The 57,671-nt window shown below is 66.5% G+C and carries 48 protein-coding genes, 1 tRNA gene and 2 pseudogenes; 18 read left to right on the top strand and 33 right to left on the bottom strand.

The window, feature by feature from the left end; all coding sequences use genetic code 11:
- The first annotated feature begins 153 nt into the window (after positions 1 to 153).
- Genes AC1D14_RS00255 through zapE form a run of 4 tightly spaced genes read left to right on the top strand, consistent with a single transcriptional unit; the run spans position 154 to position 2,687 of the window.
- A complete protein-coding gene (locus AC1D14_RS00255; protein ID WP_230118650.1) occupies positions 154 to 714 on the top strand; it encodes an Lrp/AsnC family transcriptional regulator in 561 nt (186 codons plus the stop codon).
- Between the two features lie 9 nt (positions 715 to 723).
- Entirely contained in the window at positions 724 to 1,149 is a 426-nt protein-coding gene (locus tag AC1D14_RS00250) for a DUF1761 domain-containing protein (RefSeq protein WP_476967916.1), read from the top strand.
- Between the two features lie 25 nt (positions 1,150 to 1,174).
- A complete protein-coding gene (corA, locus tag AC1D14_RS00245; RefSeq protein ID WP_230118648.1) occupies positions 1,175 to 2,170 on the top strand; it encodes a magnesium/cobalt transporter CorA in 996 nt (331 codons plus the stop codon).
- A gap of 4 nt (positions 2,171 to 2,174) precedes the next feature.
- Positions 2,175 to 2,687, top strand: coding sequence for an AFG1/ZapE family ATPase (zapE, locus tag AC1D14_RS00240; RefSeq protein ID WP_230118647.1), 513 nt, complete (start codon positions 2,175 to 2,177; stop codon positions 2,685 to 2,687).
- A gap of 66 nt (positions 2,688 to 2,753) precedes the next feature.
- On the opposite strand, the gene AC1D14_RS00235 is transcribed toward zapE, so the two are convergent.
- Positions 2,754 to 4,745: a glycogen debranching N-terminal domain-containing protein gene (locus AC1D14_RS00235; protein ID WP_476880730.1), complete on the bottom strand. Its 1,992-nt coding sequence runs from the start codon at positions 4,743 to 4,745 to the stop codon at positions 2,754 to 2,756.
- A gap of 163 nt (positions 4,746 to 4,908) precedes the next feature.
- Here AC1D14_RS00235 and AC1D14_RS00230 point away from each other — a divergent pair, with 163 nt between their 5' ends.
- Positions 4,909 to 5,982, top strand: a complete 1,074-nt coding sequence (locus tag AC1D14_RS00230) for a LacI family DNA-binding transcriptional regulator (RefSeq protein WP_230118645.1) — start codon at positions 4,909 to 4,911, stop codon at positions 5,980 to 5,982.
- Positions 5,983 to 6,056: 74 nt separating this feature from the next.
- Here AC1D14_RS00230 and AC1D14_RS00225 read toward each other — a convergent pair.
- The 5 genes from AC1D14_RS00225 to galU form a co-directional block, all read right to left on the bottom strand.
- Positions 6,057 to 6,129, bottom strand: a tRNA-Ala gene (locus AC1D14_RS00225).
- Between the two features lie 47 nt (positions 6,130 to 6,176).
- Positions 6,177 to 6,977 carry an SDR family oxidoreductase gene (locus AC1D14_RS00220; protein WP_230118644.1) on the bottom strand — a complete coding sequence of 267 codons (801 nt, stop codon included), beginning with the start codon at positions 6,975 to 6,977 and terminating at the stop codon, positions 6,177 to 6,179.
- Positions 6,978 to 7,001: 24 nt separating this feature from the next.
- Complete coding sequence (locus AC1D14_RS00215) at positions 7,002 to 7,988, bottom strand: hypothetical protein (protein ID WP_230118643.1); 987 nt, start codon at positions 7,986 to 7,988, stop codon at positions 7,002 to 7,004.
- Positions 7,989 to 8,099: 111 nt separating this feature from the next.
- A complete protein-coding gene (locus tag AC1D14_RS00210; RefSeq protein WP_476880727.1) occupies positions 8,100 to 8,720 on the bottom strand; it encodes a GNAT family N-acetyltransferase in 621 nt (206 codons plus the stop codon).
- A 6-nt stretch (positions 8,721 to 8,726) separates the two neighbouring features.
- Positions 8,727 to 9,632: a UTP--glucose-1-phosphate uridylyltransferase GalU gene (gene galU, locus AC1D14_RS00205; RefSeq protein WP_230118641.1), complete on the bottom strand. Its 906-nt coding sequence runs from the start codon at positions 9,630 to 9,632 to the stop codon at positions 8,727 to 8,729.
- 88 nt (positions 9,633 to 9,720) lie between these two features.
- Here galU and AC1D14_RS00200 point away from each other — a divergent pair, with 88 nt between their 5' ends.
- The 3 genes from AC1D14_RS00200 to cpaB all read left to right on the top strand — a co-directional run bounded on the left by AC1D14_RS00200 (position 9,721) and on the right by cpaB (position 11,673).
- The gene (locus tag AC1D14_RS00200; protein WP_230118640.1) at positions 9,721 to 10,332 is read left to right on the top strand and encodes a 5-formyltetrahydrofolate cyclo-ligase; all 612 of its coding nucleotides are present in this window, start codon (positions 9,721 to 9,723) and stop codon (positions 10,330 to 10,332) included.
- A 149-nt stretch (positions 10,333 to 10,481) separates the two neighbouring features.
- Complete coding sequence (locus AC1D14_RS00195) at positions 10,482 to 10,748, top strand: FmdB family zinc ribbon protein (RefSeq protein WP_230118639.1); 267 nt, start codon at positions 10,482 to 10,484, stop codon at positions 10,746 to 10,748.
- A 190-nt stretch (positions 10,749 to 10,938) separates the two neighbouring features.
- A complete protein-coding gene (gene cpaB, locus AC1D14_RS00190; protein ID WP_230118638.1) occupies positions 10,939 to 11,673 on the top strand; it encodes a Flp pilus assembly protein CpaB in 735 nt (244 codons plus the stop codon).
- A gap of 22 nt (positions 11,674 to 11,695) precedes the next feature.
- On the opposite strand, the gene AC1D14_RS00185 is transcribed toward cpaB, so the two are convergent.
- The 11 genes from AC1D14_RS00185 to AC1D14_RS00135 form a co-directional block, all read right to left on the bottom strand.
- Entirely contained in the window at positions 11,696 to 11,914 is a 219-nt protein-coding gene (locus tag AC1D14_RS00185) for a hypothetical protein (RefSeq protein WP_476967993.1), read from the bottom strand.
- A complete protein-coding gene (locus tag AC1D14_RS00180; RefSeq protein WP_476967915.1) occupies positions 11,911 to 15,918 on the bottom strand; it encodes an AAA family ATPase in 4,008 nt (1,335 codons plus the stop codon). The genes AC1D14_RS00185 and AC1D14_RS00180 overlap by 4 nt, the downstream gene beginning before the upstream one ends.
- Before the next feature lie 173 nt (positions 15,919 to 16,091).
- Entirely contained in the window at positions 16,092 to 17,681 is a 1,590-nt protein-coding gene (gene guaA / locus AC1D14_RS00175) for a glutamine-hydrolyzing GMP synthase (protein WP_230118637.1), read from the bottom strand.
- Positions 17,682 to 17,759: 78 nt separating this feature from the next.
- Positions 17,760 to 18,269 (bottom strand): DUF3817 domain-containing protein, encoded by a 510-nt coding sequence (locus tag AC1D14_RS00170; RefSeq protein ID WP_230118636.1) that lies wholly within the window; start codon positions 18,267 to 18,269, stop codon positions 17,760 to 17,762.
- Positions 18,266 to 19,114 carry an SURF1 family protein gene (locus AC1D14_RS00165; protein ID WP_230118635.1) on the bottom strand — a complete coding sequence of 283 codons (849 nt, stop codon included), beginning with the start codon at positions 19,112 to 19,114 and terminating at the stop codon, positions 18,266 to 18,268. Before AC1D14_RS00165 ends, AC1D14_RS00170 begins: the two co-directional genes overlap by 4 nt.
- A gap of 59 nt (positions 19,115 to 19,173) precedes the next feature.
- Positions 19,174 to 19,662 (bottom strand): PTS sugar transporter subunit IIA, encoded by a 489-nt coding sequence (locus AC1D14_RS00160; protein ID WP_230118634.1) that lies wholly within the window; start codon positions 19,660 to 19,662, stop codon positions 19,174 to 19,176.
- Between the two features lie 52 nt (positions 19,663 to 19,714).
- A complete protein-coding gene (locus AC1D14_RS00155) occupies positions 19,715 to 21,466 on the bottom strand; it encodes a glycerol-3-phosphate dehydrogenase/oxidase (protein WP_230118633.1) in 1,752 nt (583 codons plus the stop codon).
- 89 nt (positions 21,467 to 21,555) lie between these two features.
- Positions 21,556 to 22,692, bottom strand: coding sequence for a GuaB3 family IMP dehydrogenase-related protein (locus AC1D14_RS00150; RefSeq protein ID WP_230118632.1), 1,137 nt, complete (start codon positions 22,690 to 22,692; stop codon positions 21,556 to 21,558).
- A 220-nt stretch (positions 22,693 to 22,912) separates the two neighbouring features.
- Positions 22,913 to 24,748 carry an ABC transporter ATP-binding protein gene (locus tag AC1D14_RS00145; protein ID WP_230118631.1) on the bottom strand — a complete coding sequence of 612 codons (1,836 nt, stop codon included), beginning with the start codon at positions 24,746 to 24,748 and terminating at the stop codon, positions 22,913 to 22,915.
- Between the two features lie 63 nt (positions 24,749 to 24,811).
- On the bottom strand, positions 24,812 to 26,323 hold the full coding sequence (guaB, locus tag AC1D14_RS00140; RefSeq protein ID WP_230118630.1) for an IMP dehydrogenase: 1,512 nt from the start codon (positions 26,321 to 26,323) through the stop codon (positions 24,812 to 24,814).
- Between the two features lie 190 nt (positions 26,324 to 26,513).
- Positions 26,514 to 28,547, bottom strand: coding sequence for an acyltransferase family protein (locus tag AC1D14_RS00135; protein ID WP_230118685.1), 2,034 nt, complete (start codon positions 28,545 to 28,547; stop codon positions 26,514 to 26,516).
- 162 nt (positions 28,548 to 28,709) lie between these two features.
- On the opposite strand from AC1D14_RS00135, the gene AC1D14_RS00130 reads away from it, so the two are divergent.
- Positions 28,710 to 29,678, top strand: a complete 969-nt coding sequence (locus tag AC1D14_RS00130; RefSeq protein ID WP_476967914.1) for a DUF389 domain-containing protein — start codon at positions 28,710 to 28,712, stop codon at positions 29,676 to 29,678.
- Between the two features lie 14 nt (positions 29,679 to 29,692).
- On the opposite strand, the gene AC1D14_RS00125 is transcribed toward AC1D14_RS00130, so the two are convergent.
- The 4 genes from AC1D14_RS00125 to AC1D14_RS00110 all read right to left on the bottom strand — a co-directional run bounded on the left by AC1D14_RS00125 (position 29,693) and on the right by AC1D14_RS00110 (position 33,265).
- Positions 29,693 to 30,391 (bottom strand): hypothetical protein, encoded by a 699-nt coding sequence (locus AC1D14_RS00125; RefSeq protein ID WP_230118628.1) that lies wholly within the window; start codon positions 30,389 to 30,391, stop codon positions 29,693 to 29,695.
- A 269-nt stretch (positions 30,392 to 30,660) separates the two neighbouring features.
- Positions 30,661 to 32,271, bottom strand: coding sequence for a chaperonin GroEL (groL, locus tag AC1D14_RS00120; protein WP_230118627.1), 1,611 nt, complete (start codon positions 32,269 to 32,271; stop codon positions 30,661 to 30,663).
- Between the two features lie 76 nt (positions 32,272 to 32,347).
- Positions 32,348 to 32,644 carry a co-chaperone GroES gene (gene groES / locus AC1D14_RS00115; RefSeq protein WP_230118626.1) on the bottom strand — a complete coding sequence of 99 codons (297 nt, stop codon included), beginning with the start codon at positions 32,642 to 32,644 and terminating at the stop codon, positions 32,348 to 32,350.
- Between the two features lie 219 nt (positions 32,645 to 32,863).
- The gene (locus tag AC1D14_RS00110; protein ID WP_230118625.1) at positions 32,864 to 33,265 is read right to left on the bottom strand and encodes a hypothetical protein; all 402 of its coding nucleotides are present in this window, start codon (positions 33,263 to 33,265) and stop codon (positions 32,864 to 32,866) included.
- A gap of 53 nt (positions 33,266 to 33,318) precedes the next feature.
- Between AC1D14_RS00110 and AC1D14_RS00105 the strand changes: the two genes are divergently transcribed.
- Positions 33,319 to 34,557 carry a THUMP-like domain-containing protein gene (locus AC1D14_RS00105; protein WP_230118624.1) on the top strand — a complete coding sequence of 413 codons (1,239 nt, stop codon included), beginning with the start codon at positions 33,319 to 33,321 and terminating at the stop codon, positions 34,555 to 34,557.
- 28 nt (positions 34,558 to 34,585) lie between these two features.
- On the opposite strand, the gene AC1D14_RS00100 is transcribed toward AC1D14_RS00105, so the two are convergent.
- Complete coding sequence (locus AC1D14_RS00100) at positions 34,586 to 35,404, bottom strand: shikimate 5-dehydrogenase (protein ID WP_290369751.1); 819 nt, start codon at positions 35,402 to 35,404, stop codon at positions 34,586 to 34,588.
- A 121-nt stretch (positions 35,405 to 35,525) separates the two neighbouring features.
- On the bottom strand, positions 35,526 to 37,265 hold the full coding sequence (locus tag AC1D14_RS00095; protein WP_230118622.1) for a glycoside hydrolase family 3 protein: 1,740 nt from the start codon (positions 37,263 to 37,265) through the stop codon (positions 35,526 to 35,528).
- A 139-nt stretch (positions 37,266 to 37,404) separates the two neighbouring features.
- On the opposite strand from AC1D14_RS00095, the gene AC1D14_RS00090 reads away from it, so the two are divergent.
- Positions 37,405 to 38,556, top strand: coding sequence for a glutamate--cysteine ligase (locus AC1D14_RS00090; protein WP_230118621.1), 1,152 nt, complete (start codon positions 37,405 to 37,407; stop codon positions 38,554 to 38,556).
- 37 nt (positions 38,557 to 38,593) lie between these two features.
- Here AC1D14_RS00090 and tsaD read toward each other — a convergent pair whose 3' ends face one another.
- The 6 genes and pseudogenes from tsaD to AC1D14_RS00060 form a co-directional block, all read right to left on the bottom strand.
- Positions 38,594 to 39,727 (bottom strand): tRNA (adenosine(37)-N6)-threonylcarbamoyltransferase complex transferase subunit TsaD, encoded by a 1,134-nt coding sequence (tsaD, locus tag AC1D14_RS00085; protein WP_230118620.1) that lies wholly within the window; start codon positions 39,725 to 39,727, stop codon positions 38,594 to 38,596.
- Positions 39,728 to 39,888: 161 nt separating this feature from the next.
- A pseudogene (rimI, locus tag AC1D14_RS00080) lies at positions 39,889 to 40,308 on the bottom strand (ribosomal protein S18-alanine N-acetyltransferase); the annotation flags it as partial.
- A gap of 53 nt (positions 40,309 to 40,361) precedes the next feature.
- The gene (tsaB, locus tag AC1D14_RS00075) at positions 40,362 to 41,033 is read right to left on the bottom strand and encodes a tRNA (adenosine(37)-N6)-threonylcarbamoyltransferase complex dimerization subunit type 1 TsaB (protein WP_230118619.1); all 672 of its coding nucleotides are present in this window, start codon (positions 41,031 to 41,033) and stop codon (positions 40,362 to 40,364) included.
- A complete protein-coding gene (tsaE, locus tag AC1D14_RS00070; protein WP_230118618.1) occupies positions 41,033 to 41,677 on the bottom strand; it encodes a tRNA (adenosine(37)-N6)-threonylcarbamoyltransferase complex ATPase subunit type 1 TsaE in 645 nt (214 codons plus the stop codon). Before tsaE ends, tsaB begins: the two co-directional genes overlap by 1 nt.
- Positions 41,674 to 42,879 carry an alanine racemase gene (alr, locus tag AC1D14_RS00065; protein WP_230118617.1) on the bottom strand — a complete coding sequence of 402 codons (1,206 nt, stop codon included), beginning with the start codon at positions 42,877 to 42,879 and terminating at the stop codon, positions 41,674 to 41,676. The genes tsaE and alr overlap by 4 nt, the downstream gene beginning before the upstream one ends.
- A 148-nt stretch (positions 42,880 to 43,027) precedes the next feature.
- Positions 43,028 to 44,119, bottom strand: coding sequence for a carbohydrate kinase family protein (locus tag AC1D14_RS00060; RefSeq protein ID WP_476874516.1), 1,092 nt, complete (start codon positions 44,117 to 44,119; stop codon positions 43,028 to 43,030).
- A 139-nt stretch (positions 44,120 to 44,258) separates the two neighbouring features.
- Between AC1D14_RS00060 and AC1D14_RS00055 the strand changes: the two genes are divergently transcribed.
- Positions 44,259 to 45,710, top strand: a complete 1,452-nt coding sequence (locus tag AC1D14_RS00055; protein ID WP_230121466.1) for a family 4 glycosyl hydrolase — start codon at positions 44,259 to 44,261, stop codon at positions 45,708 to 45,710.
- Between the two features lie 59 nt (positions 45,711 to 45,769).
- Here the strand turns inward: AC1D14_RS00055 and AC1D14_RS00050 are convergent, their stop codons facing one another.
- Positions 45,770 to 47,032 carry a glycosyltransferase gene (locus AC1D14_RS00050; protein WP_476967913.1) on the bottom strand — a complete coding sequence of 421 codons (1,263 nt, stop codon included), beginning with the start codon at positions 47,030 to 47,032 and terminating at the stop codon, positions 45,770 to 45,772.
- A 168-nt stretch (positions 47,033 to 47,200) separates the two neighbouring features.
- Here AC1D14_RS00050 and mshA point away from each other — a divergent pair, with 168 nt between their 5' ends.
- From mshA to AC1D14_RS00035, 3 genes are all read left to right on the top strand, one after another.
- Positions 47,201 to 48,478: a D-inositol-3-phosphate glycosyltransferase gene (gene mshA / locus AC1D14_RS00045; protein ID WP_230121468.1), complete on the top strand. Its 1,278-nt coding sequence runs from the start codon at positions 47,201 to 47,203 to the stop codon at positions 48,476 to 48,478.
- 54 nt (positions 48,479 to 48,532) lie between these two features.
- Positions 48,533 to 50,215, top strand: a complete 1,683-nt coding sequence (locus AC1D14_RS00040) for a formate--tetrahydrofolate ligase (RefSeq protein WP_476880713.1) — start codon at positions 48,533 to 48,535, stop codon at positions 50,213 to 50,215.
- A 302-nt stretch (positions 50,216 to 50,517) separates the two neighbouring features.
- On the top strand, positions 50,518 to 51,477 hold the full coding sequence (locus AC1D14_RS00035) for a DUF559 domain-containing protein (protein WP_476967912.1): 960 nt from the start codon (positions 50,518 to 50,520) through the stop codon (positions 51,475 to 51,477).
- Between the two features lie 80 nt (positions 51,478 to 51,557).
- On the opposite strand, the gene AC1D14_RS00030 is transcribed toward AC1D14_RS00035, so the two are convergent.
- Complete coding sequence (locus tag AC1D14_RS00030) at positions 51,558 to 52,181, bottom strand: DUF2306 domain-containing protein (protein WP_230121519.1); 624 nt, start codon at positions 52,179 to 52,181, stop codon at positions 51,558 to 51,560.
- 100 nt (positions 52,182 to 52,281) lie between these two features.
- On the opposite strand from AC1D14_RS00030, the gene AC1D14_RS00025 reads away from it, so the two are divergent.
- Positions 52,282 to 52,905 carry a MerR family transcriptional regulator gene (locus AC1D14_RS00025; RefSeq protein WP_230121520.1) on the top strand — a complete coding sequence of 208 codons (624 nt, stop codon included), beginning with the start codon at positions 52,282 to 52,284 and terminating at the stop codon, positions 52,903 to 52,905.
- Positions 52,906 to 52,992: 87 nt separating this feature from the next.
- On the opposite strand, the gene AC1D14_RS00020 is transcribed toward AC1D14_RS00025, so the two are convergent.
- Positions 52,993 to 54,078, bottom strand: a complete 1,086-nt coding sequence (locus tag AC1D14_RS00020) for an inositol-3-phosphate synthase (RefSeq protein ID WP_230121535.1) — start codon at positions 54,076 to 54,078, stop codon at positions 52,993 to 52,995.
- Between the two features lie 650 nt (positions 54,079 to 54,728).
- Here AC1D14_RS00020 and AC1D14_RS00015 point away from each other — a divergent pair.
- Both AC1D14_RS00015 and AC1D14_RS00010 read left to right on the top strand, forming a co-directional pair.
- A complete protein-coding gene (locus AC1D14_RS00015; protein ID WP_230121509.1) occupies positions 54,729 to 56,165 on the top strand; it encodes an MFS transporter in 1,437 nt (478 codons plus the stop codon).
- 760 nt (positions 56,166 to 56,925) lie between these two features.
- Positions 56,926 to 57,319, top strand: a pseudogene (locus AC1D14_RS00010) (MFS transporter); the annotation flags it as partial.
- Between the two features lie 36 nt (positions 57,320 to 57,355).
- Here the strand turns inward: AC1D14_RS00010 and AC1D14_RS00005 are convergent.
- Positions 57,356 to 57,671, bottom strand: a 316-nt coding sequence (locus AC1D14_RS00005) for an OpcA/G6PD domain-containing protein (protein ID WP_476967911.1), incomplete at its 5' end; no start/stop codon positions are given.

Here is a 57,671-nt window from a genome sequence, read left to right as displayed (position 1 = left end):
GTCCCGCGGCTCCGGCTCCTTGTGGGAGCGTCCGCCGCGAATGAGAATGGATACCTAAAGAATGAGGCAGGAGTGCGTACCGGAACCCTCTTTCGTGGGAAAATTGAGCAAAACAGTCAATTTTCTAACGCAGAAGTGAACCGGAGTGATGATTTGAACAGCCTGGACCCTACCGACCTCAGGATTCTGCTGGAACTGGTCCGTGATCCGCGGGTCCAGATCGGCGAACTGAGCGACAAACTGGGCATTGCGCGGAACACAGCACAGTCGCGCGTGCGCCGGATGCTGCGCTCCGGCATACTTCACGACGGCGGCCGGGAAATCGACCTCGAGTCGGTGGGGTACGACGTCGTCGCTTTCGTGACGATCGAGGTGACCCACCGCGAACTCGACGGCGTTGTGGGCGCCCTGCGCCTCCTTCCCCAGGTCCTGGAGGTGCACGAAATTTCCGGCCGGGGCGACGTCTGGTGCCGGGTGGTGGCCACGGATACGCATAACCTGCAGGCCGCCCTCCGTTCGATCCTCCGGATCAAAGGGGTCATCCGGACGGAAACCGTCCTGGCGCTTCACACGCACATCCCGTACCGGACGGAACCGCTGATCAGCCGTCTGGCCCAGGGAGCCGGTGCCCAGGGAGCTGCAGTTCCGGGCACTCCAGGCCCGCCGGCGCGGCCGGCGGCTGGCCGCGCGGCCGACCGCCGCCTTGGGGAATAGGATTCGAAGATGGATTGGCTCTCGTATGTTTCCCAGATCAACTGGCTCGCCGTGCTGCTTGCCTTCGTCGCCAGCATGGCCATCGGCTTTGTCTGGTACCTTCCCGCAGTGCTGGGCAACAGGTGGATGGCGGCGCTCGGCAAGACCGAAGACGACCTGAAGAACGCCGAGGGCGGCGCCGGCATCTGGGTGCCCATGATGGTGGCTGCCGCCCTGACGGCCGTCCTGCTCGCTATGCTGATCAGCAAGCTGGGGCTGCACAACGCCCTGGCGGGCGGCCTGTTTGCCTTCGTGCTGGCTGTTGTTTTCCGCGCTGGAGGCCACGTCGTCCACAACGGCTTCGCCGGACGCCCTGCGGCCGTGACCCTCATCGATTCCGGCCATGATGTGCTAGCCGTGACTGCCGCCGGTGTCATCATCGGCGCGATGTCCTGAACGGCCGGACAGGAAGCCGCACACCGTGACCATCATCGACAACGCCGTCTACGTTGACGGGATCCGCAGGGCAGAACCCGAAAGCCTTGAGCAGACCTTTGAGACGCTGTCAGCCCACGGCGGCCTGGCCTGGATCGGGCTCTATCGGCCGACAGAACCCGAAATGGCTGCCGTCGCCGCGGAATTCGGCCTCCATGAGCTCGCGGTCGAAGATGCCATCTCGGCCCACCAGCGGCCGAAGCTGGAGCGTTACGGCGACAACCTTTTCACGGTACTGAGGCCTGCGCGCTACATCGACGACACGGAGACCGTGGAGTTCGGCGAACTGCACATCTTCACGGGCAAGAACTTCGTGGTGACCATCCGGCACGCGGAGATGTCCGGCGTTGGGCAGGTCCGGCGCCGGCTGGAGGCGAGGCCTGATCTCCTCCGCCACGGTCCGGAAGCTGTGCTGTACGCGCTCCTGGACAAGGTGGTGGACGACTACGCTCCGGTGGTGGCCGGTCTGGAAAACGACATCGACGAGATTGAGGACCAGCTGTTCGCCGGCGACTCCACGGTGTCGCGGCGCATTTATGAGCTGGCCCGCGAGGTCATCCAGTTCCAGCGCGCCATCCATCCCCTGCCCGAGATGATGCAGCAGCTGAAACGGGGATTCGAAAAGTATGTGGTGGACACGGACCTCCAGCACAGCCTGCGGGATGTGGAGGACCATGTGGAGCGGGTGATTTCCCGGGCCAACTCTTTCCGGGACCTCCTGCAGAACGCCCTCACGCTTGACGGGACGCTGACGGCCAACCGGCAAAATGAGGCGAGCGCTGAGCAGAACGAGCAAGTAAAGAAGATCTCGTCCTGGGCCGCGATCTTCTTCGCGCCGTCGTTCGTGGCGGGTGTGTACGGCATGAACTTCGACCACATGCCCGAGTTGCACTGGGTCTTCGGGTATCCCATGGCGATCGGGCTGATGGCGGGCACCGCCGGGCTGATGTACGCCATCTTCAAGCGGAAGGGCTGGCTCTAGCGACATGTCCGGGTACAGCCGCGGGCTCATCATCACCCCGGGAACCGACCGGCAACTGGGCGCCTGCGGGCTGTTCCGGCCGGCGCCGTCCCAGCAGCGGGTCGTGGCACTCCCCTCGCAGGCCATCGCGGTCAAGAACGCAGATCCGGACATGATCTGGGTCAGCTTCGCCGCGCTGTGCGGCAGCCCGCTGGGAGCTGGGGACTACCTGTCACTGGCGAGCGGGTTCACCGCCTGGGTGATCGACGGCGTCCCGTCCCCCGCCGTGGAGTCCGCCGCGGGTTCCGCCGCCGCCTGGCACCGCTTCCTGGAGGTGCTGGACCTGCTCCACGAGCGGGACGTCACGCCCTTCCTCATCGGTCCAGGGCCCCTCGACTGGGAGGCCGCCGCTGCCCGGACCGCCGGACCGCCGTCGCAGGACCCCTCCGCCCTGGTCAGGATTGCGGACAGGTTGGCCGTACTGCGCAGGGTCGAATCCGACGAACAGCTGGAAGACGAACAATCCAGCGGCTGCTAGCCGCCTCCCCAGCCGGCCGGTGCGGACGCACCGCACCTGCGGTCTGGCCGGACTGCGTGGGCGAGGCTACTTCGGCCCGGTGGAAACCAGCAACTGGTCCTGGCTGCGCGCGCCCGGATCCTCTGCTTTCTGGCCGAGGGCCGCGGCGATCACTACTGAGCTGGCCGATGCCCAGGCCTGCGGGCGGCAGCTTGCGGGGAACGGTACGGGAGTACGCACCGCGTCCGAGCCGTGGCCGCCAAACAGTTCAGGCAGCCGCCAGTCATTGGCCTCGGCCACGTGCAGCAGCCCCGACGCAAGCTGGGCGGCTTCGGCCGAAAAGCCGTCGGCCAGCATGCCGCTGATGATCAGGGCGGTGTCGTGGCTCCACACCGCTCCGGCGTGGTACCGAGTCGGCCAGTAGCCGCCGTTGGTGCTGGACAGGGTGCGGACGCCGTACCCGGAAAACATGGTCGGGTCCATGATGCGCCGGACCACGATCTCCTTCTCCACGTCGTTCAGGATGCCCGTACCGAGCAGGTGGCCCATGTTGGACGTGACGCCGTCAACGGCCTTCTTGTCCGCATCGAGGGCCAGGGCTGGATAGGGACCCAAATCGTCCTCGCACCAGAACTGGGCACGGAACCGCTCAGCCATGCCGGCTGCGTAATCCCGCCACTCCTGGGCGCCGGGCCGGGCGAAGGCCTCCAGCAACTCGGCCCCGACCACTGCTGCCTCATAGGCATAGGCCTGGACCTCAGCCAGGGCGATGGGCCCGGCTGCCAGGGAACCGTCGTGCCAGCGGATGGCGTCAACCGAGTCTTTCCAGCCCTGGTTAACGAGTCCGTGCCCGGAGGTGTCGAGGTATTCGAGGAACCCGTCCCCGTCCAGGTCACCATGGTCCCGGAGCCACTCCAGGGCATCCTGGAGGTTGGGAAGAAGCTCCGCCACTTCCGCATCGGGCATGCCGGCTTTCCAGGCGTCGTGCAGGAGGCAGATCCAGAGCGGAGTGGCGTCGATGGTGCCGTAGTACACAGGCGGCAGCCGCAGGGCCTGGCCGCCCTCGGCCATGGACAGGACCGTCCGCCGGACTTCGTGCAGGATTTTCCCGGGCTGGACCGCAGACGTGTGGTCCGTTTCCGTTCCCTGCCGTCCGGCCAGGGCGCGCAGGGTGCCGGCGGCGATGACCGTGTTGATGGGCAGCAGCATTCGGGCGGCAATGATGGAGTCCCGGCCAAACATGGTGAAGAACCACGGGGCGCCCGCCGCGAGGAAGGTGTCGTTCGGATGGGAGGAATGCGCCAGCCGCAGGCTGTTGAGATCGCTGACCGACCGTTGCAGGAGGCTGTTGATCCGCGGATCGGCGGAACGAGGGGCGACGATGGGCGGGCCGCCGCCGGCAAGCATCGGGGAATCGGCGTCGGTCAGGTCCACTGCCCACTCAAGTTCGACGGCAGCTCCCGGTTTGATCACCACGGACCAGTCGATGGTCACCGTGCTTCCGGCGAAGCCGACGGCGGCTGGCCCCGCTCCGTCGCTTGAGCCGGTGGTAAGGGCCAACACTGTGTCGGCGTCGCGCCAGGACCAGCCGTCGGCGGCCGGTTCAACGGGCCGGCTGGACCGCTCCCCCTGCTTGATCTGTTCCATGGTGGTGTTGTCAGCCGTCATGGTCAGCCGGACGTTCAGTGTCACGGACTGGCGGAACGCCGACTCAAGCCTCAGAGTTTCCGCCACCCGTCCGGAGCACCCGGAGAGCGATTCAGCGTCTTTGCCCGGCCGCAGCCTGCCCGAAGCGGCGGTGCGGGTCCTGACCAGGGAAAGCAGCGGGTCTGCAACCTCGGCCTCCGCACGCACAAAGTAGATGTAGTCAGTCTCCTTGGATGAGCGGAGCTGGGTTGAAACCCAGTCAGGTTCCCGGCCGTCAACAGTCAGGACGGCACTGTTCAGCACGCGGTCGTCGCCGCAGTAGATCCCCTGGGCACCGGCCCTGCGGATCTGTCCGTGGGCGTCCGACCACGCCTGGATGGGGGCGCTGAAGACACCGGAAAGGTTGTGCAGGTATGGCTGCTCAGAGGCCACGAAAATACTCCTGGAAGTCAAGACTGGGGGAAACCGGAAGAAGGCTGCGGAACGGTGCTGGTGAACAAGCGAAGGAGGTCGATCAAAATTTGATCGATCAAATTTCCGCGTTAAAATCGTCTCACACGTTACTGTGAGACGGAAAAAGACCCAAGGAGCATTCGTGGCCAGACCCACCCTCGCAAGTCTGGCCGCCGAGCTGGGGGTGTCCAGGCAGACCATCTCCAACGTGCTCAATGCACCGGCCCGGGTGAAGCCGGCCACACGGGAGCGCGTCCTCGCAGTCATCGAAGCTGCGGGCTACCGGCCCAGCGCAGCCGCACGCCAGTTGCGGACGCGGCGGTCCATGAATCTGGGCATGAGGCTGCTGCCTGCCACTGACGGCATCAACGGCTCCGTCCTTGACCGCTTCCTGCATGCACTCACCGAATCCGCCCAGGCAGCCGGGTACCGGCTGACCCTGTTCTGCGCCGATTCCGATGACGACGAAGTCCTCCAGTACGAACAGCTGCTCCACATCGCCGGCCTCGACGGGTTCATCCTCACCTCCAGCAGACCGGACGACGTCCGAACCCGCTGGCTGCAGGAACACGGAACTCCTTTCGCCGTGTTCGGACGCCCGTGGGACGCGGGCCTGCCGAGCGAATCGGCGAGCCATGCGTGGGTGGACGTTGACGGGGCCGCCGGAACCGCGGAAGCGGTGACCATGCTTGCCCGTCAGGGCCACAGCCGCATCGGCTTCCTGGGCTGGCAGGACGGCGCCCCGGTGGGAGACGCTCGCCGCGCCGGCTGGGAACGGGCGATGCGCGCCTCCGGCCTGGGGCAGCACGTTCCCGGGCTCAGCATGGCCGCGCCCGACACCATCTCCGGAGGGGTCTCCGGCGGCCGGGAGCTCATCGCAAGGGACGCCACGGCCATTGTCTGCGCGAGCGACTCGCTGGCCATCGGCGCGCTGGAATGCCTGCGTGAACTGCGACCGGGACTTTTCGCGCCCGGGCAGCCCGCCGGTCCCGGCCTCAGGGCCGCCGTGGTCGGGTTCGATGACACGCCCGTGGCCGCGGCCTTGGGGCTCTCCAGTGTGGCCCAGCCGGTGGAGGATGCCGCCCGGCACATAGTGCGCCTGCTGACCTGCGAACTTGCCGGCAACGCTGGAGCCGGGGCCGCCCCGGAGGAGCACCTGCTGCTTGCGCCCCGCGTGGTGGAAAGGGTGCCCCTGCCGCTGGCACCGCGCGGGTGAGGTTGAGCGGGTTGCTATGGGCCCGCCAGGACGGCAACGGATGTGACATCTGAACCGTCACGTCATGAAAACTGTGGAGCTAAGGGGATTCGAACCCCTGACCTCTTCGATGCGAACGAAGCGCTCTACCAACTGAGCTATAACCCCGGGGACGCTGCCTCTGGAAGAGGAACCGCAACGCCGGTTTCCCTAGGCTACAAATTTTCCGGCCGCTTTGCCAACCAAGCCTCGAATGTCTCCCGGCCGTAGGGTTCTCCGGGGGCCAAATTCCTGCCCTCGCGCAGGAAATTTCCCATGGCGCCCGGCAGCGGCAGCCCGACGATCACTCCCTTGGCACCCGTGACGCGCTTCCATGTTTCCGCCATCGCCTTCATGTCAACCGTCTCCGGGCCGCCAACCGTCCGAAACCGGTGCAGCTCCTCCGAAGGCGGCTCAACGGCCGCCTCCAGCAGCGCGGCCGCCACGTCGGCAGGCGCAATCGTTTGGACGCGCGCGCCCCTGATTGCAGGAATGATGCCGATCCGGGCCCCGGCAGTGAAGAGTCGAACCACCAGGCTGTGGAATTGCGTTGCCCGGACGGTCACGGTTTCCAGCTCCGAACGTTTATACAGGCGTTCCTTGTCCGCCCTGGCCCGGTAGTAGCTGTAGGTGCTTTGGTCGCAGTTGATGATGGAGAGGAGGACAGCCCTGGCCACCCCGCCGTCCACCGCCGCCGCCAGCAGAAGTGCGCCGCCGGCGGCGAACTGTTTGAGCGCCTTGCCGGCCATGCCCTCCAGGCAGTCAATGACGACGTCGGCACCCGCCACCGCCTCGGACAGCCCCTCACCGGTGGTGACGTCAGCCCGAAAGTAGGTGACGCCGCCGTGGTGCCCGGCACTACCCTCCAACGGCGGGTTACGGCTGAGGACGGCGACGGCGTGACCCTGGGCAAGGGCCTGGCGCACCACTTCGCGGCCAACCTGGCCGGTACCCCCGGCCACACAGATGCGGGTCATGATCCGACGCTACACGAAAGGAGGCTACGCGCGGCGGCGCTGCAGGACGTCGTCCAGGTTGCTCAGCGCGCTCTGCGCCTTAGTCAGCGGCCGGGCTGGCCCGGCATTCGGGGAGGCGACGGCGGGCGCTGCGGCGGGGCCCTGCTTGAGGGACGGCTTGCCGGCTGACTTAGGGGCCTCCGGCAGGTCAAGGGGTTCGGGCGCGGGCCGTTCCGCCTTTGCGGCCTCCACGTAAGTGGGCTTCGGGACCTCGACGGGCTCCCAGCTGGTGGCTTTAGCGGCCGCCGGCTCGGCAGCTTCCTGCGCCTTGGCAGCCTGGCCGCTGTTGTCGCCGGCGGCGAGGGCTACCGCCAGGGCGGCCTCGCGGAGTTCGACGGCGGTCAAGGGCTTGGGCTGGGGGGCTGCGGCTTCAGCGTCGAACAGTTTGCTTTCGCGAAGAACGGCCTCGCCGGCGGCTGCCGGGACGTCAACGCGCGCGGCGCGGTCCACGCGTTCGGCAGGGGCACCCATGGCTGCAGTAAACGCGGCGTTCACCTTCTTGCGGCGATCCCGCACAGCGAGCCTGCGGAGAAGAACGACGGCGGCGATGCCCGCCAGGAACGACACTGCTGGAAGCCAGCCGTTTCCGAGCCCAAAGATCCGCAGCACTCCCGACACGACGGCCGTAGCGAAGAACAGGAGCCCGGCCAGGGCGATGGCGGTCCGCCCATACCGGATCCGGAAGGCGCCTCCGTCCTTGACGGCAGGCTCGCGGCCGGGTTTGCCCGGCGCAACGCCTGCTGCGGATTCGCTGCTCTTCCTGGTGTCCATGGGGTTCTCCTGCTGGGCGGCCATATGAAGGACCGTTCCGGCTTGCGGGTTTGCAGTTTCGTGGTCGACGGGCTCCAGCGTCAGATCGCCGGCAGCCTGGAACTGATGCCGGCCATTTCGGAGCACGTAAGGGGCAACCCACACAATCCAGAGCGCGACAGCGACCACAAGGATGACTGAGCTGCTAAGAGGGAAGTCCACACACAAAACCGTATGAGGAATAGGTGACCTCTTGTGGCATTCGTCTCGGTGTGTCGCTCCCGGGCTCTCAAATCATTGGACTTATGACGAAAAAGTCGCGGCATGTCCCTGTCAGGCGGGCCTCGTGCGCAGCCATCTGCTGAGAAGGCCCTCCGGAACTTCCTCCGAAGTCAAGGCAAACGTGCGGTGGTCCGCCCATTCGCCGTTGATGTGCAGGAACCGCGGCCTGTAGCCTTCGTCGCGGAAGCCAAGCTTTTCCACGACACGCAGGCTCGGCCCGTTTTCGGGGCGGATGTTGATTTCCATGCGGTGCAGCCCCAGAGCGCGGAAGCAATGGTCCGTGGCCATGGCCACCGCGGTCGGAGCGATTCCCTGCCCCGCCCGCGACTCATCCACCCAGTAGCCGAGCGTGGCCATCATGGCAGAGCCCCACACGATGGAGGAGACCGTCAGTTGCCCAACGATGACGGGATCGCGGAAGCCTGGAGTCCATGCCGTGATCACGAATGGCAGTGCCGTCCCCTGGGTGGCCTGGGCATTCAGGGACCGCACCATCTGCCGGTAATCAGGGAGAGCACCGCCCGGCGCGGGGTTGGAAGCCTCCCAGGGTGCCAGCCACTCAGTGTTGCGTGAACGGACCTCTGTCCATTCCCTGCGGTCCCGGTATCTGATAGGGCGCAGGACAAGGTCCCCGCACTCCAGGGTGACCGGCCAGATGTGGCTGCCCCTCATGGGGAGTTACTTGGTCAGGCTGGCGGCGAACTCGGGCAGCCACTCGCGCAGGCCGGGGCCCAGGTCGTCGCTGTCGATGGCCAGCTGGACACAGGCCTTGAGGTAGCTGAGCTTGTCCCCGGTGTCGTACCGGCGGCCGCGGAACACCACGCCGTACACGCCGTAGCCCTCGCCGGTCCCCGCGGCAAGTTCCTGAAGTGCATCAGTGAGCTGGATTTCCCCGCCCCTGCCCGGTTCCGTCTTTTCGAGGACGTCGAAGACGGCAGGGTGGAGCACGTAGCGGCCAATCACGGCCAGGTTTGACGGCGCTTCGTCGACGTCGGGCTTCTCCACAAGCTTGCGGATCCGCACGTAACCGTTCATGTCGGTTTCGTCGATGTCGGCGCAGCCGTAGGCACTGATCTGGGAAGGTTCCACCTCGATCAGGGCGACGACGGAGCCGCCGGTCTTGGCCTGAACCTCGATCATGGTGCTGAGCAGCTCGTCCCGTGCATCGATGAGGTCATCCCCAAGAAGGACCGCGAACGGCTCGTAGCCGACGTGCTGCTTTGCACGCAGTACGGCGTGGCCAAGGCCCATGGGGTCGCCCTGGCGGACGTAGTGGATGTCGCCGAGGTTGCTGGCCGCCTGGATGGATTCGAGCTTGGTGGTGTCGCCCTTGGCTTCCAGCATTGACTCCAGCGAGGGAACCCTGTCGAAGTGGTCTTCCAGGGCGCGCTTGTTCCGGCCGGTGATCATGAGGATGTCATTGAGGCCCACCTTGACGGCCTCTTCGACGACGTACTGGATGGCGGGCTTGTCCACCACCGGCAGCATCTCCTTGGGCATGGCCTTGGTGGCAGGCAGGAACCTGGTGCCGAGTCCCGCAGCGGGGATGACGGCCTTGCGGACTGAAGGCTTAGTGGAAGTCACTGGACTAATGTATCGGAGGGAACATTCATACGGTAAATGCTTCCGGCAGTGGCCCGGTGGGATTCCGCGCGACAAGGAATGAGGCACCATGTCACCAGAGACCCCGCCATCAAAGGATGAGATCCGCTCCCGGCACCGGAAGATCCGGGTGGGAATGCAGCCCGGCGTCCTGTCCGCCGCGGGAGCCGGAATCGCCGTTCATGGGCTGTCCTGGGCGGACAGCATCGCAGCCGGCAGACCGGCGACATTCACTGCCTACCTGGGCGTGGCCTTCGAGCCGCCTACGCTCCCGCTCATAACGGCGCTCTTCCAGGCTGGCTACAAGGTGCTGCTGCCAGTCTGCGAACCTGACCGTGCTCTCAGCTGGGTCCTCTGGAATCCTGCCACCGAATTTGTCCGCAGCAGGTACGCCCCCATCGAGGAACCGGCAGGGGAACGGCACGGGCTGGAGGCCGTCGGGGATGTGGCAGGGATGTTCCTGCCTGCCACAGCCGTGGACGGAAGCGGCAACAGGATCGGTCAGGGCGGCGGATACTACGACAAGTTCCTGGCAGCCATGGACGCAACCGGCGTGCACGCACCAAGGGCCGCGGTCATCTATGATTCCGAGCTCCTGCCCGCCTCGAGCATTCCTGTTGAAAGCTTTGACCGCCCCGTCGACGCGGTGCTCACACCCTCCGGTGTGGTCCAACTGACATGATGGTTACCGCAGCAAGGTGATAGAATTGGCACTCAGGCCCTGCGACTGCTAATGGAGCCATTTCCGGCACGGAATTCCGTCCAGTATCTTCCCGGAGATGGCGACTTGGCAGCACTGGACCTGTCGTTTGTCCAAGAGGAGGATCTACAGTGCCCACGTATGCCTATGCCTGCAAGGATTGCAGCCATGCCTTTGACATCGTGCAGTCATTCACCGACAGCACTCTGACGTCCTGCCCCGAATGCCAGGGGACCCTGCGCAAGAAGTTCAACAGCGTCGGCGTCGTCTTCAAGGGCTCCGGTTTTTACCGGACGGACTCGCGCGACGCCAAGGGCAGCACGGTCTCACCGTCGCCCGCCACGTCATCGCCGGCGGCCGCCGCTCCCTCGAGCGCGCCTGCCGCTGCCGCCAGCTGAGCTGACCGCGTACTTCGTAGCGCCCAGTTTTTTGCAGAACGCAGTCTTGTGCAAGACGCAGTTTTGAGTAAAGCGCAATTTCCCGCGTAGGGGCTTGCCTGCCTGTGGACGTTTTCCACCACATTTACGTTTTCCACATAGAGCGGCAGTCACCTGTTGCTGACGAGCGGCGGCTCCGTAGCGTGGCAGCATGCCAGCCATCGGATTGTTTCCCCTCAGGGCCTCCCGTCCCGCCGCCCGCAGCAACCAGCGCAATGCCGTGCCCCGGACCGGGCGGTCCGGGACCGGCCGCCTGACAGCCTGGCTGAACCGCAACCGCCGCCTGGCTGTGGCGCTACTGCTCTGTGGGGCGGCCGGAATCGCCGTCCACCAGCTGACCCCGGCCCCCGCACACACAGTCTCGGCTCTCGCCGCCGCACGGGACCTGCCGGCCGGGGCTACGCTTGGCAGCACAGACCTGGCCGCCATCAATGTTCTGCCCTCCATGCTCTCCGCTGGAACATTTACGGAAGCAACGGGACTGAATGGCAAGCAACTGGCCGCACCGCTCCGGATGGGGCAACTCTTCACAGACGCCCAGCTGGTGGGGCCCGGCCTGCTTACCGGCGCTCCACCCGGCTCAGCCGCCGTGCCGCTGCGGATGGCGGACCCCTCGTCAATCCGGCTCGTCTCCCCCGGCCAGCTCGTCAACGTCGTACTCACCAGCGGCAGTGGTTATGAGCAGAAGGCGGCTTCCAAAGTTCTCGCCACGGCGGTGCCCGTACTGTGGACCTCGGCCGAGGAGGGCCAGGACGGACAGTGGCTCAGCTCCGGGGACTCCGACGGTTTGATGGTGGTGGCCGCCACCCCGGCCGAGGCAAGCGCCCTGGCGGGGGCGTCAACGCAAGGAAAACTCTTTTTCGTACTCGTGGGCCCAGGCCCGTGACACCGCATGAACTCAGCTACGGCTAGCCCCAGTGCGGCGGCTTCTGCTCCTTGAGCCAGGCATCATGGTCGTTGTCGGATTCAGAGTCGCCCCAGGCCCTGGGATCGTCCTCAGACGCTTTGTTGGGCACCGCGCTGCCCGGTTCCAGCGGACCCGATGGCTTCGCCGGAGTGGGAGCCGCAGTGTGAGTGGGAGGCGTTGAACCCGGGCTGGATTCATTGTTCACTGCATCACGATTCACTGCGCTCTCTCCTGCCTGTCCTCGGTATCACCGTCGTAATCGTTCTCGGCGCCGTTTTCTACCTCGTCCTGATCCGGGGTGTCCACGCCGCCCCTATCGTCGTCGTCCCGGTCCTCATCGTCGACGTAGTCCTGGTCCGGGTCTTGCCGGTACGGCTCCTGATCCGCCGACGGCTCATAGGATCCCGCCAGGCTTGTGACGTCGTCATCGAGGAAGCCCGGCCCCGCCGCGGACCTGACGGGACGAGCCGGCTTCTCGAGTCCGAGGTAGCCGCCGATCCGGTCAGCGCACGCCGATGGATCCGTGAACACCTCAATCGTCCACAGCGGCATATACCGCCAGCCGAGGCGCTCCAGAAGCTGCGGGCGCAGCCTGCTGCGTTCACGGACCGTCATCTGCCGGTACTGCTCGGTGCCGTCAGACTCGATGGCTACCGGGCGCGGAATCTCGGCCTCGTCCTGGCCCATCGTGCTCAGGGGGTCGGCAGCGGCCACGACGTCGATGACACCGTCGTACTGGTGCCAGACGCGAGCCCCGCGTGCCCGGAGCCGGTCGCCCAGGTCGGCCACGAGAGGATCTGCCCCGAGCGCCTGCTCGCTGGCCGCGGCGCGGGAAGCCGGAGTCCCGAGGTCGGTGTTGCCGGCGATTTCCCGGTCAAGCAACTCATAGAGGTCCACGGCTCCGTGTGCCAGCCGGGTCCGGTCAAGGTCTTCCGGCTTGAAGCACGTCAGGACATGCAGGGACTGGCGGGCGCGGGTCATTGCCAGGGCAAACTTGGCACGGCCGCCCTCGGCAGAGAGCGGACCAAAGTTATGGAGTGCCCGGCCGTGGGGCGTCCGGCCATAGCCGGGGGAGAAAATCACATGGTCGCGGACCAGACCCTGGGCACGCTCCAGATCCACGACGCGGAACGATTCCTCGCCCGCGGTGAAGAATTCGGCGAGCATCGGATAGTTGGGCAGTTGCGTTCGGATCGCCTCGCCGATCCTCGCGGCGTGCCGCAAGCTGGCGGTGACGACTGCAAGGGACGTGCGGGGACGGAAGCGGGCGTGTTCGAACACCAGCTCCACCACCCGGTTCACTTCGGCCACTACCGACTCCACGCCCTCGTGGTCCGCGCTCGGCAGTCCCGTGCCGTCGGGCAGGTACTCCACCAGCAGGGCACGGTCCAGCCCAGTCGCGGACTGGCCTTCGGGCAGCCGGCGGAGGCCGCCGTCGTAAAAACCCTTGCTGAGCTGCAGGACGAGGTCCTCGTCCACCGCGCGGTAGACGGACCGCAGCCGCCACATCGGCAAGACCTCGGCAAGGGCGCTGAAGGCGCTCCCCACACTCTGGTGCGTCGGTTCCCCGGCAGCGAGCCGCTCCACCGCCACCGTGAAGGAACGGGGGCTCGCAATCTTGTCGTCGCCAAAGGCAATAACCTGCTTGGCCCGGGCCACGGCGGGCAGGACCGCCTGGAGCGAGGTCGCTTCGGCGTCGAGAATCACCACGGCGTCAAACTTCTGCTCGGCCGGCAGGAGACCGGTCATAAGGTACGGGCTGACCGACCAGACAGGTACCAGCATGGGAACCAGCGCGGGAGCCTGGGCCGTGAGCGCCGCAAGGGTGACCCGCCCGTCCTTGAGGAGGCTCCGGAGGAGGTCCGCCTGGCGCGGGTTCTCCGCGATGCCGGCACTCCAGCGCTCGGCGAGCTGCCACCGCAGCCGCCCGGCACCGCTGGCGATGTGGGCGTTGTCGGCAAGTCTGTACTCGGCTTCGAGCTGGCGCAGGGCGCCGCCGTCGGACATGGCGAGGTAGTCGTCGCCGCTGATCATTGCTTCGAGCGCGGACTGCCACCAGGCCAGGTCAAGCTCCGCCGCGACGGACTCCGCCGGGACCTCCCGCTCCGAGAGGTCGGCAAGCAGTTCGCCGAGGCCGTGCTCGCGCATGTTCTCGATGAGGAGTGTGCGTTCAGGCAACGTCTGGAGGGTCTGGGTGTCCGCCACCAGCCGCTCCAGCCGCTCCATCAGTTCCGGGTAGGCCGTTTTTTCGAGTGCTCCACCGGCCGCCGTATGCCGCAGCGCGTCTCCGAGCATCTTCAGTTCGCGGGTGAGCCCGCGGTACATGATGCTGATCTCGGCGAGGCCGGATGGAACCGCCGGATGCCGCTGCGTGGTGGCATAGTCCGACCACAGGGCACGCTGCTCCTGGACCAGCGCCAGCGAACTGTGAAGGTCGGCGATGTGCACGCCCGGGCGGACGTATTCCTTCGCTACGCGGCGCAGGCGCGACCGCTGCATGGACGGCATGTCGATGCCGTGCTCACGCCGCCAGGCCGACGACGCGGTCGCGGAGATCAGGTCGTGGACCGGCCGGTCGAAAATGTCCGGGGTGAACTTATCCAGGCTCTCCCGGACTGCCACCAGCAACCGGAGCTGGGCACCCCACTCCGCAAAGTTCCCACCGAGCCGGATCTCGGCATGGTCCGCGACGTCCTTCATGCGGCTGTGCAGCACCGGCAGCTTTTTCTCCACCGAGCGCGCGAGCTCCTGCGCTTCTTCTGTCTCCTTGCGCGTCACGAGGCGGGCGCCGTGCCACGGGCTGGACGTGGAAGCGCTGCTGAAGCTCCCGAGTTCCGCGGCGCGCTTCAGCCGGCCCGCGAGTTCTTCCCGGTCCCGGATGTTGTCCAGCACGCTGCGCTTCAGCCGCACGGTGGTGGCCGGGGCGGGCTGAATTGAGGTCAGTTCCGCCAGCGACTGCATTGCTTGGTAGGGCGAGCAGCCCCATCGCTTGCGGACGTTGTGCAGCGACGCCACGTGGTCCATCAGGGCGTGCCGGTGCTCGATGAGTGTCTTGTGCAGGCTGCCCAGCCGCGGCTCGGCTGATTTTTCGTTCCGCACGATTGCCCTGACCAGCTGCCCCTTGAGCTGCTGGGGCGTCGCGCTGCCGGACAGCTGGAACAGGATGGACTCCAGCCCCAGGCCCTCGAAGCGGGCAGCCACTTCATTGAGGCTGGCGCGCCGGTCCCCCACCACGAGGACAGTCTTGCCTTCATCCACCAGCGCACCAACGGTATTGATCGCCGTCTGGGTCTGTCCGGTGCCGGGCGGGCTGCTGACCAGGAGCGAGTCCCCTGCCCGCACGGCGTCGATCACATACTGCTGGTCCGCGTCGGCGTCGAGCAGGAGCAGTTCGCTGGCTGGATCACGTTCGTCCACGCTCGGGAAGCGTCCGGGCTGCAGCACCGGGAGGTCACCGGCTTCCCCGGCCGCGGCACGGGACAGGGCGGCCACGAGGGGGTTTTGCTGGTTGATCCAGGGGTCGTCGAGGTTGCCCGCAAGGTCCGCGAACGTCGAAACGAGCAGGTTGTGCTCCACCTCGGCGCCGTGGATGGGTTTGACGAGGGTGCTGAGTCTGTCCAGCACGGGCTGCGGGTCGAAGCGTGCGGTGCTGTAGGCCATCCTGGTGACGGCGTTGACGTCGAAAACGATGCCGTGGATGGTCTTCAGGTGGCGGATCAGTGCCGGATTGATGCGGGCCTGTTCCGTGAGCTGAAGCTCGTAGTCGTCTTCCCCGGGCCTGATGGTAAGGGAGATGGCGGTCAGCATGACCGGCGCCGATACTCGCTGGGGCTTGCCCCCGACGGCGGATGTCCACACCACGGTCCCGGCGGACAGGTAACCGGCTTCGATGCCGCGGTCGTTGGCCAGCTCGAAAATCTTGGAGCGAAGGTTCCGGGAGGCGCGGGCAGCCACAACATACTGCTGGTGGTCGCGGATCAGCGTGGACAGCCTGGTGCGGCGTCCGGCCATGAGCTGGGCAAGGCCGGATGGGTGGGCATGCGTCAGGTCTATGGAACCTTCAGGCGTTTTGGTGAAGCGCAGCATGGTGTCCGCTCCGGTGACGGGCTTAAGCCCGGACAGCCACTTCCTGAGCTCCTCCGAACCCTCTGAGTCGACCTGACCAACTGACACTACTGCCTTCTTTTCTGCGCTTGCACGTGACGCCTTGGACCATACGGGCATACTTTCGAGCGTAGCCGGAAACGGCCGCTGGTGAGAGACCGCAACACTGGAACGGGCTAAGTTGCGGCGCATTTCACCCTGCGCCGGTTGCGCGGGACAAACGGCAGTCCCAAACCATGCTTGGCAGAAAGCCAAATGGCCGGCCTCCTCGCGGAGACCGGCCACTCAAAACGCTATTCCCACTCGATGGTTCCCGGCGGCTTGCTGGTGACGTCCAGCACCACCCGGTTGACACCGTCGACTTCGTTCGTGATCCGGTTCGAAATCCGGGCCAGCAGATCGTACGGCAGGCGTGACCAGTCGGCCGTCATGGCGTCCTCGGAGGAGACGGGACGCAGCACGATGGGGTGCCCGTAGGTCCGGCCGTCGCCCTGGACTCCCACGCTGCGGACGTCCGCGAGCAGCACGACGGGCATCTGCCAGACGTCGTTGTCGAGGCCGGCAGCGGTCAGCTCGGCGCGGGCAATGGCGTCCGCCTTGCGCAGCAGGTCGAGGCGTTCCTTGGTGACCTCGCCGACGATCCGGATCCCGAGGCCGGGGCCGGGGAAGGGCTGGCGGCCCACGATTTCCTGCGGCAGGCCCAGCTGTGCACCAACGGCGCGGACCTCGTCCTTGAACAGGGCGCGCAGCGGCTCGACCAGCTCGAACTGCAGGTCCTCAGGCAGCCCGCCCACGTTGTGGTGGCTCTTGATGTTCGCCGCACCCTCGCCGCCACCGGATTCGACGACGTCCGGGTACAGGGTTCCCTGCACGAGGAACTTGATCTTTTCGCCGTGCGCGGCAGCTTCGGCGATGATGGCAAGCTCGGCTTCTTCGAACGCGCGGATGAATTCGCGGCCGATGATCTTGCGCTTGGTCTCCGGATCGCTGACGCCGGCCAGGGCCGACTGGAAGCGCTCCTGCTCGTTGGCCACGTAGAGCTTGACGCCGGTGGCGGCCACGAAGTCGCGTTCCACCTGTTCGGCTTCGCCTTCGCGCAGCAGCCCATGGTCCACGAACACGCAGGTCAGCTGGTCGCCGACGGCGCGCTGGACGAGGGCGGCAGCGACTGCCGAGTCCACGCCGCCGGAGAGGCCGCAGATGACCCGGGCGTCGCCGATCTGCTTGCGGATCCGGTCCACCTGTTCCTCGAGGATGTTGCCCGTGGTCCAGTTCGGTTCCAGCTTGGCGCCCTTGAACAGGAAGTTCTCGAGGACCTGCTGGCCGTAGGCGGAGTGCTTGACCTCCGGGTGCCACTGCACGCCGTAGAGGCACTTTTCCTCGTTCGCGAAGGCTGCAACCTCGGCGCCGGCGGTGGTGGCCAGCACTTCGAAGCCTTCCGGTGCCTCGTGCACAGAGTCGCCGTGGCTCATCCACGTGTTCTGGTGCTGCGGCATCCCCTCAAGCACGGAGCGGCCCTCGCCAAGGATGGTGGTCTGGGTGGAGCCGTACTCGCGCAGACCGGTCTTGTCGACCTTCCCGCCCAGCGCGTTGGCCATGGCCTGGAAGCCGTAGCAGATGCCGAAGACCGGGACGCCTGCCTCGAAGAGGTCGGCGCCGACACTCGGCGCGCCGTCGGCGTAGACGCTGGAAGGCCCGCCGGAAAGGATGATGGCGGCAGGGTTCTTGGCCAGGAGCTGCTCGGTGGTGTAGGTATGCGGAACCACTTCCGAATACACATTCGCTTCCCGGACGCGGCGGGCAATCAGCTGCGCGTACTGGGCACCGTAGTCAACAACCAGCACCGGCTTCTGGGAAGTCTGGGATGCAGTGGGAGTAGTCACCGTCCTAGACTACTTTGCACGGTCACCCGCACGCACCTTAAGGGGCCCTGCTGTGACGCACGAAACGTCAACGGCAGCCTAGTAGCGGCTTGCCGCCTCCGGGTTGGCGGCGAGTTCGGCCTCCACCTCGGCGTGGAACTTCTTCTCCACGATGAAGGACAGGAAAGGGACCACCCCGCCGAGCGCCAGCAGGACCATCTTGGCGAACGGCCAGCGCATGAGCGTCCAGAGCCGGAAGTTGGACATGAGGTACACCACGTACATCCAGCCGTGAACAATCAGCACCGTCACCGATACGTTGACGCCGCCGAGCACACCCTTGGGCTCCGCGTCCGCAAACCCGAACCCGAACGGCTCGCCGGTCACTGCGTCCGTTCCGCCCGCGAACAGGTACTGGCCGAAGGCGTAGCGGGCCACCAGTTCCGAGCAGAGCAGCAGCAGCATGGCACCGGTGAGGTAGGCCATGACCTTGTAGAACTTCAGGGCAGAACGGATCTGCGCCTGCGTGCCGCCGAAACGTCGCTTCTTCGCCCCCGCGCCCGCTGAATTCGATGGCTGCGGCTGGATGGCAGGCTTGGGTTCAATCATGGCTGTACCTTTTGTTGGGTCTGGTCGTGATGGGTCTGTCCGCCTTGGGACTGTTCGTGCTGGTCATCAAGCTCGTCCTCAAGGCGCCGCTGGTGGTCGTCCTTGACCAGCCGCCACCAGATGAAGAGGGCGAAACCGGCGAAGACAATCCATTCCACGGAATAAAAAAGATTGAGCCAATTGATCTTTGCCGGCGGGGGCTGGGCGCCAATGCTGAGCGGCTCGAGGCCGCCGGCGGCGCCGGCAGCACCGACGTCGGACGTTCCGGAAAGCTCGGCAGTGGCGGAAACGAAAGCCGGGTAGCTGCTGACGTTCCAGACGTTGATCAGTTCCGCGACCGACACCGCGGAGGCCTGACCCGGTGCGGGGGCAATATTGGGCACCGGCGCCTCGGACGGCAGGAGCCGCCCGGTCAGCCGGATGGTGCCCGACGGCGGGGCGCCCGCTTCCGCGGGATCGGCAATCCATCCGCGCGCCACCGGTATCCAGGTTTTCGGGGACGCTGCCGTGCCCTTGAGCACCGGGGCGTCGGTGACGGCGAAGGCCGCAACCACCCAGTATCCGGTCTTGCCGCCCTTAAGTCGGCCCGGAACGAGGACCTGCTTGGCGGGATCATAGGTGCCGGTGGCGGTGACCATCTGGTCGGCCACCGAACCGCGGAAGAATTCGCCGGGTTTCAGCGTGCCGGTGAGGTCCTTGACTTCCTCGGTGGTCGGATTGACCGGCACCTCGGGCGTCGTGGACCTGCCGAACTGCCACTGGCTGAGCAGCACAAACACACCGGAAAGGACGATCGCAAAAACGAGGCCTGCGATCCACCGGGGCTTGAGGGCTGTTTTCCACACCCCTTAACCGTACTTCGTCCGCGTGTAGAACAACGAAACGGCTGGTGGTTCCACAGGTTTCAGTGGTCGAAGAAGACCAGGCTCGAGTTGATCAGTTCCGCGATCACTTCGGCGTCATACGCCCGGCGCAGGGACTCACGGAAGGATTCCTTGGACAAGGACCTGGCGAGGGTGGCCAGCACCTCGAGGTGGTCCGAGAAGGAGCTCGCGGGAGTGGCGATCAGGAGCACCACGGTTGCCGGGCCGTCGGCAGCGCCGAAGTCGAGGGCTTTCCCGTACTTGGTGATGCCCACGGCGATGGAGGTCCGTGACACAAATTCGCTGCGGGCGTGAGGCAGTCCCACTCCCCCGGGCAACCCGGTAGCCAGCTGGTGCTCCCGCGCGTTGACGTGCTTCAGGAAGCCGTCGAGGTCGGAGATGCGGCCGGCGTCGTACAGCTTGCGGGCAAGCTGCATCGATGCATCCAGTTTGTCCGTTGCGTCCATCTCCAGAATCACCATTTCCGGTGTGGTGAGCTCCGCATCGTAACGGTCCAGTGGTTCCGCCAAAGTGGTGTCCCTTCAGTGAGGCCGAGCGCCTCTTCCGCGGCGGATTGCGATCTCAGCGCAGCGGGACGATGTCCTCCACGCCCAGGCGAGCAGCGTCTGCGGACTCGTCGTCCGGCTGCTGCTGACTGAGCCTTTCGGCCTCCACCCGCGCCAGGTAATGCTTGATTTCGCTTTCCCGCTGCGCATCGCTCCAGCCAAGAATTTCTCCCATAAGCTTAGCGACTACCGGTACGGCCGACACACCGCGGTCCCACGATTCGATGGAAATGCGGGTTCGACGGGTCAGGACGTCGTGCACATGACGGGCGCCTTCGTGGGTTGCCGCGTAGACGGCCTCGGCCTGCAGGTAGTCGTCTGCCCCGGGCAGGGGCTCTGCAAGCTCAGGGTTCTCGCGGATAAGGGCCAGCACTTCGGACGTCATGGACCCGTAGCGGTTGAGCAGGTGCTCCACGCGGGCCACGTGCACGCCGCTCTCCTCCGCCGTCCGGTTGCGGCGGTTCCAGGCTGCTTTGAATCCGCTGGCGCCCAGGAGCGGGATTGTTTCCGTGCAGCTCGGGGGCACGCGTTCGTCCATGCTCCGGGTGGCTTCGTCCACGGCGTCCTTGGCCATGACCCGGTACGTGGTCCACTTGCCCCCGGCCACCACGACGAGCCCAGGCACCGGATGGGCCACCACGTGCTCGCGGGACAGCTTGGCGGTGGAGTCATTCTCCCCCGCCAGCAGCGGGCGGAGACCGGCGTACACGCCCTCGACGTCCTCCCGGGTAAGGGGCCTCTTGAGGACCTTGTTCACGTGTTCCAGCAGGTAGTCGATGTCCTTGCTGGATGCCGCCGGATGGGCCTTGTCCAGGTGCCAGTCAGTGTCAGTGGTTCCAATGATCCAGTGCCGGCCCCAGGGAATGACGAACAGTACGGACTTCTCGGTCCGCAAAATGAGGCCGACGGTTGATTGGAACCGGTCCCTGGGCACCACGAGGTGGATGCCTTTGGAGGCGCGGACCTTGAGCTGGCCGCGGTCCGTGACCATGGCCTGTGTCTCGTCCGTCCAGACCCCGGTGGCATTGATGACCTGCTTGGCCCTGATTTTGAAGGCGGACCCGTCCTCGTGGTTGACCACCTTGGCACCCACCACGCGTTCCCCCTCCCGGAGGAAATCCACCACCGCCATCTGGTTGACGGCGTGGGCCCCGTAGTGGGCGGCGGTACGGACGAGGTTGGCCACGTACTTGGCATCGTCCACCTGCCCGTCGTAGTACCGGATGGATCCAACGAAGGCATCGTCCTTCAGGCTGGGCGCCGCCCGCAGGGTGCCGCGCCGCGTCAGGTGCTTATGGAACGGAACCCCGCGCTTGTGGCCGCCGGAGATGGACATGAGGTCGTACAGCGCGATGCCCGCCCCGATGTAGGGCCGCTCAAAAAACGGCTTGTGCAGCGGATAGAGAAACGGGACCGGCCGCGCGAGGTGCGGCGCCAGCTCCGAGAGAAGCAGGCCGCGTTCCTGCAGCGCCTCCTTGACCAGCCCGAAGTCCAGCATCTCCAGGTAGCGGAGTCCGCCGTGGATGAGCTTGGAGGAACGGGAAGAGGTGCCGGCCGCCCAGTCGCTTGCTTCCACTATGCCGACACTCAGTCCCCTGGTGATGGCGTCGAGCGCAGCACCACAGCCCACGATTCCGCCGCCGACGATGAGGATGTCAAGCTCCTTGCCCGGCTCCGTGGTGGCCTTGAGCGCGGCGAGGGAGGCTTCCCTCGCCTCCGGTCCCAGGGCGCCCTTGGGCACGGCCGAACCACCAGCAAAACTGATCATGATACGCCTCCATCCTCATCGAACGTCGTAGTTCAAAGAGTACTTCTTACCTCTGCCGATGGGCAGGGCACGGGAGGAAGGCGGAAGCGTCAGTTGCCGGCGTACGGCGACACCACGACGTCGACCCGCTGGAACTCCTTAAGGTCCGAATAGCCGGTGGTGGCCATGGAGCGGCGCAGTGCGCCAATCAGGTTGGAGGTGCCGTTGGTGTGGTGGCCCGGCCCGAAGAGGACCTCCTTGAGCGGTCCCACCGTGCCGACGTTGACCCTGTCGCCGCGGGGGGACTCCAGGTGGTGGGCCTCCTGGCCCCAGTGCCAGCCCTTGCCCGGTGCCTCTTCCGCCCGGGCCAGCGCACTGCCAAGCATGACGGCGTCAGCGCCCATGGCGATCGCCTTGACGATGTCGCCCGAGGCGCCCATGCCGCCGTCGGCAATGACATGGGCGTACCGTCCGCCGGACTCGTCCATGTAGTCCCGGCGGGCGGCGGCGACGTCGGAAATGGCCGACGCCATGGGCGAATGGATGCCCAGCGCGCGGCGCGTGGTGGTGGTGGCCCCGCCGCCAAACCCGACCAGGACGCCGGCAGCGCCTGTCCGCATCAGGTGCAGTGCGGGGGTGTAGCCGGCAGCGCCGCCCACGATCACCGGCACGTCGAGTTCATAGATGAACTGCTTGAGGTTCAGCGGCTCGTGGTCTTTTGAGACATGCTCGGCGGACACGGTAGTTCCGCGGATGATAAAGATGTCGACGCCGGCAGCCACCACGGTTTTGTAGTGTTCCTGCGTGCGCTGGGGCGTCAGGGAGCCGGCCACTGTGACGCCGGCAGCCCGGATTTCGGCCAGCCGGGAGGTGATCAGCTCGGGCTGAATGGGTGCCTGGTAGAGCTCCTGCATCCTGCGGGTGACGGCGGGGCTGTTGGTTTCGTCTTCGAGGGCAGCGATCTGGTCCAGGACCGACTGGGGGTCCTCATAACGGGTCCAGAGGCCTTCCAGGTCAAGGACGCCGAGACCGCCGAGCCGCCCCAGCGAGATTGCCGTCGCCGGCGACATGGCGGAGTCCATCGGCGCCGCGATGACCGGCATGTCGAACTGGTAGGCATCGATCTGCCACGAGACGGAAACGTCCTTGGGGTCACGCGTGCGACGGTTGGGGACGATCGCGATGTCATCCAGGGAGTAGGCACGACGCCCACGCTTGCCACGGCCAATCTCAATCTCGTAAGTCACGTGACCACTTTACTTGACCCTGCAGGTAGTGACGGATGACGCCCGTCGAGGGCGAATCCAAGACAAAGAATAACCGACAATTCACACGCTTTTGACACATACTGTCAACCATTTACATGATGTGAAAATAGCTTTAGGTTTGCGCTCGGTTACCCGCTGGTAAGCGGAAAAGCCGCCTGTCACCCCACCCGACTTCGGGCTACCTCTGTGCCCGAAGCCGTCAGACTCCTTCATCTACGCTCAGCTGGGACTCGAACATCCTGAAGTAGCGGCCGCGCAGGGCCACGAGCTCCTTGTGGGTTCCCTGTTCCACGATCCGGCCGTCCTCCAGCATGTAGACGACGTCCGCCTTCTCGATGGTGGCCAGCCGGTGGCTGATGGCGATGATGGTGCTGCTGCGGTCGGCGAAGAGCCGGGTGAAGATGCGGTGTTCGGCAAGGGCGTCGATGGCCGACGTGGGCTCGTCCATCACCATGAAGGATGCGTTCCGGTAGAAGTTCCGGGCCATGGCCAGCCGCTGCCACTGGCCGCCGGAGAGGCCGCTGCCCTTCCGTCCCCGCGGATCCTCCATCCAGTTGCTGACGTGGTTGTCCAGGCCGTTGGGAAGCCGGTTGATGAAGTCCAGCGCTTCGGCGTCCCCCGCAGCCCGGCTGATCCTGCGGTCGTCGCGGGCCGAATCGACGTCTCCGAAGAAGATGTTTTCCGCCGCCGTGGCGAACTCGTATTTCAGGAATTCCTGGCTGAGCACTGCCAGGTGGCGGTGCCAGGAGGTGACGTCGACCGCGGCGAGGTCGACGCCGTCGAGCAGTACCTGCCCCGAATCGGGGCGGTAGAGTCCGGCGAGGATGCGGATCAGGGTGGACTTGCCCGCGCCGTTCTCCCCCACGATGGCCACGTGCTGCCCCTCCCGGATGGTCATCGAGATGCCCTTGATAACTTCGAGGTCGCTTCCGGTGTAGGTGAACCGGAGATCGCGCAGTTCAACCATTTTCGGTGCGGACAGCACCGGCGGCGAATGGTCGGAGTGCACCGGCAGCGCCATGAACAGTTCGTAGTCCTTGAGGTTGGCGAGGTCCTCGTCGATGGAGCTCAGGGAGGACACGAGGTTGTTGGCGGTCGACAGCGCACGGCTGACGATCTGCTGCACATACAGGAACTGGCCCACGGGCTGGGCGCGCGCGATGATCTGGCCCACCACCCAGATCAGGGACACAACTTCCGCACCGTACTGCAGGGCGTCCGCTGCGAGCTGCTTGGGGATGTAGCGCTTCTGGAAGTCGAGCCTGCGGCGCTCGTCCGCGTCGCGCAGACGCGAGCGGAGGCCCATGAGGTAGCCCACGATCCCGTACAGGCGCATTTCGGCGATGTGCTGCGGGCGCAGGAGGTTGGTCTCGATCATCCGGCGCTGCCGGCGGGAGTCCACCTGGGTATTCCAGTGCGCAATCTGTTCACGGGAGAGTTTAAACTGCAGGTACACGCTGGGCACGATGGCGACCAGGACGATCACGGCGATCCACCAGCTGACCAGCAGGAGGGCACCAATGGCCAGGAGCACGGAGACCAGCTGCGTGAAGATTGCGGCAATCCGGTCCAGCACCCTGGCATAGGAATCGGAGAACCTCTTGGCCCGGTCGTAGAGGTCCACCGTTTCTTTGTCGTCGTACCGCCAGAATTCCAGGGCGAGGAACCGCTCGTACATGAGGTCACCCACGATGGCGCCCACCTTGAAGCTCATGAGCTGCTGGATGTAGCGGTCCACGCTGCTGAAGCCGCCCCAGAAGAGTCCCAGTGCGGCGGTGACAATGACGTAGACGATCGCCTGCTGGCCCGCCGCGGTATCCCCGGAGTAGGCCGCCGCCAATGCCGTGGTGGTCAATGCCGCGAAGTAGGTGGTTACGAGGGGCAGCAGCGCCGAGATCAGCGAGCCCGCGACCTTCATGACCACGGCCGCCGGCGAGGCCCGGAAACTGACCCGCAGCACCTGCGCCACGGCGCGGGCATAGGGCCTTAGCGCGAGCTTGCGCCGGGGCTGGCGGGCGGGGAGGAGCTCGGACATAGCTTCAGCCTAGTCCGGCAGAGCTCCGCCGGTTGAGCTGGGGGCCCAACCGGCGGCGGTAGGTCAGCGGGAACCGTAGTTGGGCGCCTCGACCGTCATCTGGATGTCGTGCGGGTGGGATTCCTTCAGGCCGGCCGGGGTGATCCGCACGAACTTGCCGCGGGACTTCAGCTCGGGAATGGTCGGGGAGCCCACGTAGAACATGGTCTGGCGGAGGCCGCCCACAAGCTGGTAGGCCACGGAAGCCAGCGGGCCGCGGTAGGCCACGCGGCCTTCGATGCCCTCCGGGATGAGCTTGTCGTCACCGGAAACATCGGCCTGGAAGTAGCGGTCCTTGGAATAGGACGTGTTCTTGCCGCGCGACTGCATTGCGCCCAGGGAGCCCATGCCGCGGTAGCTCTTGAACTGCTTGCCGTTGACGAAGATCAGCTCGCCCGGGGACTCGTCGCAGCCGGCCAGCAGCGAGCCGAGCATCACCGTGTCGGCGCCGGCGACCAGCGCCTTGCCGATGTCGCCCGAGTACTGGAGGCCGCCGTCGGCGATCAGCGGAACGCCGGCCGGGATGGCTGCCTTGGCGGACTCGTAGATGGCGGTGATCTGGGGAACGCCCACGCCGGCCACCACGCGGGTGGTGCAGATGGAGCCCGGGCCCACGCCCACCTTGATGCCGTCTGCGCCGGCGTCGATGAGGGCCTGCGCGCCTTCACGGGTGGCCGCCTGGCCGCCAATGATGTCCACGTGCGCGGCCACGGGGTCCGACTTCAGGCGGCGGATCATGTCCAGCACGCCTTGGGAGTGCCCGTTGGCGGTGTCCACGAAGAGGGCGTCCACGCCCGCGTCCACGAGCTTCATGGCGCGTTCCCAGCCGTCACCGAAGAAGCCGATGGCGGCGCCGACGCGAAGCCGGCCTTCGTCGTCCTTCGTGGCGAGCGGGTACTGCTCGGCCTTGGTGAAGTCCTTGGTGGTGATGAGCCCCCTGAGCCGGCCCTGCTCGTCCACGAGCGGCAGCTTCTCGATCTTGTTGGTGGCCAGCTTGTGCGAGGCCTCGTCGCGGCTGATTCCGACGTGGCCGGTGACCAGCGGCATCTTGGTCATGACGTCGCTGACCAGGCGGATCGGGAAGTCCGATTCCGGCACGAAGCGGGTGTCGCGGTTGGTGACAATGCCGAGGAGGCGGTTGCCGTCGTCGACCACCGGAAGCCCGGAAACCCGGTACTGCGCACACAGCTCGTCGAGTTCCTCCAGCGTGGCCTCGGGGCGGATGGTCAGCGGGTTGGTGATCATCCCGGACTCGCTGCGCTTCACGCGGTCCACCTGGTCGGCCTGGTCATCGATGGAGAGGTTGCGGTGCACCACGCCGAGGCCGCCCTGGCGTGCCATGGCGATGGCCATCCGGGATTCCGTGACGGTGTCCATCGCGGCGGACAGCAGCGGGGTCTGGACCGTGATCCGCTTGGAGATCCGGGAGGAGGTGTCGGCGTCGGACGGGATGACGTCCGTGTGGCCGGGAAGCAGCAGGACGTCGTCATACGTCAGGCCAATGAAGCCGAAGGGGTTGTGTTCGGGCTGGGTCATGAGTGCGCCTCTTACCTTGGTTATGGGTTCACGGGTAGGGGTTGCAGCTAATGACCAGCCCGTCATTACGGGACTGGCCTGTGCAGAAGTGTTGAATAAATTCTAGAACCTCGGCGGCGATCCCCATATTCCGGGACGGCATTGTGAGCAATGGCACTCGGCGGCGGCGGCCGCCGGTGCCACAGTGCCGCTATCTCCAGCCGGTGGTGGCGAGCAGCCGCTTTTCAAACATGGGAATCATTGACTGCACGTACGTTTTAGTGAGGTGGTTGTCGTCCTTGTAGACGTACACGTTGCCGACGACGGCCGGGCAGATGCCGTCGGCGCAGATGAAGTCGCTCATGTCCATCAGGTGCAGGCCCTTCACCTTGCCGCGGTAGGCGTCCAGCGGCGATGACGCGGCGAGCGACTCGCCCAGCGGGGCGTTGCACTCTGGCGCCTCGGCACCGTACTTCTGCACGCATTCGGGCATGTTGACGGCGAAACGGGGGTTGTCGCGGATGCCCACCACGTCCATGCCGGCGTCCGTGAAAGGCTTGATGCCGGCCAGGTATCCCGGCACTTCGGTTTCGAAGGGCGCTTCCTTGTGGGTCAGGGAGGCCACGGTGAACACGGCATCCGGCTTGTGTTCCATCACGTAGGCAGCGCTGGCCTTGTTGAAGGCGTTGCACTCGGCGTCACGGTCGGGCGTTTCGGCTCCGAAGCGGCAGTTGCCTTTCAGGAGGGTAACGACCTCCCAGCCGTGCTCCTTGGCGATGGGTCCCAGCGCGGCCATGTACTGCTGGGCGTGCGAATCACCCAGCACGACGATCCGTTTCTTCACCACGTCCGGCCTGCTGTTCTGCAGGCATCCCGCCAGCAGCGGATCGCTGGGAACATTCTGGTCCGTGCACAGGCCGTCGATGTCCGCCCATTCGTTCTTCATGGCCGCGGGCGCCGGAATGACGGTGGCTTCCGGCGTGGGCTTGCCGGCGTTTTCCGGTGCCAGCGCCGCAGCGCCGGGGGTCAGTTCGCGGGGCTGGGCGGCGGCGGCCGCCTCGTCCGCCGTCAGCCTCGTCTGCCAGAGGGCCACCGGTCCGGCCAGCAGGGCACCGCAGGCAACGATGACGACGGCGGTGCGCCAGGCCCGCAGTTGCGGCCAGTGCCATTCCCGCAGCGGCTTTTCCACGAAACGGGTAGTCAGCACAGCCAGCACAACGGAGGCGCCGACGACGGCGAGGCCCTGGACGAGGTTGGGCTTTTCGATGCCGGTGCCGGCCAGGGCAAGTACCAGGACGGGCCAGTGCCAGAGGTACAGGGCGTAGGAGTTGTCCCCGAGGGCAACGAGGGGCTTTGAGCTCAGGACCCGGTCCACGCCAAACCGGCTGCCGCTCTGGCCGGCCACGATGATGGCAGCGGCGGACAGGGTGGGCCACAGCGCGATGAAGCCCGGAAAGGACCTGTCCACCGTCAGGATCAGGCCGCAGGAGATCATCCCCACGAGACCGCCCCAGCCAAGCACGACGCGGAGGATCTTTCCGGGTTTCAGGTAGGGCAGGGACAGAGCCAGCAGGGAGCCCAGCGCGAACTCCCAGAGCCTGGTCCTCGTGTCGAAGTAGGCGTAGGCCTGGTTTGTGGCTGTCTGGTCGATCGAGAAGATGAGGGAGGCAATGAAGATGCCGGTGAAAGCCACCAGCACGACGAGCCGGTAGCTGACGTTCCGCCGGCTCTTGAGGAGCCGCCACACGAGGGCGGAGGCGGCGAAGATGAGCGGCCACAGGATGAACACCTGGCCCTGGATGGACAGGGACCAGAAGTGCTGCAGCGGGCTGGCGCCTGCGTGGTTCTGGGCGTAGTAGTCCACCGCGGTATCCGCCAGCAGCCAGTTCTGCCGGTACAGCAGGGACGCCCAAGCTTCATTGAGGACGTCGGGCCAGCGGCTCTGCGGGATGACCAGCCAAGTGCCCGCAAGGACGCCGAGGATCACCACGACGGCGGCGGGAATCAAACGCTTAAAGAGGTGCAGCCAGTGGCTCACCAGCCGCAGCGGTTTGCCGCTTTCCACTTTTCGCACGAAGGACAGCGTGAGCAGGAAGGCGGAGATCAGCAGGAAGATGTCCACGCCGCCGGAGACACGTCCAAGCCAGACATGGTAGGTGACCACCATGAGCACGGCGAGGGCTCGGAGCCCCTGGACCTCGGGGCGGTAGCCCGGTTTTGCCTTGACCTGGGCAGCCCTCGGCAGCTGGCCCGAATCCTGGCCCTGCTGGTCCGTCGTTCTCGCTACTGACACAAACAACCCCTCAAAGCCGCGGCACAAAAACATCCATGTTACCGTTTCGTGATCTTCTGGGCCAAACGACGGCCCCGGCGTGGCTAGTCTTGCAGCAGGCGAAAGGAGTGCGCGGTGATCGTACAGATGCGTGTTTGCGTGCCGGCCGGGCTGTCGAAGCTCGTGGCCGACAGTTGCAGGCAGCAGCCCGGTGCGGCCGAAGTTGCCCTGCACCGCGGCGCCTCCTTGCTCCCGCCCGGGGATGTCATCGTGGTCCACATTGCAAGGGAGGCGGTCGAGGAGCTGATGGAGAAACTCCAGGCCCTGAATGTCCAGGAAGCAGGGTCCATCGCTGTTTCAACCCCGGAACTGGTCCTTTCGGACCGGGCAGACAAGGCCGAGGAAACCGCCCCCGGCGAAGGCGCCGATTCCGTGGTCTGGGACGAAGTCGCCAGACAGACCGGCGAAGACTCCCGGCTCAGCTGGAGCTATCTTGCGTTTCTGGTGCTCGCCACGCTGCTCGCGGCGATTGGTATTGTGACGGACTCCACCATCGCGATTGTGGGCGCTATGGCCGTGGGGCCGGAGTTCGGCCCGCTTGCCGCCCTGGCCGTTGCACTGGTCCGGCGCAAGTGGCGGCTGGGCCGGCGGGCTGCCCTTGCCCTGGCCGTCGGGTTCCCGGCGGCCATGCTCACCACGGCTCTGGTCACGTGGCTGGCCCTGCCTCTCGGGCTGTTTTCCCGGGATGCTCTGGACAACGCTTCGGCCGCCGAGTTCATCTATCATCCGGGGCCGTTCTCCCTGATCGTGGCAGTACTTGCGGGCGCGGCCGGAATGCTGTCGGTGATCAGCCGGCGTTCAGCCGCCTTAATCGGCGTCTTCATTTCAGTCACAACGGTTCCGGCCGCAGGGTATGTTGCCGTCGCCCTCGTCCTCGGTGAATTCCCCAAGGCGGCGGGCTCTGCCCTGCAGCTCCTGGTAAACCCGGGCGGCATCGTGGCAGCCGCCGTCGCCGTCCTGTATTTCTACCGCCTGGCCACGAAGCGGCTGCCCGACGGCACGGCGGCACGGCTGCGGCGCCAGGCCCTGCGGTCACAACGCTAGGCACGATCCGATCGTCAGCCTGCGTCGAGGGCAGCGTTCACGAGCTTGGCCAGTTCGGGTGCGGACGCGGCAGTGACCGCTCCGACGGGACCGGTTTTCGCCACCGTGGCAGCCAGGGTTCCCTTGATTCCGGTGACGGTGACCAAGGCCTGTTTCTGTCCGTTGGGAAGGGTCTGGATGGTCAGAGCGCTGGTGGACTTATCGACCTTCACAGCCGCCTCAAGCGGCTTCATGTCACTGGTGATTTTCTGCCCCTTCAATTCGATCGTGAACTTGGAGCACTCTTGGAGCGCCACCGCGCTCTTCTCAAACTGCGTCGTCATCACCGCAGGGTCCTTGACAGCGAAAACGGTCACGACCGTTGCCGTTTTGGCCTTCGCTGCCAGGCTTGCGCCTGCCGCGTAGGTGCTGCCGTCGGGTACCTGGCTGTTGTTGTCGGCCAGCACGCCGCAAACCTTTGGGGTGATGACCGCGGTTTTGAGCAGTTCCCGGGCTGCTATCAGCCGCTGATCGATTTGCGCTGCCGGGACAACAGTCAGGGGCTGCCCCTGAGCATCCTTGAGCCCGGCGACGATTGAGGTGAGTTCGTCGTTGGTGTAGGCCTTGGCCGCCGGAGTCAGGGCCGGGCCTGACGAGGACGTGTTCGCGGGCGGTGCGGAGGTGCCTGCCTGGTTGGAGCCGCCGCAGCCACTCAGGCTTATCGCGGCTGCCATGACGAGCGCGGATGTGGTGATCGATTCCTCAATTCGCCCCGGCCGGCGCGATTGATCAGAGCCTACAACTCCGGGCAAGACTGCACTAGGGCTGGGTTCTCCTGAACCGTGACTGTGAAGCTTCCGTCCGAGCGCGTCCCCAGGTCGGCGAAAGGGGGTTGTCGATGGTGCAATGTTCGCCATCGACAAGGGCCGGCCCAGCTGCTGCTGGACCGGCCCTTTCTTGGCACTACCGCGGTGAGCGGGACCGCTGTTCGCGGGGCTGCAGCCTAGTGGCTGTGGCCTGCGTGCTGGTCTTCGTCGGCCGGCTTCTCCACCACGAGGGTCTCGGTGGTGAGAACCAGCGCGGCAATGGAAGCCGCGTTGCGCAGGGCTGCACGGGTGACCTTGACGGGGTCGATGACGCCCGCCGCGATCAGGTCCTCGTACTCGCCGGACTTGGCGTTGAAGCCGTTGTTGTTCTCCAGCTCGGCAACCTTGGCCGTGACGACGTATCCGTCGAAACCGGCGTTCTGGGCAATCCAGCGCAGCGGCTGGACCAGTGCGCGGCGGACGATGCCCACAGCTGCAGCTGCGTCGCCCTGGAGGGCCGTAACAGACGGGTCCTCATCGAGTGCCTTCAGTGCGTGGATGAGAGCCGAACCGCCGCCCGCCACGATGCCTTCTTCGAGGGCAGCGCGGGTGGAGGACACTGCGTCCTCGATGCGGTGCTTCTTCTCCTTCAGCTCGACCTCGGTGGCTGCGCCGACCTTGATCACGCCGATGCCGCCGGAAAGCTTGGCCAGGCGTTCCTGGAGCTTTTCCCGGTCCCAGTCGGAGTCGGTGCGGGTCAGCTCGGCGCGCAGCTGGGCAACGCGTGCTGCAACATCCTCGGCGGAGCCGGCACCGTCAACGATGGTGGTGTTGTCCTTGGTGACCGTGATGCGCCGGGCGGTACCCAGCACCTCGAGGCCGACGGAATCCAGGCTCAGGCCCAGTTCCTGGGAGACAACCTGCGCACCGGTGAGCGTGGCGATGTCCTGCAGCATGGCCTTGCGGCGGTCACCGAAGCCCGGTGCCTTGACGGCAACGACGTTCAGGGTGCCGCGGATGCGGTTGACGATCAGCGTGGAGAGGGCCTCGCCGTCGATGTCCTCAGCAATGATGAACAGCGGCTTGGAGCTCTCCAGCGCCTTTTCCAGCAGCGGCAGGAATTCCTGGACGGCGGAGATCTTGCCCTGGTTGATGAGGATGAGGGCGTCCTCGAGGACGGCTTCCTGGCGTTCAGCGTCGGTGACGAAGTACGGGGACAGGTAGCCCTTGTCGAACTGCATGCCCTCGGTGAGGACCAGCTCGGTCTGCGTGGTGGAGGACTCCTCGATGGTGATCACACCATCCTTGCCGACCTTGCCGAATGCCTCGGCCAGGAGCTCGCCGATCTCGTCGCTCTGGGCGGAGATGGCTGCCACGCTGGCAACCTGGGTGCCTTCAACAGGACGGGCGTTCTCGAGGAGGCGTGCGGCAACGGCTTCAACCGCGACCTCGATGCCGCGCTTGATCTGGCCCGGCGCGGCGCCGGCAGCAACGTTGCGCAGGCCTTCCTTGACCAGGGCCTGTGCCAGCACGGTGGCGGTGGTGGTTCCGTCGCCGGCGACGTCGTTGGTCTTGGTGGCTACTTCCTTGGCCAGCTGCGCGCCAAGGTTTTCGTACGGGTCATCCAGCTCGATTTCCCGGGCGATGGTCACGCCGTCATTGGTGATCGTGGGGGCGCCCCACTTCTTGTCCAGCACGACGTTGCGGCCGCGGGGACCAAGTGTCACCTTGACCGTGTTGGCGAGCTTGTCGATGCCGGCTTCAAGCGACCGGCGGGCAGCGTCGTTAAACGCAAGCTGCTTTGCCATGGTTTTGTCCTTTCAAGACAGAAACCCCGTGCTGCCGATCGGTCAGACCAGATCAGCGGCACGGGGATTCAAAGAGTTACTTTACGACGATCGCCAGAACGTCGCGGGCAGACAGCACGAGGTACTCTTCGCCGCCGGTCTTGACTTCAGTTCCGCCGTACTTGGAGTAGATAACGACGTCGCCGATGGCTACGTCGACCGGAACGCGGTTGCCGTTGTCGTCAAAGCGGCCGGGGCCTACTGCAACAACTTCGCCTTCCTGCGGCTTTTCCTGTGCGGAGTCCGGGATGACCAGGCCGGAAGCCGTGGTCTGCTCGGCTTCGAGCGGGCGGACAACAATACGATCCTCAAGAGGCTTAATAGAGACCGACACTCGGACCTCTCCTTTTCGTCAGCAAATTCATGGACAGTAAAACTGTTGCGCCTTGGCGGCAGACCGTCGTCGCGGTGCCGGCAGCAGCCAGGCTGGCAGTTCTTCATGTGTTAGCACCCTCCTAGGGAGAGTGCTAATGACGACTCTATGTAAGTGGTTAGCACTCGGTCAAGGTGAGTGCCAGAATTTCGTCCGCGGTGAACAGCCGGTGCGCTGCCGTCAGCGGTCGGTGAGGGCGTCGAACCCCACGTCTTCGCCGCCGTCGTCGTCGCCGTCCGGCGCGTTCTTGCGCTGGCGGACGAGAATGACGGCGGAGGCGGCGGCCGTGAGCGCCGAGACGATGAGGATGACAACGCCGCCGATGCGGACCCCCGAGTACAGCTCCCGGATCTGGCGCGCCTCGTCGGTCGCGTCGTTGATGTCCTTGCCGCCCACCGAATAGACGGTGGCGTTGAAGGAGTCCAGCAGGAAGATGATCACCAGGAGCACGAGGCAGACGACGGCGACGGCGGCGCCGGCGATCAGCGCGGTGCGCGCGTACCGGGCCAGATGCGAAAACCGGGCCAGGCCGGTGCGGCTGCGGTCAGGCTGATCGGGGCTGGGCGTTGCGCTTGGTTCCATTCAGACCACCCTATCGGCAAGCGGCCGGCGGGCACTCCACTAGGCTTGATTGCATGTCTGACGCACCGCAGGACCAGATCGCACAGCTCCTCACCGAAGAAGGATGGCAGCTGCTGGCCTCGCTGGGTCCGTACCGCGAGGACCAGTCCTTTGCGCTCAACTCAAGCCTCCGCAAGGCGGGGCACTCCCCCGACCTCGTGTCCGCAGTACTCACCCAGTCCCGGCTGCGGACCAGGGCGGAAGGAAAGTTTGGCGAGTTCGCCCGCCAGATGCTGTTCACGCAGGCGGGCCTCGAGCAGGCCACCCGGCTCAACGTGGCGGCCAGGCATGCCCAGCGCTTCGCCCAGGCGGGCGTGCGGCACGTTGCCGATCTCGGCTGCGGCCTGGGCGCGGATTCCATGGCGCTGGCGTCGCTGGACATCGCCGTGACTGCCGTGGAGGTCGATGAGACCACCGCCGCGTGCGCCACCATCAACCTCATCCCGTTTCCGCACGCCACGGTGGTGCATTCGGACGCGACGTCGGTTTCCCTCGGTGACGCGGACGGCGTCTGGCTGGATCCGGCGCGGCGCACTACATCCACATCCGGGACTAAGAGGATCTGGGACCCTGAGGCCTTTTCGCCTCCGCTGTCCTTCGTCGAGTCGCTCGCCGCATCAGGGCTCGCAGTGGGTGTCAAGATGGGCCCCGGCATGCCGCACGACTCCGTGCCGGCCGGCTGCGAGGCGCAGTGGGTCTCGGTGGGCGGCGACGTCACCGAGGTCTCGCTCTGGTTCAATGCGGTGGCCCGGGCCGGGGTGCGGCGGGCGGCGCTGCTGCTCGGACCGCAGGGGGCGGCGGAACTCACCAGCGCGGAGGATTTCGGCGGCGGCCCGGCGGCTCCTGTGGGGCCCGTGGAGGGCTATCTCTACGAACCTGACGGCGCCGTGATCCGCGCCGGCCTCGTGGCGGACCTGGCCCTGCAGCTGGGCGGACACCTCGTGGATGAACATATTGCCTACATTTGTGCCCCGGCTCTGGTGGACACCCCCTTCGCCCGCGCCTACAAAGTCCTGGAGGTCATGCCGTACAGCGTGAAGGGACTCAAAGCCTGGGTGAAGCAGAACGGCATCGGCGTGCTGGACATCAAGAAGCGCGGCACGTCCGTCACTCCGGAGGAGCTCCGGAAGCAGCTCCTCCCGGCGGGGAAGGGCAGCGGGAAAAAAGCAGGAAAAAAGACGGCCACCCTGGTCCTCACCAGGATCGGTGAGGACCGAGTGACCGTCTCCGTGGAGCCGGTCCAGCCGGGCTAAGCCCTTCCAGGGCCCTACCAAGCGTTCGCTACTGCGCGCGCACGAACGCTTCGGCGTCCCGCACCTGCTCGTCGGTGGGGCGGATGCCGGTATACAGCACGAACTGTTCCAGCGCCTGGATGGTGGCCACTTCCGCGCCGGTGATGACCTGTTTGCCGGCCGCCCGCGCCGCCTTGATAAGAGGCGTCTCTGCCGGCAGGGCCACGACATCGAACACCACCTTGGCGGCCTCGACGGCTTCGACGGGGAAGGACAGCGAGCCGGCCTCAGGGCCACCGGCCATGCCGACCGGCGTGACGTTGATGACCAGGTCCGCCGTGGCGCCGCCGAGCTCGGCGCTCCACTGGAATCCGTAGAGACCGGCGAGCGCCCGGCCGGCGGTCTCGTTCCGGGCGATGATGGTGACGTCCTTGAAGCCGGCGTCCCGCAGTGCCGCCGCGGTGGCCTTGGCCATTCCGCCGGCGCCCTTGAGCAGCACCGAGGATTCCGCGGGCACCGCGTTGCGTTCCAGCAGCTGCTCGATCGCGGTGTAGTCGGTGTTGTAGGCGGTGAGGCGGCCGCCGTCGTTGACGATGGTGTTCACCGAATCGATGGCCTTGGCTGACGGGTCCATGGCGTCGACGAGGGCGATCACGTCTTCCTTGTACGGCATGGAGACGGCGCAGCCCCGGATGCCGAGGCCGCGGACGCCCGCGATCGCCTGGGCCAGGTCGGTGGGCGCGAACGCTTTGTAGATCCAGTTCAGTCCGAGCTGGTCGTACAGGTAGTTATGGAAGCGGGTCCCGTTGTTGCTCGGCCGGGCCGAGAGCGAGATGCACAGGGTCATGTCTTTATTCAGAATCGGCACCCCTCCATTAAACGGGCATGCTGCCGGCTGCCACCCCCGGCAGGCCGGACGGCTCGCGGAATCTCTGGTTTGTGACGCTCGGCGGCACTTTCGAGACGGCGGCCTTTCGGGACGGCGGGCGTCAGGGACAGCCGGAACCCTGGCGGTAAGGTCCGACGGCGGCCGGCAGCTTGCCGGGGGCCGTCGCCTTGCCGGCCAGCACCGCCAGCAGGGCCCGGAAGGCGCCGGGCGTCCGGCCGTACAGTGCCACTTTGGTGGGTGCGGAAGACCCGGCCAGCGGCCACGGCGCGTCGAGTGCCACGGCGATGTCTCCGCCCGCAGGAACGCCGCCGTATCCGATCAGGGTGACCAGCGGTCCTGCACCCAGCGCGATGCCCGCGTCCCTGGCAGCAGCGGCAAAGAGCGCCCTGTCCGGAGCCGTCCCGCCCGTCACCCGCAGCCGGCCAGGAACCAGCGGACCCCGGCATTGCCCCGCGAGGACCGTGACGGCCCGGGCGGACACTCTTGCCGACACGCTCCCGGCGCTGCCCGGAAGAGCGTTGAGCTGCGCTGGCTTCGTCCGTCCGCGCCAGATCATCATGGTGACCACGCGGCGGACCGCTTCGTCCAGGCGTGCTGCCGACAGCTTGCCGGCAGCAACAGCAGTGACGATCGCCGCGTGGGCCGCATTGACGTCGGCGGGCATCAGCAGCAGGTCAGCGCCTGCGGCGAGTGCAGCCGGGGCTGCCGAGCCGCGCGGGTACCGCGCGCTCACGGCCCCCATGTTCAGGGCGTCCGTGACGGCCACTCCCTTGAACCCCATGGCCCGCAGCGCGGCATAACTGGCCGGCGAGAGCGACGACGGGACGCCCGGTTCGAGGGCCGGCACAGCAATGTGTCCGGCCATGATCATTGGGGACCCGGCGGCCACGGCCGCCTGGAAGGGCTTCCAGTCCCTGGCCTTCAGCTGCGCGACCGTGGCCTTCTGGACGGGCAGGTCCTTGTGTGAGTCCACCGTCACGGAACCGTGCCCCGGAAAATGCTTGACTGCGGACAGCACGCCGGCTGCCAGCATGCCGCGCGAGAACCCGACGCTCAGGTTTCCTGCGGCACGGGGATCGGCGGACATGGAGCGGGCGCCGATGGTGGGGTCAGCCGGGCCGATGGTGACATCGGCGTCCGGCGCGAAGTCAACGGTGAAGCCGAGCGTTGCGAGTTCCGCCGCTAGCCCCTTGCCGGCTTCTGTTGCCAGCGGCACGCTGCCGGCTGCGCCGTAGCTCATGGGCGACGGCCAGCCGGTGAGCGGGGCACCCAGCCGGGCCACCAGTCCCCCTTCCTGGTCCACGCCGATCAGTCCGGGCCACGTCCGGCCGCCGGATCGGGAAGCGGCGCCCAGCCGCCCGGTGGCGGCCGTCATGCTCCTGACGTCGACGAGTCCGTCGCCCGCCCGGGGCACGTTGTCGCCCATGATCATGGAGCCTGCCAGGTGAAGCCTTTCAACCGTGGCGGCCTGTGCCTCGTGGTTGAGGCCGGCATAGAACGGCAGGAGCACCTGCCCGGCCTTCTCGCTCAGCGTCATGCTGGCCACCGCCGCGGCCGCCGCCGCCTCGTCGCGCTGCTGCGGTCCCCAGCCCAGCGGCGCCGTTCCCTTGCCGGGCGCCCTCGGCGGGGTTGCCGCGGGCGGCGGCGCCGCCGTCGTCGGCTGTTGTCCTGAACCGGACGATGCGGGCGAACCGGAACCGAGTGGACTCGGCACCGGTGCCGCGTCGGACGACGACGGCGGCGTCGGCTGCGGCGTGCAGGCCACCGCCCCGAGCAGCAACGCGAGGGCGGCCGCGGTCAGGACGGGTTTGTTTTTGGCGGGGTTGGCGGAAGCAGTCATGTGAAGACTCTCACGCGCTCTCTGTAGCCAAGCCATCATCTTGATGCTACCCCTGCACTAGACTTGGAAGACCGTTCCCCTGCCAACCGTTCTGCCAGAAACGGCCAGTAAACGGGACAGCAGACAGCGAGAGGAACACATGAAGATTGATTTCGCTTCATCCAGGCAATCAACTCTTGGTGTGGAATGGGAGCTCGCACTCGTTGATGCGCAGACCGGCGAACTTGCCTCCGTGGCAAACGAGGTGCTGCGTGGAGTCTCTGCCAGGCACCCCGAGCTGAACGAAGACGACGAACACCCGCACATCAAGCAGGAACTGCTGCTGAACACGGTGGAGCTTGTCACCGGGATCTGCGAGACTGCCGCCGAAGCCAAGGAGGACCTGAGCCGGTCCCTTGCCGCCGTCCGCGAAGTCACGGATCCCATGGGCGTGGAGGTCTTCTCCGCCGGCAGCCACCCGTTCAGCCCGCCCCAGCTGCAGCCGGTCACGGACAAAGCCAGGTACGCCAAACTGATCGACCGCACCCAGTGGTGGGGCCGGCAAATGGTGATCTACGGCGTCCACGTCCATGTGGGGCTGGACCGGCGGGACAAGGTGCTCCCTGTGCTGGACGGGCTGGTCAACTACTTCCCGCATTTCCAGTCGCTGTCCGCCTCCAGCCCGTTCTGGGGCGGCGAGGACACCGGCTATGCGTCCCAGCGCGCCCTCATGTTCCAGCAGTTGCCGACCGCCGGACTGCCCTTCCAGTTCCCCAGCTGGGAAGAATACGAGTCCTACGTCCAGGACATGTTCACCACCGGCGTGATCGACACGCTCTCGGAGATCCGCTGGGACATCCGGCCCGTGCCCAACCTGGGCACCGTCGAGATGCGCATCTGCGACGGACTGGCCACGCTGGAGGAAGTGGGCGCCGTCGCCGCCCTGACGCAATGCCTGGTCCACGAGTTCTCCACCACCCTGGACAATGGCGGGACCATACCTACTATGCCGCCGTGGCATGTGCAGGAAAACAAATGGCGCGCCGCCCGGTACGGGATGGAAGCCATCATCATCCTGGACGCCCAGGGCAACGAGCAGCTCGTCACCGAGCACCTGCTCGACACCCTCAACCGCCTCGAACCCATCGCCGCGAAGCTGGGCTGCCCGGACGAACTGGCCGACGTCGAGAAGATCATCAGCCGCGGTGCCGGCTACCAGCGCCAGCGCCGGGTTGCGGCCGAAAGCGGCGGTAACCTGCAGGCTGTGGTGCTGGACCTGGTAAAGCAGATGCGGAACGGCCCCACCGCGTAGGACCACTTGGAGCTTTTCGTGTCCGGCCTGGACGGGCCTAGGCGGCAGCCGTCCCGGCCAGTTCCACTGCCGGCGCGGACACGGTGGTCACCGGCATCGAGGAATCCGGGGCGAAGGCGATGCCGCTCGGCTCGCTGCCTGCCATGACCAACTGGGCTCCCAGGGCGGCCACCATCGCCCCGTTGTCCGTGCAAAGATCCAGCGGCGGAACATGCAGCCTGATGCCGGCGGCGGAGCAGCGCTGCTCAGTGAGCTGGCGCAGCCGCGAGTTGGCCGCCACGCCGCCGCCCAGCAGGACGTTGGTGATGCCGTGCTCCCGGCACGCGAGGACCGCCTTGGACGTGATGACGTCCACCACGGCTTCCTGGAAGGCCGTTGCTATGTCCGCCACGGGGACCGTCTCACCCTTGGCTTCGAACTGCTCCACGCAGCGGGCCACCGCGGTCTTCAGGCCGCTGAAGGACCAGTCGTAGCGGTGCCGGCCGGGCTCCTCGGCTGTACCCATGTATTTGGGTTGCGTGAGTCCCCGCGGGAAGCGGATGGCCTTGGCGTTTCCCTCGCGGGCGAGCCGGTCGATGGCGGGACCGCCGGGATAGCCCAGGCCCAGGATCCGCGCCACTTTGTCGTAGGCCTCGCCGGCGGCGTCGTCGATGGTGGAGCCGAGCAGTTCAACGTCGTCGGTGATACTGCGGATCCGCAGGATTTCCGTGTGGCCGCCGGACACCAGCAGGGCACCCAGGTTCTCGGGGAGCGACGGCGCGTTGCCTGGACCGCCCGCGGTTCCGGACTGTGAGTCCAAGAGACCAACGCCCACATGGGCCACGAGGTGGTTGATGGCGTACAGCGGCTTGCCCGTGGCCACCGCCAGGGCCTTCGCCGCACACACCCCAACCATCAGAGCGCCGGCCAGCCCGGGGCCGGCCGTGACGGCGATGGCGTCGATATCGGCCAGGGTGACTTTCGCCTCGGCGAGCGCCGCCTGGAGCGTGGGCACGAAGGCGTCCAGATGCGCGCGGGATGCGATCTCTGGAATGACCCCGCCGAACCTGACGTGCTCGTCCATCGACGAGGACACGGTGTTGGTCAGGAGGTCCGTTCCGCGGACAATTCCGACGCCGGTTTCGTCGCAGGAGGACTCGATGCCGAGCACGAGCGGCTGGGAACGGTTCATTGCTGGTCTGCCTCCGTGGGGGTGGTTTCGCCGGGCTGGCCGGCTGTGTGCTGATCGGCGCTGTTTATTTCGGCGTCCTGGTAGCGGACGTCCGGGTAGCGGAGGTTTTTGTAGCGGACGTCCTCGTGCGGGATGTCCTCGTGGACCGTGAGGACATCCGCGAGCTCCAGCCTCATGATGAGGGCGTCGACGCCGTCGCGGTAGTATTTCCGCCGGACATGGATCTGCTCAAATCCGAACCGCACGTAGAGCTGCTGCGCACGGGGGTTGTCGGCCCGCACCTCAAGCAGGACGTCCGCCGCACCCCGGCGACGGCCCTCACGGATCAGCTCCGTGAGCAGGGCCGATCCGATGCCCCTGCCTTCATACTCCGGTACGACGGCGATGGTCTGGACGTCGGCGATCGGCTCGATGCACATCAGGCCCGCGTAACCGACGATGCCGTCCGGCGCCTCCGCGATCAGGTAGCGTCGGGTCTCGGGCTGGGCCAGCTCGTCCACGAACATCTGCAGCGGCCAGGCATCCACCGGAAAGAGCCGCACCTCCAGCTCATGAACCGCCGGGATGTCGGCCGGAACCATGTCCCGGACCGTCACGCCCGGGCCCGGCAGCCTGGTGGTTCCGGACAGGCCGTTCACAGCGCGCGCTTCCGGGGGCCCGGAACCTGTGCGTCGGATTCACGGAGGTACAGCGGCGTGGAGTCCATGAGCTGCTCCCCCGCCTCCAGCCTCGCCAGGGCGAACTGTCCCAGATACAGCGCGTCAGGCTGTTCCGTGCTGAAGTCCGGGTCGGCCCGCAGGACATCGGAGTACAGCCCGGCGCCGGCGCCGTAGGCGGGCAGGTCAGGAAGATCGGAGGCGAAACCCACATGCGGCCCGTCCACGAGCCTGGGAAGCTGGCCCACCTGCAACGTATACCGGGCCCAATACACCTCTTTGCGCCTGGCATCGGTGGCCACGAGAAACTCGGGCGCCGCCTCGGTTGACTCGGCCACTTCCAGTGCCACGGCATCCAGGCTCATCAGTCCGTAGAGCGGTTTGCCCCAGACATAGGCAAGGGTCCGGGCTGTTGCAATGCCCGAGCGGAGCCCGGTGAACGGACCGGGCCCGACGCCGACGACGATTGCGTCGACGTCCGCACCCGTGACATCGGCTTCGGCCAGCAGCTTCTCGATTCCCGGCGCGAGCACCTCGGCGTGGGTGCGCGTGTCCTCGGTGGAAAAGCTGCCCACGACGCCCTCGAGGGCATCGTCGGACACCAGTGCGGCGCTGGCCACGGCGGAGGTATCGATGGCAAGGATGAGCATCAGGATGTCCCTTCGGAGGCCTGCTTCAGGACGGGTTGGTCCTCCCAGCGCGGCCCGAAGCCGCGGATGATGATAGTGCGGGGCTCGTCGTCGTCCTCGGTATCGAAGTCCAGGACAGCGTCCGCCCCTCGCGGTTCGGCGCCTGGGTCCGGGCCGTCTCCGACCGCAGGGTGTTCAAGTGCGCCGCTTCCAACAGTGGCGCTTCCAATAGTGCGGTGCAGCTCCACCTCGAGCCGGCTCTCGCTCAGGTGCTCCACGCGGTCACGTCCCCACTCCACCACGGTGACGGAGGAATCCATGGTGTTTTCCAGATCGATGTCATCGATTTCCGACGCCGATCCCAGCCGGTAGGCGTCTACATGGACCAGGTCCGGGCCGCCGGGCCTGGGACCGCCGGGGAGGTTGGGATGGATTCTGACCAGCACAAAGGTCGGCGAAATGATGCCCTCCCGCACCCCCAGGCCCTCCCCGAGGCCCTGGGTGAACGTCGTCTTGCCCGCGCCAAGTTCACCCGTGAGGACCAGCAGGTCCCCCGCCCGCAGCACCTCCGCGAGTGCCGCGCCGAGTGCGTGTGTCTGTTCCGCCGTCGTGACTTTCAGGGTCTGGACCCAGCGCGGCGGATTAAGGGCTGCCGGAAGGCTCACTGCGCGGGCGTTTCGTTGATGAAGGTGCGCGGCACGCGGGGGCTAATGCGGGTCACGATTTCGTAGTTGTTGGTGCCGGCGGCACGGGCCCAGTCATCGGCGGTGGGGCCGCCGTCGGCGCCGTCGCCAAAGAGCAGGGCCTCCGCGCCGAGGACGCTGTGGCCGCCTGCTGATACGTCCCGGCGGCCGAGGTCGATCACCATCTGGTCCATGGCGATCCGGCCGACCACCGGGTAGGTGACGCCTTCCACCCGCACCGGCCCGCCGGTGGCCACGCGCGGCACGCCGTCCGCGTAGCCCAGCGGGATGAGTCCAAGAGTGCTTTCGCCGGAGGTGCGGTAGTTGAACCCGTAGGAGACGCCCTGGCCGGAGGGGACGTCCTTGCAGTGGGCCACCACCGTGCGCAGGGTCATTGCCGGGCGGAGTCCCAGTTCAGCGGACGTCTGCCCCTCGAACGGCGACAGGCCGTAGATGCCGAGACCCACCCTGACGAGGTCGAAGTGCGTGTCCGGCCGGGACAGGGTGGCCGGGGTGTTGGCCAAATGGCGGACTTCGGGGTCCACGCCGGCGTCCTCGGCGATGGCCAGGACGTCGCGGAAAGCGGCGAGCTGATCGTCGGTTTCGGGGCGCTCGGGTTCATCGGCTACTGCGAGGTGCGAGAAAATGCCCACCACGCGCAGCAGGCCTTCGTCCTGGTATTCCATGGCCTCGCCCACGAGGCGGTCCCACACCTCCACGGTGGCGCCGTTCCGGCCAAGGCCCGTGTCCACCTTGAGATGGATGCGCGCCGGACGCTCCTGGTCCCGGGCGGCAGTGACGATCCGCTCCAGCTCCCAGCCCGAACACCCGATGTCGACGCCGGCGGCCACCGCCGCGCCGAAGTTGCTTTCGGGGGTGTGCAGCCAGGCGAGCAGCGGCGCCTGGATGCCGGCGGCGCGGAGGGCCAGCGCCTCGGAAATGTGCGCCACTCCCAGCCAGCTGGCTCCCGCCTGAAGGGCTGCGCGCGCCACCGGTACCGCCCCGTGGCCGTACGCATCGGCCTTCACTACGGCCATGACCCGCGCCGGCGAGGCGGCTGCCACAAGACGCCGCACGTTGTGGCGGATGGCTTCGAGGTCGATCACGGCGGACCGTTCCTGGGACAGGTGCGGCACCGGACCTGTCGCGCGGGGGAGGTCTCCTGTTGCTGCTGGATATGTCACTCTATTGATTCTAATGCTGGCGCCCGGGGCCGGATAATTCGCCGAGCGGCACGGGCCGGGGCGGGCGGGGCCTGGGCGGCCCGGCCTGGCAGGGCCTGGGCGGGCGGGGCCTGGGCGGCCCGGCCTGGCAGGGCCTGGGCGGGCGGGGCTAGGCGTCCGACAGGTGTGCGATCGTGGCGGCCGCCCGCCGCTGGGCCTCCGGCGGCACGTCGCGGACGATGTCGGCGAGGAAGGCGTAGCGCCGCATCCATTGGCTCCCCCGGCGTTCCGGCCGGGCGATCGCGCGCTTCCACCAGTCAGCGATGTCCCCCCAGCCGGGCGCCGCGAGCGAGCCCCCGACTTCCTGGACGGCCAGCGCGGCGCACAGGTTCGCGAACCGCAGCCTGTCACCCAGCGGCCAACCCGCCAGGCAGCCCACCACGAACGCCGCCCCGAAGCAGTCCCCGGCCCCCGTGGGATCGTAGGCGGTCACCGGCAGGGACGGCACCCATTCCTCCTCGCCGGTCTCCGAGTCCACGGCCATGGCTCCCTGTTGCCCCAGTGTCACCACGGCCACGGGCACACGGTCTGCCAGCGAGTACAGGGCGGCCCAGGGATTCTCCTTGCCGGTGAAGGCCATGGCCTCGCGCTGGTTGGGCATGAAGGCGTGGAAGTACCGCAGATTCTCGAGCCGGGCGTGCGACCACTCGCCGCTGGGATCCCAGCCCACGTCGCCGAACAGCTTCACGCCGGCGTTGTGCGCCGCCAGCGCCCAGGGCTCAAGCTCGTGGCCGAGGTCCGCCACTGCCGCCAGTGCGGGCGGGGGCTCCCCGATCAGCTCGGAGGCCGTCACCGGCGCGGGATGCCCGTGGGTCACCATGGACCGGTCGTGGTCCACACTCAGGGACACCGTCACCGGCGAATGCCAGCCCGGAACGCGCCGAGACAGGGACAGATCCACGTGCTCCTGCCCGGCAAGAATCTTCCAGTTGTAGTCCCCGTAGCCGTCGTCACCGAACGCCGCCGCAAGGCCCGTCCGCAGGCCCAGCCGGGCGGCCGCGATGGCCTGGTTCGCCACGCCCCCGGGGCAGCTTCCCATCCCTTCGCTCCAGATTTCGGTCCCGGGCTGGGGCGCGTGCGGCAGTCCCGTGAAAATGATGTCCTGGAACACCGTCCCGGCCAGCAGCAGGTCAAAACCTCCGGCCGACGTCGTTCGGACGGAAGAGAGCGGATCGAAGCGGCCTGCGGGAATCGCATCCATGTTCGGCACACTACGCCGTGGGCCTTGGTGTTGAAACCCCAAGGTCTGGGGGTACGGCCAGGACCGGCGGTGCTCGCCGCCGGTCCGCAACGGTGAGCGGATGGATGGCGAAGCGGCACAGTGCGCATAGACTCCTGCCATGCGGCTCATGATCGCCGGTGGCGGCGGATTCCGGGTTCCCCTCGTGTACCGGGCGCTCTGCTCGGGGCCATACGCCGGACTGGTCCGGGAACTGGTGCTCTTCGACGTCGATCCCGGCCGCCTCGCTGCCATCAGCGCGGTGCTCCGCTCCATGGCGGCGGCCTCCGGGACGGACGGCAGGGCCGCCGTCGGGCAGCCCCCGGCGGTGACCACCACCTCGTCCCTCCGCGAGGCACTGGCGGGCACCGACGTAGTGTTTGCAGCCATCCGGCCGGGCGGGACGGCAGGCCGGATAGCGGATGAACGCGTCGCGCAGGCCCTCGGGCTGCTGGGCCAGGAAACCACGGGCGCGGGCGGCATCTCGTACGCGCTGCGCTCCATCCCCGCCATGCTGGAACTGGCCCGCGAAATGCGGACGCACTGCCCGGACGCGTGGCTGGTCAACTTCACCAATCCGGCGGGGATGGTCACCGAAGCGCTGCTGCCCGTGCTGGGCCGGAAGGTCATTGGCATCTGCGATTCCGCGAGCGCCCTGGTCCACCGCGCCGCCAGGGCTGCGGGCGCGCCCCTGCCTGCCGGGAAGCTCGACGGCGTGGGCTACTACGGGCTGAACCATCTCGGCTGGCTGTACCGGCTGGAGTCCGGCGGCCGTGATCTCCTGCCGGGGCTGCTGGCCGACGCCGGCGCGCTTGCCGGCTTCGAGGAGGGCAGGCTGTTTCCGCAGCCCGTCCTGCAGGCGCTGGGCGTCCTGCCGAACGAATACCTGTTCTACTACTACGAAACAGCGCGGGCGGCCGCGGCGATGCGCGCCATGGAGGGCACCCGCGGCGAGTCCATCCATGGCCAGCAGGCCGAGCTGTATCCCCGGCTGGCCGCCGCTGGCGAGGCGGCGTTTGGATTGTGGGATGCCGCACGCAGGTCCCGCGAAGAGGGTTATCTGGCCGAAGCCCGCAGCGCCGGAGAGGCGCGCGATGCCGAGGATCTTGCCGGCGGCGGCTACGAACAGGTGGCGCTGGCGGTGATGCGGGCACTTGTCGGTGAAGGACCGGGCGGGTCTGGCACGGACGGCGGCAGCACCCAGCTGATCCTCAACACGCGGAACTCAGCCGTTTCTCGACCGGGCGGCGGCGCGGAGCCGGCGATTCCAGGGCTGCCGCCGGACGCCGTCGTCGAGGTTCCCTGCACCGTGACCGCCAGCGGCGCGGTGCCCATTGCGCAGGACCGTCCGGCCGAACCGCAGCTGAGCCTCATGCAGCGCGTGAAGCGCGTGGAGCTCCTCACCGTGCAGGCCGCGGCCGGCGGCGAGCGCGATGCTGCGCTGGAAGCCTTCGCCGCTCACCCGCTGGTAGGGACGGAGAAACTCGCCGGACAGCTGCTTGCCGGGTACGAGGCCGCGTTCCCCGGGTTGGCGACGTTGTGGCGGAGATCCGGCGGGGACAGCCGCAGTTAACCGGGGCGTGCTACTTCGAACGGTGCCCCGACGGCCGCAGCTGCGTGACGGCCGCAGCCTCACCTCGACACCAGCACCTCCAGCTCGTCGATCAGGCCGTCCACGCCCGGCGACGCCGCGATCGCCGCGCCAATCCGCCGGCTGCCGGCCTGGTATCGCCCGTCACTCAAGACCTTCTGCACAGCATCCCGGATGGCAGCCGGGGCCGGCCGCCCGGTTCCGAGACTAATTCCTGCGCCTGCCCAGGCAACCCGGGCGGCTCCCTCGGGCTTGTCCTCAGTGTCTCCGGCGACCACAATGGGCACGCCGTTTTCCATCGCGTAGTGCAGTCCGCCGTATCCCCCGTTGGTCACATACACCGCGACCTTCGGCATGAGCTCGGCGTCGGGCAGGAATTCGGCGGCACGCGCGTTCGCAGGGAGCGGCGGCAAATCAGCCAGCGGACGCCGCCCCGTGCTGACCACCACAGTCACGTCCTCCTGCGCGAGCGCCTCCAAGCTCGGCGCCACGAGTGCCGAGAAGTCTGTGTTCGACACGGTTCCCTGGGTCACGTAGACCACCGGACGGGAACCGTTCAGATCTCCCCACCACTCGGGCCTTGCAATGCCGCTGGGAACATGCCGGGCCGTCGGTCCGAAGTAGCGCAGGTTCGCCGGCGCATCCGATCGAGGGTATTCGAACTCAGGGACCGTAAACTGAGCGATGAGTTCCGCCCGCCGCGGCCAGTCGAGCATGAATAGCCCCTCCAGCCCCACTCCTGTCAGCTCCCGCATGATGGCGTCGACCTGCCGGTCGCTGTCCCGCAGCAGGATCTTTTCCACCAGCCAGTTCAGGGCGCGGTTCCGCAGGCGGGCGGCCGGCCCGCGTCCGGGCGCCAGACCGAGACCGAACGGCGCGCAGTCCGCGCTGGAGAGCGTTAACGGCAGGATGCCGCAGGCGATGACCGGCGGACGGTCCTCCAGCGGCAGCCCCGAGAGTGTGCCGGCTCCGACGAACGTGACTTCTGCAAGAACCAGATCTGTCGGTTCGGCCTGGATCGCCGCCGACAACGCCTCGAACTGGCCGCGCGCCGGATCGATAACCAGCACGCGGACGCCCTCCCGCACCGCCGCAATGCCCTTGGCGCTGCTGGCCGGGGGCGTGTACTCGGCCCCGGCACCCAGGGGCACAAATTGTGCACCGACTGCCCGGACCGCCTCCTGGTATGCAGGACCCGTCAGAAACCGCACACGGTGCCCGCGGTCGATCAGTCGCCGGGCAACGCCCAGCATCGGTGAAACGTGGCCGTCGTGAGGACCGCTGCAAACGATGATGGAAGCCATGGTTGGAGCCTATGGGGCGGGCAGCAGAACGTCTACAGCCGGTCACGAGGGCCCGGGCCGTGAATGCGCGGGCGCTTCAGGAGTAGTGTTTTACCGGATGCAGTTCCCGGGCCGGGCGCCGCAGTTGGCGCTGGCGTGTGTGAGTCCCCGTGAACCGAAAGGAGAGCCGTGACCCCGATCAAGCGCGTGGCCTTCCTCTCCCTTCACACCTCCCCGATGGAGCAGCCCGGTTCCGGGGACGCCGGCGGCATGAACGTATACATCCGCGGACTGGCGTCGGCACTCGCCGAAAGCGGCGTGGAGGTGGAGATCTTCACCCGGTCCACGGACGCCGGCCAGCCCGCCGTCGAACATCCGGACCCCGGGGTGTGCGTCCACAACGTCCTGGCCGGACCGACGCGGAAGCTGCCCAAGGAGGAGCTGCCGGAGCTGCTGCACAGCATGGTGGCCGAGATCGAACGGATCCGCGAGCGGCAGCCGCACGGCCGCTACGACATCATCCATTCCCACTACTGGGTGTCGGGCGTGGCCGGACTGGAGCTTTCCAGGCTGTGGGGCGTCCCGCTGGTCCACACCATGCACACTATGGCCAAGGTCAAGAACCTCCTCCTGCAGTCCGGCGAAAAGCCGGAGCCGCGCCGCCGTGAGGACGGCGAACACCGGATCGTGGAGGGCGCCGCGCGGCTGATCGCCAACACCAGCGCCGAGGCCGCCGAACTCGTGTCGCACTACGACGCCGACTTTGACCACATCGACGTCGCTCCCCCGGGCGTTGACCTCGCCGTTTTCACCCCCGCCTTCCGCGGCCGCTCACGCGCCGCGCACGGCATCCTGCCGGGCACCTTCCACCTGTTGTTCGCCGGCCGCATCCAGCGGCTTAAGGGGCCCCAGATTCTGGTCAAGGCGGCCGCCCTGCTCCGCGAGCGCCGTCCGGACATCGACCTGAAGCTGACCATTCTGGGAGCGCTGAGCGGCGCGAAGGACTTCAACCTGAAGTCGCTGGTCACCGCCGCCGGAATGGACGACGCCGTCACCCACCACCCGCCGGTCGGCGCGGCCGAGCTGGCGGGCTGGTACCGCTCGGCCGACGTCGTCGTCATGCCGTCCTACAGCGAGTCCTTTGGCCTCGTGGCGCTGGAGGCCCAGGCCTGCGGCACGCCTGTGGTGGCCACGCGTGTTGGCGGGCTGTCCCGCGCCATCTTTGACGGCCGCACCGGGCTGCTGGTGGACGGCCACCGGGCCGCTGACTGGGCCGACGCCCTCGAAGCCCTCTATGACGACCCGGTCACGAGGGAGGACATGGGCCGCGCGGCCTCCGTGCACGCGCAGAGCTCGGGGTGGCAGCGCACGGCCGCCATCACGCTGGAAAGCTACCATGCCGCCGTCGACGAGTTCCCAGCCGGCCACAGCGTGCCGGCCGGCTACGTTCCGCGGCTCACCGGCTGAGCCGGGCCCGGCCGGAGAAGACCCAAACGGATTCCCCCGAACCAAAGGACGACGATGTCTGACAGCAGCACTCCGAGCGATCTGGAAATTGCCCGCGGCGCCAGCCTGCGGCCCATCGGGGACATCGCGGCCGCCGCCGGCATCGATGCCGGGGCCGTGGAGCTCTACGGCCGGTTCAAGGCGAAGATCGATCCGGCCAAGCTGTCCGCCGCGGCCGCGCAGGGAAAAGTGGTTCTGGTGTCGGCGATGTCGCCCACTCCTGCCGGTGAGGGTAAGTCCACCACCACGGTGGGGCTTGCCGACTCGCTGGCCAGGGCGGGCCACAGGGTGATGATCGCGTTGCGTGAGCCCTCGCTCGGGCCGGTCCTGGGGATGAAGGGCGGGGCAACCGGCGGAGGCTATTCCCAGGTGGTGCCCATGGACGAGATCAACCTGCATTTCACCGGCGACTTCCACGCCGTGACGTCGGCCAACAATGCCCTCATGGCGCTGGTGGACAACCACATCTACCAGGGCAACGAGCTGAACATCGACCCGCGCCGCATGACGTTCAAGCGGGTGCTGGACATGAACGACCGCTCACTCCGGGAGGTGGTGATCGGCCTCGGCGGACCGACGCAGGGCATCCCGCGCCAGGACGGCTTCGACATCACCGTGGCTTCGGAGATCATGGCGGTGTTCTGCCTCGCCACCGACATCGCAGATTTGCGGGCACGGCTGGGCCGCATCACGTTCGGCTACACCTACGACCGCGCGCCGGTCACGGTGGCCGACCTGGGCGTCCAGGGCGCCCTGACCCTGCTGCTCAAGGACGCCATCAAGCCCAACCTGGTGCAGACCATCGCCGGCACCCCGGCGCTGGTGCACGGCGGCCCGTTCGCCAACATTGCCCACGGCTGCAACTCCCTCATTGCCACGCAGACGGCCCGCCGGCTCGCTGACATCGTGGTCACGGAGGCCGGCTTCGGCGCGGACCTGGGGGCCGAGAAGTTTATGGATATCAAGGCGCGCATCGCGGACGTGGCACCGGCCGCCGTCGTGGTGGTGGCCACGGTCCGCGCCCTGAAGATGCACGGCGGGATCGCCAAGGACCAACTGAAGGAGCCCAACGTTGAGGCGCTGGCCGCCGGTGTGGCCAATCTCCGCCGCCACGTCCGCAACGTGGAGAAGTTCGGCGTCACCCCCGTGGTGGCCATCAACAAATTCGCCACGGACACACAGGAGGAACTTGACTGGCTGCTCGACTGGTGTGCAGGGGAAGGCATCCAGGCTGCCGTGGCGGATGTCTGGGGCCGTGGCGGAGGCGGGGACGGCGGCGATGAACTGGCGGCGAAGGTGGCGGCTGCCGTTGCCGGGCCCAACAACTTCCGTCACCTGTACCCGCTGGAGCTGTCTGTGGAGGACAAGATCCGGACCATCGCGCAGGAGATCTACGGCGCGGACGGGGTGGATTTCTCCGTGCCTGCACTGCGGCGGCTGGCGGACATTGAGAAGAACGGCTGGTCCGGGCTGCCCGTGTGCATGGCCAAGACGCAGTACTCCTTCACCGACGACGCCTCCCGGCTGGGCGCACCCAAGGGCTTCACCATCCACGTGCGCGACCTGATTCCCAAGACCGGCGCAGGCTTCATCGTGGCCCTCACCGGCGCGGTGATGACGATGCCCGGGCTTCCTGCCGTGCCGGCGGCCCTGCGGATGGACGTGGACACGGACGGCAACCCGGTGGGCCTGTTCTAGACGCTCTCTCACTTCCTGCCGCCCCCAACGCGACGCTCTCTCACTTCCTGCCGCCCCACCCCCAACGCTCTCTCACTTCCTGCCGCCCCACCCCCAACGCTCTCTCACTTCCTGCCGCCCCACCCCCAACGCTCTCCCACTTCCTGCCGCCCCAAGGCGACGCTCTCCCACTTCCGTGCGCCCAAGGCGACGCTCTCTCACTTCCTGCCGCCTCCAAGGCGACGCTCTCTCACTTCCGTGCGCCCAGCGACTGCCTGTGGATAACTTCTGCAGCGTCGCCGCTTTTGGGTCAGACTGCCTGCATGCAAATGAGCAATAATCTGCCCGGACTGCTGGCAACAGCTCCGTTCACGATCGACTCGGCGCGGGCCGCAGGCGTTTCCGCAAACAGGCTGCGGCGAAAAGACGTGGTCCATGTGGGTCGAGGGCTCTACCGCCCGTCGGACTGGAGCTTTGAGCTGGAGGCCGCGGCGCGGGCGCTGTCGAACGCGTCGCCAGGGGCCTGGATCTCACACGTCACTGCGGCACGGCTTCGGTGCCAACTGCTGCCGCCCTGGCTGGCCGACTCGACGGAGTTGCATCTAAGCAAGCCCCGGGCCCTGCCCTCGGTGCGCCGCAGCGGCGTACTCGGCCACACGGTACTGGCACTGGAAGACGAAACTGAGTGGGCCGACGGCATCCGCATCAGCACGCGATCGCGGACGTGGCTGGATTTGGCGCGACGACTGTCGGTGAGTGATCTGGTGTGCATGGGTGACCAATTAGTCCGCATCCCGCGACTGGTCTTCGAGGGACGGACGCAGCCCCACGACACCTTGGACGGACTGCGCACCTTGGTGGGTCACCATCCGAACCTGCAGGGTGTGGTCCGTGCCCGGGCAGCACTGGATCTGATGCGGGTCGGCGCCGACTCCGCGCCGGAATCGTTGCTTCGCCTGGCGATGGCCGATGCCGGCCTCCCCGAGCCGGGTCTCCAACTGGCATTGCGCATCGGTGACGGCATGTCGCCTACCGCCGATCTCGGTTACCGCCATCGGCGGCTCGCCATCCAGTACGACGGCGGACATCACCTCCTCGACGCACAGTCCCTTAGTGACAGACGCCGTGACAAGGCTTTCGAAGCCGCCGGCTGGACTGTCCTGATATTGGACAAGGACGATCTTGCTGACGATTTCCAAGCGGCCATCGGCAAGATCAAGCGCACGTTGCGCACCGCGTGGCGAGATCATTCCCAGTTATCGGGCTTCGCCGACGCCGGGTGAGAGAGCGTCACGTCCAAATATGCAGGAAGTGAGAGAGCGTCACCCAAAGACCTGCAGGAAGTGAGAGAGCGTCCGGTCCTTCACCAAGAACTCCGGCCCGCTGCTGGTTGTCCGTCCCGCTGTTCTGCCCGTTCTGCCCGTTCTGCCGGATCAGCCGGATCAGCCCGTTCTGCCAGACCTGCCGAAGCGGCCGAAGCTGCCCGTCCCGTAGCCAGTTCCGCCTGGGTCTTCGAACCGCCCCGGGCACTCGTGGAACCGCCGCGCTTGAGCGAAACGAAGACCACCACCACGCACAGCACCACCAGCCCGGCAACGTACGCTGCGGTGGCCGGGTCCTCGGCAAGGAGCTCCGGAATCGCGCGTCCGGGCACCGCGACGGCAAAGATGAAGGCAACGGCAATGCCGATGTAACTGCCGATCATGTTCCGCAGGTGCGACCGCATGTCACGTCGGATCGCGCCGATGAGGCCAAGGGTGACCGTCACGATGGTGAAGGCAGACAGCCCGTGCAGCCAGGTGAAATGCCCGGCCGTCACAATCCAGAAACTGCTGACACAGACGTAGTACATGGCCGCCACCCATAGGTAGCCCATGGTGCGGTGGAAACGGTCGCGGCGTCGGCGAAGAATTTGGAAGGGGCCGATCGCAAGGACAAACAGTGCGGCGGTCACGTGGCTGATAAGCAGTACATTCCAGTGGTCCATGCCCTTAGGATAGAACCACTATCCAGTACACGTACATCAGGATAATTGGCGCCGGATTCGCTATCCAGTGGATCCGGGACTTCGCAGGAAGGAACGCGGCATGCAGCTCAAGGAACTGAGCGAGCACTCGGGAGTCTCGGCCGCCAGCATCAAGTACTACCTCCGCGAGGGCATGTTGCCGGCCGGCCAGACCGTCCACGCAACTCGCGCGCAGTATTCGGCCAGGCACGTCGAGCGTCTCAATTTGATCCAGGCGCTCCGCCGGATAGTCGGACTGAACATTGAGCAGATCCGCGGTCTCCTCAAAATGGCCGACGACGGCGCCCCGCGCCTTACGCTCTTAGCGGCGGTTCAGCGCGTGGTGCTGGACCTGGGCGCCTCCACCACCAGCAGTGGCGGGGTCCGCGCACCGGCGGGGGACGCCGTCGTGCGTCTCCGGAATTGGCCGGATTACCCAAGTGACGCCCGGAGTGCTTTGAACGCCCATCTCGAGCTGATGGAAAACCTCAACATTCGGGTTTCCAGCGAGCTCCTGGATACCTACAGCAAGGCCATGGACGACGTCGCCGGACTCGACATCGCGGTGACGACCGCCCCAGACAGCGTCGACCAGCTCATTCTCACCGCCGCCGTCGGCTTGCACCTGCACAGCCAACTGCTGCTAAAGCTCCTCGCCCTCGCCCAGGCGAGCCACGCCATCCGGCGTTACGAACAGGACGCTTAAAGCACGACGCTCCCCCACCAAAAGTGAGAGAGCGTCGCGCCACAACCCACCAAAAGTGAGAGAGCGTCGCGGAAGGAGGGAGAGGGTTTAGCGCTCGAGGTCGCCGCGGATGAAGGCCTCGACCTTTTCACGGGCGAGGTCGTCATTGAACTGCTCCGGCGGGGACTTCATGAAGTAGCTCGAAGCCGACAGGAGCGGCCCGCCGATGCCGCGGTCCAGGCCGATCTTGGCGGCGCGGATGGCGTCGATGATCACGCCGGCGGAGTTGGGTGAGTCCCAGACTTCCAGCTTGTATTCGAGCGAGACGGGGGCGTCGCCGAAGTTGCGGCCCTCGAGCCGGACGAAGGCCCACTTGCGGTCGTCCAGCCACTGGACGTAGTCCGACGGGCCGATGTGAACGTCCTTGGCAGCCAGTTCGGCCTCGACGTTCGAGGTGACGGCCTGGGTCTTGGAGATCTTCTTGGACTCGAGGCGGTCGCGCTCCAGCATGTTCTTGAAGTCCATGTTGCCGCCGACATTGAGCTGGTACGTGCGGTCCAGCGTGACGCCGCGGTCTTCGAAGAGCTTGGCCATGACGCGGTGCGTGATGGTCGCGCCGATCTGGCTTTTGATGTCATCGCCTACGATCGGAACGCCGGCGGCGGTGAACTTGTCCGCCCATTCCTTGGTACCGGCGAGGAACACGGGCAGGGCATTGACGAAGCCCACGCCGGCGTCGATGGCGCACTGTGCGTAGAACTCCGCGGCCTCCTGCGATCCGACGGGCAGGTAGCAGACCATGACGTCAGCCTTGGCGTCCTTGAGGGCCTGGACCACGTCGACCGGCTCGGCCGGGGACTGCTCGATGGTCTCGAGGTAGTACTTGCCGAGCCCGTCCAGGGTGTGGCCGCGCTGCACGGTCACCCCGGTCGGCGGAACGTCGGCGATCTTGATGGTGTTGTTCTCGCTGGCCAGGATGGCATCGGCCAGGTCAACGCCGACCTTCTTGCCGTCAACATCGAAAGCGGCTACGAACTGGACGTCGTTGACGTGGTACTTGCCGAACTCAACATGCATCAGACCCGGGATCGTTGCCTGGGGGTCGGCATCCCGGTAGTAGTGGACACCCTGCACCAGGGAAGCAGCGCAGTTACCCACGCCGACAATGGCAACACGAATCGGATTTGAAGACACGGAACTCCTTTGGGGGAAAAGCTGTTGCCGGGCGGCCGAGGATGACCGGGCTGGGCGGCAAGGGAGAATATGTGCGATCTCGGACCATTCGAAGCACCGCCCCCAGCGGCGCCGACGTCGTCCAAAGATGCTGCCCTCCATTCTCCCCTCCAAGCCCAGTTGGGCGCTATGCCATGATCGGGCGGTTACGCCTACCCAAACGGGTAGGCACACCTCCTGAGCTACTGTGAGCCGACGCACTCCGTTGCATAGGCCGAACCCTGTTGATTAGAGATTATCCGGTACTTCATGCGTTGCCAGAAGCCGTTCAAACCTGTCGTAGGCCGCCAGGTAGAAGCGCGTTCAGGCGCGAAAGTCAAGGGTGGAGCAGGCTGCGGAAAGAGTCCTTGACAATATCCGTGACGTGCTTCACTCTGTTGTTCATTGCGAAGCTCATTGCTCCATACGGAACAAATCGAAGCGGTGCCCCAGCGGTTTCGCGATCAGTCCCTGAACCTTAGAGAAGTGCTTTATGCACCAATGCCACTCTTTGAACCTCGCTCCCAGGGAACTGCACCACCTGTCTTGACGAACCGAACCTGCCAGCCCAGGACCGGTCAGTCGAGGCAAAAACTGAGGCATCCGCAACACTCAGTAAAGGGAACACTTTCATGACAAGCACACGTGACGTCAGCGCCGATAAACGTAGCGAAAGACCCGACTCCGTCGACACCTCCATATCAAAAGAGACCAGCTCCCAGTTCAAACGCCGCTTCATGGTGCGGCTTGTCACTGTCTTCATCGGCGGGATGTTCCTCGACGGTTACATCCTCGGAATCATCGGCCCCGTCGCCGGATCCATGCGGTCAGATCTCCAGCTCGACGCACTATCTCTGGGCATGATCGCTGCAGGCCCGCTGGCTGGTATCTTCGTCGGCTCCCCCCTGGCCGGTTGGGCTACTGACAAGTTCGGACGCAAGCCCATGTTCCTCGTGGACATGGGCCTGTTCCTGGTCGTCTCAGCGGCCCAGTTCTTCGTAACCTCCGGAGACGGGGCCGTGATCCAGCTGGCCATCATCCGGTTCTTCATGGGCGTCGCGATCGGCGGCGAGTACTCAATCGGTGGGCCATTGCTATCAGAGTTCTCCCCTCCAAAGCTCCGCGGGCGATTGCTCGGGCTGACTCTGATCGCCTGGTACGTCGGTTTCATGATGGCATTCATCGTCGGCACGCTCCTGCACGACGCCGGCACCCCATGGCGCCTTGTACTCGGCACCTGCGCGATACTCGCATTCGTCCTGTTCCTCGCCCGCTTGGGCCTCCCCGAATCGCCGAGCTGGCTCATTACGAAGGGACGGCGTGAGGAAGCACTCGCGATCGCACGTAAATACGTCGAATCGTCCCAGATGCACACCAGCATCACCGAAGAGATCGATTTGAGGATGATCCAGGAGGCCCAAGCCGCGCAGAGTGGGACCAAAATCAAGGGCGCCTCCTTCGGAATGCTGTTCTCGAGGCAGTACTGGCGCACCACCCTCTTCACTTCAGGTTTTTGGTTCTGCGCAGTCACTCCGTACTTCGCGATCGCGACCTTCGCCGACGAGGTGCTCAACCAATTCGGCTTCGGCGGCGGTTGGGCCGGTGGAGTCGGCCTGTCCGCACTTGCGGTCGCGGGGGTTGTCACCAGCGTACTTCTGATTGACAAGCTCGGCCGCCGAATCCTCACCGTGCCCGGGCAGTGGCTCTGCGCAGGTATCCTGCTGATCATCGGAGTCTGGGGGAACGCACCAGCGATCCTCGTGCTCGTCCTGTTTCTCGCCTTCTCCTACTTCAATGCCGGCTACACCACGATGACCCAGGTCTATCCGGCCGAGGTATTCCCCGGCCACCTGCGCGGCATCGGCACTGGCTTCGCCGCGGCCTTCAGCCGCATCGGAGCCGCACTCGGCACCTTTGCCCTGCCATGGGCGATCAGCAACATCGGCATGGGCGCAACCATGGTCGTAGCCGCTGCCGTCGCATTACTCGGCGCAGTCCTCTCGCAATGGCTCGCGCCTGAGACGAAGGGGCGCACCCTCGCCGAAATCTCAGCAAACTTCTCCCACTGACACCGGGACTGCACGTGCAAAAATCGGGCGGAAATGCTGGCCAACGCCGAAAACGTAGTGCCCGACAGGAGGTTGCGCTCGTGGCCGCGAGTCTTAGCGTCTGATACTCGACTTTTTCACAAGCTGTCCCCTAATCAACCCCGATAACGGGCCGCGCTCATTATCTGATCTTTGAGACCAGTTTCAGGTCAGCTTCCCGGCTGGGTCCTCCTCTCCTGATGTGGCTAAGAATGGGTTCCGCCAGTTGAAGCATTGCTGTCTGATAGCCGTCGATCTGTGATTCCCGGGACGGATTTGCCGGGTGAGCCGAAACTGTGGCTCGGACGATTGCGGGGGAGTAGTTTCTCCTGAGTTGTTCGGCCCACACTGCGCTGGCGCAGCGTGCGAAGCTGGGTTGAAACCATCGTGTTGGTGCGTGGAGAATTTCTTGTGGAGTGATGTTGGTCAGCGCTGCTGTGCGGACGAGTTGTTCCCATGTCGGGTACATCTTTCCGCATGCTGCCGCGGCGGCGCTCGGGTCACCAGGCGCCGCCCGGCGGCTTAACACTGTGTGCCGCTTCAAGCGGCCCAGCAAGTGAGCGGCGCGAGCCCGTTAGAGCCGGACAATAGCCCGGCAATAGGTGACTGCGCATGGGCTCTCGGAGGAGAGACGATGCGGTAGCCCGCCCCACCCGGGATGCGACCGTCCTCCCAGCAGTAGCTTCGCCGGGCAGCAGTGTTCGAGGTCAGTGATAGGAAGCGCGGAGTGGAGAGAATGCAGGCGGGGCTGTCCCTGGTCGCCTTCCCCGTGACGTTCTATGTGGCCAACCTCGCGTCAGCACTTCCGGCGCTGTTCCCCACCTCAAGCCGCTACAGCAGCATGGGCATCGCCTACAACTTCTCTGTGGCGATCTTCGGCGGGACAACTCCATTCCTGGTCCAGGGCCTGATCGCGGCCACCGGCGACGACATGGCCCCGGCCTATTACCTGATGGGGACGTCGGTCATTGGGGCGATCGCCATCTATTTCCTTCGTGAATCCGCCCGGCCGCCCGCTGCCGGGCTCCATGCCGAGCGTGGACACCGAAGCCGAGGCCCACGAGCTCATCGCCGCCCAGGACCCAAAGCTCTCTGGTGCTAGCCGCCCTTTCCACAAAGATGTGTCCCCGTCGTAATGAACGACGGGGACACACCTTTTAAGCCAGCGCCCTTCAGACCAGCGCCAGCAGTGAGGCCTCTTCCCAGTCCCGCAGCAAATCAAGCGCTCCCAGCGTGAGACCGAACACTTCGTCGGGATCCAGACGCCGCAGTTCCTCGGCCAGGCAGTCCCGCAGGCTTCGCCGCGGCAGGGAAATCCGCTGGGCAGGCTGGCCCGGTTGGGTCAGTTCGGCCACTGACAGTCCGGGCCGGAACAGCTGGACGTCGCCGCTTGCCCGGCTCAGGCGGACGCGCCGGATACCGGTGCCCGCGGGGTCGGCGACGATCGTCACCGGGGCGTCCAGGGAGAGGGTGAGCCAGGCCGCCAGC

It is taken from the genome of Arthrobacter sp. P1_B11 (assembly GCF_056406715.1).
The sequence above is the reverse complement of the archived record's forward strand: the minus strand, read 5'-3'. Positions and strand labels throughout refer to the sequence as shown.

Excerpts from the sequence above, each read along its gene's own strand:
- AC1D14_RS00250 (WP_476967916.1), top strand. The coding sequence starts at position 724 with ATGGATTGGCTCTCGTATGTTTCCCAGATCAACTGGCTCGCCGTGCTG.
- zapE (WP_230118647.1), top strand. The coding sequence starts at position 2,175 with ATGTCCGGGTACAGCCGCGGGCTCATCATCACCCCGGGAACCGACCGG.
- AC1D14_RS00220 (WP_230118644.1), bottom strand. The coding sequence starts at position 6,977 with ATGACCCGCATCTGTGTGGCCGGGGGTACCGGCCAGGTTGGCCGCGAA.
- AC1D14_RS00210 (WP_476880727.1), bottom strand. The coding sequence starts at position 8,720 with ATGAGGGGCAGCCACATCTGGCCGGTCACCCTGGAGTGCGGGGACCTT.
- AC1D14_RS00200 (WP_230118640.1), top strand. The coding sequence starts at position 9,721 with ATGTCACCAGAGACCCCGCCATCAAAGGATGAGATCCGCTCCCGGCAC.
- cpaB (WP_230118638.1), top strand. The coding sequence starts at position 10,939 with ATGCCAGCCATCGGATTGTTTCCCCTCAGGGCCTCCCGTCCCGCCGCC.
- AC1D14_RS00180 (WP_476967915.1), bottom strand. The coding sequence starts at position 15,918 with ATGCCCGTATGGTCCAAGGCGTCACGTGCAAGCGCAGAAAAGAAGGCA.
- AC1D14_RS00170 (WP_230118636.1), bottom strand. The coding sequence starts at position 18,269 with ATGATTGAACCCAAGCCTGCCATCCAGCCGCAGCCATCGAATTCAGCG.
- AC1D14_RS00155 (WP_230118633.1), bottom strand. The coding sequence starts at position 21,466 with ATGATCAGTTTTGCTGGTGGTTCGGCCGTGCCCAAGGGCGCCCTGGGA.
- AC1D14_RS00145 (WP_230118631.1), bottom strand. The coding sequence starts at position 24,748 with ATGTCCGAGCTCCTCCCCGCCCGCCAGCCCCGGCGCAAGCTCGCGCTA.
- guaB (WP_230118630.1), bottom strand. The coding sequence starts at position 26,323 with ATGACCCAGCCCGAACACAACCCCTTCGGCTTCATTGGCCTGACGTAT.
- AC1D14_RS00125 (WP_230118628.1), bottom strand. The coding sequence starts at position 30,391 with ATGGCAGCCGCGATAAGCCTGAGTGGCTGCGGCGGCTCCAACCAGGCA.
- groL (WP_230118627.1), bottom strand. The coding sequence starts at position 32,271 with ATGGCAAAGCAGCTTGCGTTTAACGACGCTGCCCGCCGGTCGCTTGAA.
- AC1D14_RS00110 (WP_230118625.1), bottom strand. The coding sequence starts at position 33,265 with ATGGAACCAAGCGCAACGCCCAGCCCCGATCAGCCTGACCGCAGCCGC.
- AC1D14_RS00105 (WP_230118624.1), top strand. The coding sequence starts at position 33,319 with ATGTCTGACGCACCGCAGGACCAGATCGCACAGCTCCTCACCGAAGAA.
- AC1D14_RS00095 (WP_230118622.1), bottom strand. The coding sequence starts at position 37,265 with ATGACTGCTTCCGCCAACCCCGCCAAAAACAAACCCGTCCTGACCGCG.
- AC1D14_RS00090 (WP_230118621.1), top strand. The coding sequence starts at position 37,405 with ATGAAGATTGATTTCGCTTCATCCAGGCAATCAACTCTTGGTGTGGAA.
- tsaD (WP_230118620.1), bottom strand. The coding sequence starts at position 39,727 with ATGAACCGTTCCCAGCCGCTCGTGCTCGGCATCGAGTCCTCCTGCGAC.
- tsaB (WP_230118619.1), bottom strand. The coding sequence starts at position 41,033 with ATGCTCATCCTTGCCATCGATACCTCCGCCGTGGCCAGCGCCGCACTG.
- AC1D14_RS00060 (WP_476874516.1), bottom strand. The coding sequence starts at position 44,119 with ATGGATGCGATTCCCGCAGGCCGCTTCGATCCGCTCTCTTCCGTCCGA.
- AC1D14_RS00055 (WP_230121466.1), top strand. The coding sequence starts at position 44,259 with ATGCGGCTCATGATCGCCGGTGGCGGCGGATTCCGGGTTCCCCTCGTG.
- AC1D14_RS00050 (WP_476967913.1), bottom strand. The coding sequence starts at position 47,032 with ATGGCTTCCATCATCGTTTGCAGCGGTCCTCACGACGGCCACGTTTCA.
- AC1D14_RS00040 (WP_476880713.1), top strand. The coding sequence starts at position 48,533 with ATGTCTGACAGCAGCACTCCGAGCGATCTGGAAATTGCCCGCGGCGCC.
- AC1D14_RS00035 (WP_476967912.1), top strand. The coding sequence starts at position 50,518 with ATGCAAATGAGCAATAATCTGCCCGGACTGCTGGCAACAGCTCCGTTC.
- AC1D14_RS00030 (WP_230121519.1), bottom strand. The coding sequence starts at position 52,181 with ATGGACCACTGGAATGTACTGCTTATCAGCCACGTGACCGCCGCACTG.
- AC1D14_RS00025 (WP_230121520.1), top strand. The coding sequence starts at position 52,282 with ATGCAGCTCAAGGAACTGAGCGAGCACTCGGGAGTCTCGGCCGCCAGC.
- AC1D14_RS00015 (WP_230121509.1), top strand. The coding sequence starts at position 54,729 with ATGACAAGCACACGTGACGTCAGCGCCGATAAACGTAGCGAAAGACCC.